This window comes from Chryseobacterium sp. UF-290 (assembly GCF_058245615.1).
Genome location: NZ_JBSICB010000011.1, coordinates 115344 through 160449, shown reverse-complemented (window position 1 = coordinate 160449; position 45106 = coordinate 115344). Strand labels below are relative to the sequence as shown.

Annotated in this window: 47 protein-coding genes (1 of these 47 running past the window's edge); 25 read left to right on the top strand and 22 right to left on the bottom strand. The window is 38.3% G+C overall.

Annotated elements, in window-relative coordinates; genetic code table 11:
• Window positions 1-521, bottom strand: a 521-nt coding sequence (locus tag AC4IF5_RS14285; protein ID WP_490735605.1) for a hypothetical protein, incomplete at its 3' end; no start/stop codon positions are given.
• Window positions 522-683: 162 nt separating this feature from the next.
• On the opposite strand from AC4IF5_RS14285, the gene AC4IF5_RS14280 reads away from it, so the two are divergent.
• From AC4IF5_RS14280 to AC4IF5_RS14225, 12 genes are all read left to right on the top strand, one after another.
• A complete protein-coding gene (locus tag AC4IF5_RS14280) occupies window positions 684-1055 on the top strand; it encodes a helix-turn-helix domain-containing protein (RefSeq protein WP_490735603.1) in 372 nt (123 codons plus the stop codon).
• Window positions 1055-1609 (top strand): 3-oxoacyl-ACP synthase, encoded by a 555-nt coding sequence (locus AC4IF5_RS14275; protein WP_490735613.1) that lies wholly within the window; start codon window positions 1055-1057, stop codon window positions 1607-1609. Before AC4IF5_RS14280 ends, AC4IF5_RS14275 begins: the two co-directional genes overlap by 1 nt.
• A gap of 82 nt (window positions 1610-1691) precedes the next feature.
• Window positions 1692-1949, top strand: coding sequence for a phosphopantetheine-binding protein (locus tag AC4IF5_RS14270; RefSeq protein WP_490735601.1), 258 nt, complete (start codon window positions 1692-1694; stop codon window positions 1947-1949).
• An 84-nt stretch (window positions 1950-2033) separates the two neighbouring features.
• Window positions 2034-3233 carry a beta-ketoacyl-[acyl-carrier-protein] synthase family protein gene (locus AC4IF5_RS14265; protein WP_490735599.1) on the top strand — a complete coding sequence of 400 codons (1200 nt, stop codon included), beginning with the start codon at window positions 2034-2036 and terminating at the stop codon, window positions 3231-3233.
• On the top strand, window positions 3230-4291 hold the full coding sequence (locus tag AC4IF5_RS14260) for a beta-ketoacyl synthase N-terminal-like domain-containing protein (protein WP_490735597.1): 1062 nt from the start codon (window positions 3230-3232) through the stop codon (window positions 4289-4291). The genes AC4IF5_RS14265 and AC4IF5_RS14260 overlap by 4 nt, the downstream gene beginning before the upstream one ends.
• A 126-nt stretch (window positions 4292-4417) precedes the next feature.
• Window positions 4418-5170: a polysaccharide deacetylase family protein gene (locus tag AC4IF5_RS14255; RefSeq protein ID WP_490735595.1), complete on the top strand. Its 753-nt coding sequence runs from the start codon at window positions 4418-4420 to the stop codon at window positions 5168-5170.
• The gene (gene lolA2 / locus AC4IF5_RS14250; protein WP_490735593.1) at window positions 5167-5793 is read left to right on the top strand and encodes a flexirubin biosynthesis/transport protein LolA2; all 627 of its coding nucleotides are present in this window, start codon (window positions 5167-5169) and stop codon (window positions 5791-5793) included. Before AC4IF5_RS14255 ends, lolA2 begins: the two co-directional genes overlap by 4 nt.
• Complete coding sequence (gene lolB2, locus AC4IF5_RS14245; RefSeq protein WP_490735591.1) at window positions 5759-6397, top strand: flexirubin biosynthesis protein LolB2; 639 nt, start codon at window positions 5759-5761, stop codon at window positions 6395-6397. Before lolA2 ends, lolB2 begins: the two co-directional genes overlap by 35 nt.
• Before the next feature lie 8 nt (window positions 6398-6405).
• A complete protein-coding gene (locus AC4IF5_RS14240; protein ID WP_490735589.1) occupies window positions 6406-7005 on the top strand; it encodes an outer membrane beta-barrel protein in 600 nt (199 codons plus the stop codon).
• Between the two features lie 4 nt (window positions 7006-7009).
• On the top strand, window positions 7010-7390 hold the full coding sequence (locus AC4IF5_RS14235) for an ApeI family dehydratase (RefSeq protein WP_490735587.1): 381 nt from the start codon (window positions 7010-7012) through the stop codon (window positions 7388-7390).
• Window positions 7387-7863 carry a hypothetical protein gene (locus AC4IF5_RS14230; RefSeq protein WP_490735585.1) on the top strand — a complete coding sequence of 159 codons (477 nt, stop codon included), beginning with the start codon at window positions 7387-7389 and terminating at the stop codon, window positions 7861-7863. Before AC4IF5_RS14235 ends, AC4IF5_RS14230 begins: the two co-directional genes overlap by 4 nt.
• Before the next feature lie 4 nt (window positions 7864-7867).
• Window positions 7868-9040, top strand: a complete 1173-nt coding sequence (locus AC4IF5_RS14225) for a DUF2062 domain-containing protein (protein WP_490735584.1) — start codon at window positions 7868-7870, stop codon at window positions 9038-9040.
• 93 nt (window positions 9041-9133) lie between these two features.
• Here the strand turns inward: AC4IF5_RS14225 and AC4IF5_RS14220 are convergent, their stop codons facing one another.
• The 10 genes from AC4IF5_RS14220 to flxA all read right to left on the bottom strand — a co-directional run bounded on the left by AC4IF5_RS14220 (window position 9134) and on the right by flxA (window position 21889).
• On the bottom strand, window positions 9134-11779 hold the full coding sequence (locus AC4IF5_RS14220) for a T9SS-dependent M36 family metallopeptidase (RefSeq protein ID WP_490735582.1): 2646 nt from the start codon (window positions 11777-11779) through the stop codon (window positions 9134-9136).
• A 176-nt stretch (window positions 11780-11955) separates the two neighbouring features.
• Window positions 11956-13209 (bottom strand): alpha/beta hydrolase, encoded by a 1254-nt coding sequence (locus AC4IF5_RS14215; protein WP_490735581.1) that lies wholly within the window; start codon window positions 13207-13209, stop codon window positions 11956-11958.
• Between the two features lie 6 nt (window positions 13210-13215).
• Window positions 13216-13581 (bottom strand): SdpI family protein, encoded by a 366-nt coding sequence (locus tag AC4IF5_RS14210; protein ID WP_490735579.1) that lies wholly within the window; start codon window positions 13579-13581, stop codon window positions 13216-13218.
• On the bottom strand, window positions 13578-15263 hold the full coding sequence (locus AC4IF5_RS14205; protein WP_490735577.1) for a C45 family autoproteolytic acyltransferase/hydrolase: 1686 nt from the start codon (window positions 15261-15263) through the stop codon (window positions 13578-13580). Before AC4IF5_RS14205 ends, AC4IF5_RS14210 begins: the two co-directional genes overlap by 4 nt.
• Before the next feature lie 10 nt (window positions 15264-15273).
• Window positions 15274-16791 carry a phytoene desaturase family protein gene (locus AC4IF5_RS14200; RefSeq protein WP_490735575.1) on the bottom strand — a complete coding sequence of 506 codons (1518 nt, stop codon included), beginning with the start codon at window positions 16789-16791 and terminating at the stop codon, window positions 15274-15276.
• Between the two features lie 176 nt (window positions 16792-16967).
• A complete protein-coding gene (locus tag AC4IF5_RS14195) occupies window positions 16968-17852 on the bottom strand; it encodes a lysophospholipid acyltransferase family protein (protein WP_490735573.1) in 885 nt (294 codons plus the stop codon).
• Between the two features lie 125 nt (window positions 17853-17977).
• Window positions 17978-18232, bottom strand: coding sequence for an acyl carrier protein (locus AC4IF5_RS14190; protein WP_047377388.1), 255 nt, complete (start codon window positions 18230-18232; stop codon window positions 17978-17980).
• 4 nt (window positions 18233-18236) lie between these two features.
• Window positions 18237-19457, bottom strand: a complete 1221-nt coding sequence (locus AC4IF5_RS14185; RefSeq protein ID WP_490735571.1) for a beta-ketoacyl-[acyl-carrier-protein] synthase family protein — start codon at window positions 19455-19457, stop codon at window positions 18237-18239.
• Window positions 19458-19556: 99 nt separating this feature from the next.
• Window positions 19557-20288 carry a flexirubin biosynthesis SDR family reductase FlxB gene (gene flxB, locus AC4IF5_RS14180; protein ID WP_490735569.1) on the bottom strand — a complete coding sequence of 244 codons (732 nt, stop codon included), beginning with the start codon at window positions 20286-20288 and terminating at the stop codon, window positions 19557-19559.
• An 80-nt stretch (window positions 20289-20368) separates the two neighbouring features.
• The gene (gene flxA, locus AC4IF5_RS14175; protein WP_490735567.1) at window positions 20369-21889 is read right to left on the bottom strand and encodes a flexirubin biosynthesis tyrosine ammonia-lyase FlxA; all 1521 of its coding nucleotides are present in this window, start codon (window positions 21887-21889) and stop codon (window positions 20369-20371) included.
• A 98-nt stretch (window positions 21890-21987) separates the two neighbouring features.
• Between flxA and AC4IF5_RS14170 the strand changes: the two genes are divergently transcribed.
• Window positions 21988-23244, top strand: coding sequence for an NAD(P)/FAD-dependent oxidoreductase (locus AC4IF5_RS14170; protein ID WP_490735565.1), 1257 nt, complete (start codon window positions 21988-21990; stop codon window positions 23242-23244).
• A gap of 34 nt (window positions 23245-23278) precedes the next feature.
• Here AC4IF5_RS14170 and AC4IF5_RS14165 read toward each other — a convergent pair whose 3' ends face one another.
• From AC4IF5_RS14165 to AC4IF5_RS14155, 3 genes are all read right to left on the bottom strand, one after another.
• Window positions 23279-23887, bottom strand: coding sequence for a hypothetical protein (locus AC4IF5_RS14165; RefSeq protein ID WP_490735563.1), 609 nt, complete (start codon window positions 23885-23887; stop codon window positions 23279-23281).
• Window positions 23888-23964: 77 nt separating this feature from the next.
• Complete coding sequence (gene flxY / locus AC4IF5_RS14160; RefSeq protein ID WP_490735561.1) at window positions 23965-25257, bottom strand: flexirubin biosynthesis putative acyl-CoA ligase FlxY; 1293 nt, start codon at window positions 25255-25257, stop codon at window positions 23965-23967.
• 227 nt (window positions 25258-25484) lie between these two features.
• The gene (locus tag AC4IF5_RS14155; protein ID WP_490735559.1) at window positions 25485-27173 is read right to left on the bottom strand and encodes a M23 family metallopeptidase; all 1689 of its coding nucleotides are present in this window, start codon (window positions 27171-27173) and stop codon (window positions 25485-25487) included.
• Window positions 27174-27524: 351 nt separating this feature from the next.
• Between AC4IF5_RS14155 and ileS the strand changes: the two genes are divergently transcribed.
• The 7 genes from ileS to trpS all read left to right on the top strand — a co-directional run bounded on the left by ileS (window position 27525) and on the right by trpS (window position 34569).
• Window positions 27525-30926 carry an isoleucine--tRNA ligase gene (ileS, locus tag AC4IF5_RS14150; protein ID WP_490735557.1) on the top strand — a complete coding sequence of 1134 codons (3402 nt, stop codon included), beginning with the start codon at window positions 27525-27527 and terminating at the stop codon, window positions 30924-30926.
• A gap of 50 nt (window positions 30927-30976) precedes the next feature.
• The gene (locus AC4IF5_RS14145; protein WP_002983772.1) at window positions 30977-31357 is read left to right on the top strand and encodes a TraR/DksA family transcriptional regulator; all 381 of its coding nucleotides are present in this window, start codon (window positions 30977-30979) and stop codon (window positions 31355-31357) included.
• Window positions 31358-31435: 78 nt separating this feature from the next.
• Window positions 31436-31681: a DUF6576 domain-containing protein gene (locus AC4IF5_RS14140; RefSeq protein ID WP_490735554.1), complete on the top strand. Its 246-nt coding sequence runs from the start codon at window positions 31436-31438 to the stop codon at window positions 31679-31681.
• A 17-nt stretch (window positions 31682-31698) separates the two neighbouring features.
• Window positions 31699-31890, top strand: coding sequence for a DUF2683 family protein (locus AC4IF5_RS14135; protein WP_490735552.1), 192 nt, complete (start codon window positions 31699-31701; stop codon window positions 31888-31890).
• Window positions 31890-32528 carry a lipoprotein signal peptidase gene (locus AC4IF5_RS14130; protein WP_490735550.1) on the top strand — a complete coding sequence of 213 codons (639 nt, stop codon included), beginning with the start codon at window positions 31890-31892 and terminating at the stop codon, window positions 32526-32528. The genes AC4IF5_RS14135 and AC4IF5_RS14130 overlap by 1 nt, the downstream gene beginning before the upstream one ends.
• 15 nt (window positions 32529-32543) lie before the next feature.
• Window positions 32544-33188: a SanA/YdcF family protein gene (locus tag AC4IF5_RS14125; protein ID WP_490735548.1), complete on the top strand. Its 645-nt coding sequence runs from the start codon at window positions 32544-32546 to the stop codon at window positions 33186-33188.
• 412 nt (window positions 33189-33600) lie between these two features.
• Window positions 33601-34569 (top strand): tryptophan--tRNA ligase, encoded by a 969-nt coding sequence (gene trpS, locus AC4IF5_RS14120; protein WP_490735546.1) that lies wholly within the window; start codon window positions 33601-33603, stop codon window positions 34567-34569.
• Between the two features lie 171 nt (window positions 34570-34740).
• Here trpS and AC4IF5_RS14115 read toward each other — a convergent pair whose 3' ends face one another.
• The 6 genes from AC4IF5_RS14115 to AC4IF5_RS14090 form a co-directional block, all read right to left on the bottom strand.
• Window positions 34741-34914, bottom strand: a complete 174-nt coding sequence (locus AC4IF5_RS14115; protein ID WP_490735611.1) for a PepSY-like domain-containing protein — start codon at window positions 34912-34914, stop codon at window positions 34741-34743.
• A gap of 194 nt (window positions 34915-35108) precedes the next feature.
• Entirely contained in the window at window positions 35109-35804 is a 696-nt protein-coding gene (locus tag AC4IF5_RS14110) for a YjjG family noncanonical pyrimidine nucleotidase (protein ID WP_490735544.1), read from the bottom strand.
• Window positions 35805-36006: 202 nt separating this feature from the next.
• Window positions 36007-36597 (bottom strand): RNA polymerase sigma factor, encoded by a 591-nt coding sequence (locus AC4IF5_RS14105; protein WP_490735542.1) that lies wholly within the window; start codon window positions 36595-36597, stop codon window positions 36007-36009.
• A gap of 196 nt (window positions 36598-36793) precedes the next feature.
• The gene (locus tag AC4IF5_RS14100) at window positions 36794-37285 is read right to left on the bottom strand and encodes a hypothetical protein (RefSeq protein ID WP_490735540.1); all 492 of its coding nucleotides are present in this window, start codon (window positions 37283-37285) and stop codon (window positions 36794-36796) included.
• Window positions 37286-37367: 82 nt separating this feature from the next.
• A complete protein-coding gene (gene metK / locus AC4IF5_RS14095; protein ID WP_490735538.1) occupies window positions 37368-38648 on the bottom strand; it encodes a methionine adenosyltransferase in 1281 nt (426 codons plus the stop codon).
• Window positions 38649-38881: 233 nt separating this feature from the next.
• Window positions 38882-39832: a LysR substrate-binding domain-containing protein gene (locus AC4IF5_RS14090; RefSeq protein ID WP_065396444.1), complete on the bottom strand. Its 951-nt coding sequence runs from the start codon at window positions 39830-39832 to the stop codon at window positions 38882-38884.
• Window positions 39833-39964: 132 nt separating this feature from the next.
• Here AC4IF5_RS14090 and AC4IF5_RS14085 point away from each other — a divergent pair, with 132 nt between their 5' ends.
• The 5 genes from AC4IF5_RS14085 (at window position 39965) to AC4IF5_RS14065 (ending at window position 44276) form a co-directional block, all read left to right on the top strand.
• A complete protein-coding gene (locus tag AC4IF5_RS14085; protein ID WP_490735536.1) occupies window positions 39965-41452 on the top strand; it encodes a catalase in 1488 nt (495 codons plus the stop codon).
• A gap of 105 nt (window positions 41453-41557) precedes the next feature.
• Window positions 41558-42325: an enoyl-CoA hydratase/isomerase family protein gene (locus AC4IF5_RS14080; RefSeq protein WP_490735535.1), complete on the top strand. Its 768-nt coding sequence runs from the start codon at window positions 41558-41560 to the stop codon at window positions 42323-42325.
• 52 nt (window positions 42326-42377) lie between these two features.
• A complete protein-coding gene (locus AC4IF5_RS14075; protein ID WP_034692520.1) occupies window positions 42378-42800 on the top strand; it encodes a deoxycytidylate deaminase in 423 nt (140 codons plus the stop codon).
• Between the two features lie 6 nt (window positions 42801-42806).
• A complete protein-coding gene (xerD, locus tag AC4IF5_RS14070) occupies window positions 42807-43721 on the top strand; it encodes a site-specific tyrosine recombinase XerD (RefSeq protein WP_490735532.1) in 915 nt (304 codons plus the stop codon).
• 42 nt (window positions 43722-43763) lie between these two features.
• Entirely contained in the window at window positions 43764-44276 is a 513-nt protein-coding gene (locus tag AC4IF5_RS14065) for an NUDIX hydrolase (protein WP_490735530.1), read from the top strand.
• A 103-nt stretch (window positions 44277-44379) separates the two neighbouring features.
• Here AC4IF5_RS14065 and AC4IF5_RS14060 read toward each other — a convergent pair whose 3' ends face one another.
• Both AC4IF5_RS14060 and AC4IF5_RS14055 read right to left on the bottom strand, forming a co-directional pair.
• Window positions 44380-44838, bottom strand: a complete 459-nt coding sequence (locus AC4IF5_RS14060) for a heme-binding domain-containing protein (protein ID WP_490735528.1) — start codon at window positions 44836-44838, stop codon at window positions 44380-44382.
• Between the two features lie 4 nt (window positions 44839-44842).
• Window positions 44843-45106, bottom strand: the final stretch of a protein-coding gene (locus tag AC4IF5_RS14055) for an Ig-like domain-containing domain (RefSeq protein ID WP_490735526.1). It continues 1512 nt past the right edge of the window; 264 of the gene's 1776 nt are visible here — the last part of the coding sequence; its start codon lies beyond the right edge, outside the window — the gene reads right to left on this strand; its stop codon occupies window positions 44843-44845.

The window sequence follows — 45106 nt, the reverse complement described above, 5'->3', positions numbered from 1 at the left end:
GTGGCAGGTTCCGTATTCTGTACTACTGTAAACTGCACATAGTCCCTGGCAGGAGTAACAATCCCATGAATAAAAGCCGTTACCTGATCTCCTTTGAGAAGCGGAAAAGCAATAGCCTTGGAATTGTTCCCGTAAGTGTAAGTAGATACAGCATAGAAAGGACTGCCAAATTTACTGTAAAACTCCTGGCTGAAAGCACTGTTTTCAGTATCGGCAAGAAAAGCAGCGATGGTTTCCTTAAAAGGTACTTTGTAGCTCACTGCAGAGATAGGAATGTTTACGGTAGAGATATAAGGAGTGCTATTTCTTTCAGCCGGCTGTTGAACATCCTGCTGCCTATTTTCATTCCTGAATTTGGCATCAGACTGTACTTTTTCATCAAATTTCTGAAACATTGTGATAGGTGCACGGAATTGGGTTGGCTCCTCAGCAGAAATAACTTCATCCTCTGTACGGCAGGAATGCAATGAAAAGGCAATGGTCCCCACAAGGGCGAGCCTAAAAATTAAATTTTTTCTCATAAGCATTTTTTTATGATTAAATATAATAATTTTTATCACAAAGATGTGATAATGGATGCAATAATATCCAAAATTTTAACTACAAACAACAACCATTGGTTATAAAATCAATAACCAACAGTTATCATTTCAAATTATTTTATATTTGTAAAAAATACCTCCATGAGCTTAGGAACCAAACTGAAGCAGCTAAGACAAAATAAAAACTGGTCACAGGCCGATGCTGCTTACCGATTAGATATTTCGCAACCGGCATATAACAAATGGGAAACGGATCAGACTAAACCCAATATAGATAAATTGGGGAAGATTGCCGAGGTTTTTGAAACAGATATCTATGAATTATTAGAAAATATATCTACTGTTAATTTTCCAAATGCAACTTTTGAAGGAACTTCTTATGTTGTTTCTACTGATTCCACAATTCATATGCAATCTCCTGAACTTATTGAAAGTATCCTGAAAAATCAGGAGCAGATTTCAAAACTTATTGAAGCTCAGAATAAATTAATAGAAAATCTTCTGAAGAAATGATGGGAGGACCATTGATGAAGAAAATAAGTACCTGCACCATAGAACATTCAAAAATAACCGTCAACGGAGATCTTGTTTTTGAAAGCCAGAGCAAAGCATTCCAGGAGTTTGCAAAGGAAGCATATAAAAGCTTAGACCTCAGCTATCCTAAATTCCACAAGATGGACCATTTGAGCAAGCTGGCCTTCCTTGCTGCAGAAACGCTTTTGAAAGATGAAGATCACAGCAGGACAGCGCTGGTCTTTGCCAACAGATCATCAAGCCTTGATACCGATTTCAAATACCAGGAAAGCATCAACGATCCGGAAAGCTATTTTCCAAGCCCGGCCGTCTTTGTATACACATTGCCTAACATCTGTGTAGGCGAGATCAGCATCAGGCACAAAATGCAGACGGAAAACGCATTCTTTGTTCTGGATGAATTTGATGAAAAATTTTTAAATGACTATTCCGAACAGATCCTTCAGTCCGGAAAGGCCGATAAAGTATTATGCGGCTGGGTTGAATTATATCAGGAAAATTACAAAGCTTTTGTATATTTGCTAACCTTGTAATAAATGTAACAATGTATCAATCTAACAGTTTACCAATTATTGTTACATTGTTAGACTGATACATTGGTAAATTAAATAAATTATGGAAAACTTAAAAACTGAATTGAAGCACAAAATTATTGAAGTATTAAATCTTGAAGATATATCTGTAGAGGATATCAAAGATTCAGATCCGTTATTCGGAGGAGGCTTAGGGCTTGATTCTATCGATGCTTTGGAGCTGATCGTTCTTCTTGATAAAAACTACGGAATAAAATTAGCCGACCCTAAAAAAGGAAAGGAAATTTTCCAATCTATTGAGGTAATGGCTAAGTTCATTGAAGAAAACAGAACGAAATAAATCAATATAACAATGTAACAGTATATCAATATACCAAAGATTGATACGCTGTTACATGAATACGTTGTTACATTATTTAATAAAATGGGTCAAAAAATTGCCATAACAGGAATGGGTATCATTTCCTCCATCGGGAACAACGTGGAGGAAAATTTTATTTCATTACAGTCCGGAAAACATGGAATTTCAGATATTCAGATGTTTGAAACCCGCCATGCGGGGATGATCAAAACAGGTGAAATAAAATTATCCAATGAGGAACTGGTACAGAAGCTTAAGCTTGGTGAAGACAATAATGTAACAAGAACTTCCTTATTGGGAATGGTAGCTGCAAAAGAAGCGGTAGAGAGTGCCGGAATTTCAGATATCAACGAATACAGAACCGGCCTGATCTCTTCTACCAGCGTAGGAGGCATGGACATTACTGAAAAATATTTTTATTCCTACGAAAACCATCCTGAAAAGCAAAAATACATTGACGCTCATGATGCCGGGAATTCTTCATTGGCAATTGCCGGTCATTTAGGATTGAAAGGTATGGTTTCTACCATCAGTACAGCCTGTTCCTCAGCAGCCAATGCAATTATGATGGGGGCAAAACTGATTAAAAGCGGTGTCCTGGACCGTGTCATTGTTGGCGGAACAGATTCCCTTTCAAAATTTACCCTGAATGGATTCAATACGCTCATGATCCTTACGGATTCTTACAATACGCCTTTTGATAATAACCGAAAGGGATTGAATTTAGGGGAAGCAGCCGCATTTTTAGTTCTTGAATCTGAAGAAATTGTCAAAAAGGATAACAAACCCGTTTTAGCATACCTTTCAGGATATGGGAATGCCAACGATGCCCATCATCAGACCGCTTCTTCAGAAAACGGACAAGGTGCGTTTCTAGCGATGCAGCAGGCTTTGAAAATCTCCGGACTGGCAAAAGAGGATATAGACTATATCAACGTACACGGTACGGCTACTCCTAATAACGATCTTTCGGAAGGAATTGCCATGATCAGGATCTTTGGAGAAAACAAGGTTCCTGAATTCAGCTCTACCAAAGCGTTTACAGGTCATACCCTGGCAGCCGCAGCCGGAATTGAAGCCGTATTTTCAATTTTAGCCATGCAGCATGGCCTTATCTTCCCGAACCTGAATTTCAAAACAAAAATGGAAGAGTTTGATCTGACACCCGTTACCGAATTGAAAAAGAAAGAGATCAACCATGTACTTTCCAATTCATTTGGTTTTGGAGGAAACTGTTCCACTTTAATTTTCTCAAGATCATGAGTGCAGTATACATCAACAGTGCATCCTGTATCTCTGTGCAGGACACTTTAAACGAAAATATCCTTCAGAATCTTAGCCCGGAAAATTCGGTACAGATCATCAAAGCAATAGAGCCTAATTACAAAGAATTCATTCCTCCTGCCATGATCAGAAGGATGTCGAAGACCGTAAAGATGAGCTCCGTCGCATCACATTATGCATTAAAGGAAGCAGGCATTTCACAGCCGGATGCTATCATTGTAGGAACCGGAATGGGATGCTCACAGGATTCTGAAAAATTCCTGAAAAATGTGATCGATCATCATGAAGAATTTCTGACGCCTACATTCTTTATTCAGTCCACCCATAATACGGTAGCAGGGCAAATTGCGTTAGGACTGCAATGTCATGCTTACAATTTCACCTATGTCAGCACTTCGTCATCCCTTGAGTTTTCATTTCTGGATGCTCAACTTCAGATCAATGACGGAGAGGCAGAAAACGTTCTTGTAGGCTCCACAGACGAACAGACCGACAGAACAATGGAGCTTTACAAGCTCAATAACACCATTAAAAAAGAGGAAAACCTTCCGGTAAATTATCCGAATTCAGAAACGAAAGGAGTTATTTGGGGAGAAGGTGCCGGTTTCTTTGTGGTAGGAAAAGAAAAAACAGAAACTTCTTACGCTAAACTTACAGATATTAAGATCTTAAACAGATTGGAATTGGATGAAACGTCTGACTTTATTCAGGAATTTTTAGTTAAAAATAATCTTTCCGTACAGGATATTGATGCCGTGATCTTAGGCTTCAGTGGAGATTCAGAATCTGATGCGTATTATACCAAAGCAATGGATCTGTTTTCTGATTCAGCATTGCTGTATTATAAGCACCTGAGTGGTGAATTCAATACAGCCAGTGGTTTTTCGACTTTTATAGCTTGTCACATTCTTAAAGAGCAACATATTCCGGAAGTAATGATGATCAATGCAGTGAAAAAAGACACAGTAAAAAATGTGCTTCTTTACAATCATCTGGCAGGTTGTGATCACAGCTTGGTATTACTGGAAAGAGCCTAAAAGGAGAAAAGGTAAAAGAGTAAAATCGCAATCAAAGCAGTGTTATTATCTTAGATTCTTCGCAATGCCCGGAATGATAATGCAGCTGTATAGATTGAGAAAATTTAAATTCAAAAACAGTGAAGGATGAAACATTACCCCTTTATCTTATTTTACCTGTTCTGTAACGTCTTTATTTATGCGTTTCAGGGGAGCTTTTGGGTATATCTGTTTTGTTTTCTGGCATTTTCGGCCGTTGTAGTCTGGGGATCGTTTGACATTGAATTGAATTATTTTGTCAACAGTATTACCCATAAACGGACACGGAATAAAGAAGTCGCATTGACTTTTGACGACGGGCCTACAGAGTTCACACCCAGGTTTTTAGACCTGCTTAAAGAACATCAGGTAAAAGCGACCTTTTTCTGCATCGGAAAGCAGATTGAAAAATATCCGGAAACTTTTCAAAGAATTATTGAAGAAGGCCACACGATCGGAAATCATACACTATCCCATTCCAGCTCTACAGGTTTTTTATCCACTTCAAAAATGATTAAAGAAATCACAGAATGTGATACCGTAATGAAAAATACGGGAAATCTAAAAACAGACCTGTACCGTCCTCCTTTTGGAGTAACGAACCCGAACATCGCAAAAGCAATTAAGAAAACCCATAAACAAAGCATCGGCTGGAACGTCCGTTCTTTAGATACCATCATCGATGATGAAAAGAAGATCTACAGAAGAATCACTAAAAGCCTGAAGAAAGGGAGCATTATCCTTCTCCACGATACTTCGGAAAAAACGTATCGTGTACTGGTAGATTTATTAGTATTTTTGGAGGACAAAAAGTATTCAACCTTTACCGTTGACTCAATTATAAATTCAAAGAAAAAATGATTAAAAATATTGCTTTCGGGGCATTTTTATTGGTTTGTGGTTTCTTTTTTGCCCAAAATACGGCAATGTCAGGAGCAGAGGCTAAGGCATTCGTATCTAAGGTTTCATCTGATACAAAAGAGATCAAAACCTTACAGAGTGATTTTACCCAAACCAAAAAGATGGACTTTCTGGATAAAAGTATTGTGACTTACGGGAAAATGTCTTTGCAGACCCCGAATATGCTAAGCTGGAAATATACCAGGCCTTATCAGTACAGCATCGTTTTCAAAAGCAATAAAATCTACATCAATGATCAGGGGAAAAAGTCTTCGGTAGATGCCAAAAGCAAAACCTTCGAAAAGATCAATAAACTGATTGTCGGAAGCTCCAACGGAACGATGTTCAGTGATCCGGAATTTACGGTGACCTATTTCAAGAATGGGAATTACAACGTGGCGAAATTCATTCCCAAGACTTCCCAACTGTTGAAATACATTAAGCAGATCGAGCTGTATTTTCCAAAGAACCAATCTACCGTTTCTCAGGTCAATATGACAGAGGCTTCCGGAGATACAACCAACATTGTTTTCAAAAATACCAAGATCAATGCTTCAATTCCTGCGTCAGAATTTACTTTATAGCCTGATCATCTTAGGACTGGCATTTTCCTGCAAAAGCTATCAGCTTACTGATGTAAAGCCGGTTTCAGCAGCTGAAAAAACAGTTGAAAATCTATACTTTTCTTCTTCTGAAGACTATGTATATAAATGCCAGATGGATATTTACAGGAATCATGTGAGCGGTATTCTGATCATCAAAAAGATCAGTGAAACAACGCACCGTGTCGCCCTAACTTCTGATTTTGGGAATAAACTGATTGATTTTGAGATTTCGGATCATGATTTTAAGCTGAACTATGTACTTCCTGATCTGGATAAAAAAATAGTCATCAATTTCCTGAAAAATGATTTCCGACAGCTTTTAAAAAGACAATATCCAGTCAGTGAGAGCTTTGAGAACGAAAGCTCCAGGATATACCTTTCCAACATTGACAATAAAAGGTATTATTTATTTTTTAATAAGGAAGATAATCTTCTGAAACAGGTCATTTACACAAAGAATAACAGGGAGAAAATCGATTTTACTTTTGATGCAAAAAAGCATATCTTCGCAGACAGCTTAGCCCTGCAGCATAGGGACTTTAAGATCAGCATAAAACTATTTCAGATAACCGAAACGGAATAATTTCCCACATGAAACAAATATATTTCTTACTTTTTGCACTTATCTCCGGTTTGTCCTTCGCACAGGTCACTTTCAACCCAGGAATCAGATTAGGTGCCAATATTTCACATTTTTCTGACGGTCCGGCTCACGAATCCTGGTATTATAATGATAACCAGGGCTATCATTATGGGACCCATACATACGATATACAATCAAAAGCTGATTTTTACATAGGCTTTCAGGCGAATATACGATTTGCTAAATTCTATGCCCTTCAGCCGGAAATCTATTATACACGCCAGGGAGCGAAATTTGAAAGTCAAAGCCCGGCTGTCGCTTCTAAAACAGTAACCCTTTCCTATGTGGGAGCCGCTGTAGTGAATAAATTTTATTTTGATAAATTTAACATCCATTTCGGTCCGACCCTGGAGCTTCTTACCGATCATAAAAATATTGAAAGGCCTACCGATGCAGATTTGGGATTATTATTGGGTACCGGATATGATATTACAAAGAATATTGGTGTAGAAGCCAGAATAAAAAAAGGCTTTGTACACATCAATAATTATCATACGAATGTAACATTCCAGGTTGGGGTTTATTATACATTTAATCTTAAAAAATAAGATCATGCAGACCATTCTTACAGATTTTTATACATTAACATCATACGAAAAGACAGAAGACGGAAAGTTTACGGCTCATATCCGCTTACATAAAGATCACGATATATTTAAGGGACATTTTCCGGGAAACCCTGTGACACCAGGGGTTTGCATGATGCAGATCATCAAAGAGCTTACTGAAGAATTTACAGGTTCGAAATTATTCCTGAAAACAGCATCGAATGTAAAGTTTATGGCAATCATCAATCCTTTTGAGACTCCTGACTTACTGCTTCAGCTGGATATTAACGAAAATGGGGAGGATGTTAAAGTGAAAAATACAACATCTTTTGGCGAGACTATTGCATTGAAGTTGTCAGTAAGCTATAAAAAATTAACGGCATGAAACTTATTTTATCATTCGTAACGGCATTTATTTTTTTCTTCCAATCTGACCTGGAAACCCTTAGAAACAGCTATGCCAAAGCCAACGATTCCAGTAGCAATACTGAAAATTTCATTGAAACAGCTGAAAAACAATCCGGTTCTGATGCCGTAACGTTAGGCTACAAGGCGGCAGCCAAGATCATGGAGGCAAAAATAGCGAAAGGCAACAGAAAAGCATTGGTAAAAACAGGAGCTACAAGTCTGGAAAGCATCATCAAAAGCAACCCGAATAATGCGGAGCTTCGCCTGATCAGATTAAGCGTTCAGGAAAATATTCCGAAAATAGTGGGATACCGTGGCAGCCTGAAAGATGATAAAGAGTTTCTTCTGAGCAATTACAGCAAGCAGAATGCAGCGTTAAAAAACTATATCAAAAGGTTTGCTATGCAATCCAAAACCATTACAGAGTCTGAAAGAGCTACTTTAAAATAAAACCATGTCCCCTGCTGAAGTACAAAATGCAATTTCCGAAAAGAAGATCTGCATTTTAATACCCACCTACAATAATGAGAAAACTCTGAAGAGAGTGATTGACGGTGTTCTCCACTACACCGGAAGTATTATTGTGGTCAATGACGGATCTACCGATTCTACGCCGCAAATCCTCACTCAATATCCCCAGATTACAGTAATCTCCTTACCTGAGAACAAAGGAAAAGGAAACGGGTTGAAAACAGGCTTCAGAAAGGCAAAAGAGTCAGGATATAGCTATGCCATAACCATTGATTCTGACGGACAGCATTACCCTGACGATATTCCTGTATTTGTTGAGGCTCTTCTTCAGGAAAAGGAAGATGTACTCCTGATCGGAAACAGAAATATGTCTCAGGACGGCATTCCTAAAAAAAGCAGCTTCGGGAACAGGTTTTCCAATTTCTGGTTCTGGTTCGAGACCGGAATCAAGCTGGAGGATACCCAATCTGGGTACAGACTTTATCCTTTACACAAAATACCCGGGAAATATTTTACTCCCAAGTTTGAGTTTGAAATAGAGATCATCGTAAGAACTGCCTGGAGACATGTTCCGGTAAAGAATGTCCCGATAAAGGTGCTTTATGATCCGGCAGAACGGGTTTCTCATTTCAGGCCCTTCAAGGATTTTACAAGGATCAGTATCCTGAATACGATTCTGGTAACGATTACCCTATTATACATTATTCCGAGAAACTTCGTGAATAATTTCAAAAAAAAAAGCTTTAAAAGGTTCCTAAAAGAAGATGTGCTGGAAAGTGACGGCAGCAACCGTACAAAAGCTTTTTCCATCGCATTGGGAGTCTTTATAGGGCTTTCTCCTTTTTGGGGATTTCAGACGCTGCTTGTCATCAGTCTGTCTGTTCTTTTCAAGCTGAATAAAGTACTGGCTTTTATAGCTTCCAACGTGAGCCTTCCTCCCTTTATTCCTTTCATTATTGCTGCTTCTTTGTTTTTGGGAGCTCCATTTGTTCAGGGTGAAAGCAATATCCTGAACCAGGATCTGAATTTCGAACTGATCAAGAACAACCTCCTGCAATATATTATCGGGAGCTTTATTTTAAGTACTACATTATCTGCTCTTTCAGGAGCGGCTACCTTCTTGTTTCTCAATAAGCTGAGCCCGGATAATGATTAACGCTATACACTCTGACATATCATATTAAACGATATAAAAAGAAAGCCCCGGAATTTGTCATTCCGGGGCTTTTTATCATAATGATTCTTATTTTTATTTTGAAACAATAATTTTCTGAGTATAATCGATAGAGTCATTATTAACTTTTACAATATATGCTCCATTGATCAGTTTTTCCGCACTAATCGTATTTTGTTTATTAAGGTTGATGCTTTCTTTGGAGACAAGCTTACCTGTAAAATCATAGATAGAAACGGTTGTAATTCCTGATAATTTCACATCTGAAGGAGTCTGTATTGTGAATTCATTTCTTACCGGGTTTGGATAGATAGAAATTCCTTTAGAGTTTTTAACTTCATTTACAGCCAATGTTCCACATTCAGCAGGAATTGTAAAATCTTCTACCTGGTCACTCATTTCCGGTAAAGGCTGGCTTGCCCCGAACGCTAAACCATTAAGAGCTCCTGCTGATGCATTTACCCCTAAACCTCTTTTAGCAAATGTTCTCCAGATCATACATTTATTTTCTCCGTTGGTAGAAGCCTGATCAGCTGCAAGGATCGCATCTCTTCCCTGTGCAAAAGTCGGGTTACATGGCTGTAGCTTAAGCGCATCCATTACCAGCTGTAAAACTCTGGCACTACCGCTGTTAGGATCTGCCAAAACATTACTGTTGTATCCGTATTTTTCTACATATTTCCAGTTAAGGTCCCAAAGCATTGAAGCCCAGATAAAGCCTATACTGTGAACGTCAGGTACTGTAATCGGTCCAAGTACAGAATTTGCATTTACTTTCATCCCATTGGTTCTGCCATAGGTATAATCATTTATTAAGAAGTCAGGTGAATACTTTGCCGGTCTTATTCCTCCTCCGGTTGTTGGCTCTCCTGAAGCAAATGTACCTATTCCTCTGGCAAGGGAAGCATTATCTCCAGGTTTAGTAGTCATCATCAAAGCAAAGAAATCAGACCATCCTTCGCCCATCTGTTCATTTGATGAAATATAAGAAAGACAAGAACTTCCGGTTCCGGTAAGACGGTTAGAAATTCCATGCCCATACTCATGGCTTATGATTCCGTTATCCAAACTTGCATCTTTATAGACAGCCTCAGTTTTTATTGTCGCATTTCCAACAATCCCATTCGTCAGGTCATTCACTAAAAATTCTCCTTCTGATTTTCCTACCATGATTGTAGGTATTGTAATAGTAGCATCTGTTCCTCCCATTCCTACAGGTGTATTCTGGGTTGGATGGTACTGTATAACTCCTACTGCTCCTGCATTCTGAAGATTTTTTGTTTTAACGGCAAAACCACATCCTGCCGCATTTATCACTGCAATTTTTCCTGTAAGGCTTCCTGCTGCAACGGCAGTACATGCATCTGCCGGAGTTGAAAGAGCCAGATCTCCTGTTACAGGCGGATTCCCTATCAGCTGCGGTCCAAAGCTAGCGGTAGCGGCTACCGGAGTTCTTGCCACATAGTTTGATGGAGAATTATAGTAAAGATATCTTGCATCACCAGGCATAAAAAGGAACATCTGCATTCTTCCGCTTGTTCCGTCAGCACCAGGATTAAAATTAGCGTTGTTAAGGCCGCTTCCATCTCTGGATTCTGCAAGGACAGGGTCATTACCTGTTCCCCCCTTTCCAAAGTTATTTTTTTGATAGTTTCTTGCAGACTCTGTAAATCCGAATTTATAGAATACATCATGCATTTTATTCGTTGTATAGAATAAATTGGTTACTGCGGCAGAAGTATAGGATGTATGTTGAGCGGTTACATCTAAAGGGAAGTCAAATGCTCTGTTTACCCCTCCGTCAGGAGAGAACTGTGGCAAGTTGGTATTATTCTCATCAGTATAGGCAAAGGCATTATTCCCTCTTGTTATGGTATAGCTGTCTGTTCCGTCAGAATGCCAGCCTTCCGGAGAAGCTGTCAGGTCCCATGGATTGGTAATCAGCGTACGGCTTCCGAAAGTTGGGGCTTCCACAGGGAATGCAAATACATTATAGGAAGCATTGTCAGGTGATAAAACAAAATTTGCATTCTTTTGCAATGCTGCTGTATTACCAGATAAAACAGATGGTTGAACCGCTACATCAGATAAAGATTCCTCCAGTGAATGATCATGGCCATAAGCACCAGGATGGAAACTGCAGGAAAGCGTTGTATTTTCCTGATATAAAATGGAACCGTCTTCTGCGTTTACAATAGTATTCCATACGTTACTCGTCCCTTTTTCTTCTACATTAAACTGATAGCCCAGTATTAATTCTCCTCCTTTTGCAAAATAAACAACATTTGTTTTTATAGGTTCTTCTTTTCCGTCCACATCCTTTACAGTAAGTGATCCGTTCAGCTTTTTAGCTGTTTCTGCAACTAAAGCATCTTTTCGGCCGTTTTCCTTTCCTTTAATTGCAGTAGGATAAGTCTTAATAAAAGTATCCGCAAAACTTAATACTTTTCCTTCCCTGATCAGTACATTGGCAGAGCTTCCAAAAACAGGAATTCCATTAACCGTCTGCTGTATCCCTACAACATCTCCTTTCAAACTTTTTGAAGGATCTACATTGATAATTTTAAAGGTCTTCAGTTCCGGGTTTACCCTTTGAAATGCTCCCTGGCTGGAATTAACGTAATCTTTGATCGTTTGCTCGTATTTTTGAGCTGAAACCACGCCAACACTGAAAAGCGAACAAAACAAAAGGACTTTAACACTAAGTCGAATTTTTTTCATAAGTTTTACTTTTTAACAAATATTAATATCCAATTTTTTCAGTTAGTAGGGAAATAACATAAAATGTTACATTTTTACATAATATTTATTAAAAAAATATAATATATCAAATCAAAATAATAATACTCACAATGATTTTTATATTGACTTCATAAAAACTTTAAAGGATTAAGATTCTATTTTAGAATGAATTGCGTCAGGTCTTTTAAAAATTCCTCATCAACATGTCCGTTTATTTCATAATCTTTCGGGGATGGCTTTTCTGATCCCGGAATGAGCAGATGGCCCAGGGAAGGATAAAATTTAAATACAGCGGTTTTATTATTTTTCAATGTGCTTTTCCAGAGATTAAAGTCTTTTTCCGTTACCTGATAATCTCTTCCGCCCTGTGCAAAAAACATTGGAGTTTTGATCTTTATAACTTCATTAAGCTGATTATAATCTTTTAAATACTTCCAGTAAACAGCAGATAATCCAAGAGGAAGTTCTGATGCCGGAGTATTCAGGTTAAACTGAGAGGAATTCAGAAATGCAACCTGCTTTTTGATCTTCTTAACTCCTTCCGCAGGAACATTAGAAGGATCCAGGCTGTGCAGATATTCATACTGCTCAACAATTAGGTCCTGCAAAGGTCTTGCGTTTCCAGCCATGAAAATATATTTTGAAGCCTGTGCCTTCTCTGCAATTTTAGGCATTAAATAGGCTCCCTGACTATGCCCCAATATGATGATCTGATAAGCCTTATAATCTTTGCTGTTTTTAAAATATTGAGCCGCATTTACAGCATCATTAATTGTTTCCTGCTCTACAGTCGACTGCTCATTGAACGTTTCCGGATTGGAGTAAGTCCTTTTATCATATCTGTACGAAGCTATTCCATTGGCCAGAAGGTATTCTGCAATATCTTTAAAGGGCTTATTCACTCCAATGGTTTCATCCCTGTCACTAGCACCTGAGCCATGAACAAAAATGACCAGCTTTTTTTTATTATCGGAGGAAGGGATCAGCAATGTTCCGTTCAGCTCAATATCATCACTTTTTATTTTTAAGGCAGTTTTTTCATCCCGCTTTTCAAATGTCTTATGAGGAACGATATAGAACCCGATCAGTTTATTACTGTCATTAAAAGTCATCTGAACATCCAGTTTAGACTTTTCAAATCCGGAGTAGTAGTAATAAGTACTTCCTTCGTTATTGACTTCCAGAATCTCTTTGAAGCTTCCGAGCTGTGTCTGAAGTTGTTCTGTAACTGCTTTAAGTTGATCCAATGGAAGTTGAGACCCTATTGAAGGATCAAAAAAAGAATGAGCTTTTTCTATGTCCTTATCAACAAATAAAGTTTTGATAAAAGCAGTACCGATATCTGTTCTGTTCTGAGAAAATAAAAAGAATGAGCATGCCAGAAGAAAGAAGGTTAACAATTTTTTCATGATAGATTATTTATAAACAACATCTGAAAAAGACAAAGGTCCCATCAGTATCGTAACAAATATAGCAAGAATCACCATAGCCAATTGGGTTGTATGATATACTTTTTCACGGTCTTCTTCTTTTATTTCAAAGGTAAACCTGATCTTATCCGGTCTGCGGATAATTCGCCAGATCAGTATAAGGGCCACAAGATTGAGCAGTATTGGCAAAAAGAGAAATATTTTGCTGCCGTAGCTGTCCTTATTATTTCCATAGCTATGAATAGGAATCATATCAGGGACCGAGCCATATACCGTACACAGATAAGCAGAATAGCAAATGATTATCACAAAAGGAATGCTGAAGAGCAGTTTGATATGTTTCGGGATCATTTCAGCTTGTTTAAGGTTTTCTTCAGATACTTTTCTGTATCCTTTTTGTCCGGAACCGTTGTAATTTCCTTCGTCAGGGCTTTTTCAAATTCAATTTTCGCTTTTGAATAGTCTCTTTTATAAAAATAATATTTTCCGGTCATATAATATACTTTCCAGAAATCAGGGTTTAATGACTGGTAATGGGTAAGAAAATCATCTGTAAGCAATTCTTTATGATCAACAGCAGCATTTACTTTTACACTTGCCTTCCTGTATTCTTCATAGTTTTTGAATTCCTGCGAATCTATAAAAGAATCTCTGCTAATATTCAGTTCTGACGTTGAAAAATCATCAGGCTTCAATCTTTTTTCTGAAAAGATTTTATTCAGATCATAACATACAAATTCACCGAGCTGATAAGGATTTGAAGAAACCCAAACTAACTTTTTCTGAGGTGAAAAAATAACGGCATGATGAGCCAAAAGCTGATTGAGTGCCTTTTCATTACCATAGCCTATCTTTTCATCTTTTAATCCGGATCTGTTTCTCAAAATGGAAGCCATCTTTTCCGGATTCAGCTTTTTTTCTTCCTGTAAAAGTTCCTGAAGTTTTTCATATCGGTATTCAGAATGGCTCTCCTGAATATGTTTCTGATTTCTTTTATCATCCTTGTAAGCTTCAGACTGGAAATGATTCGTACACAACACCTTACTTGTATTCTGTACTCTGTATACCCCGAAGTTTTTAGGTGAAACCTCGATGATCACCGCATTTTTATCAGCTGCACTTCCTACAAGAATTGACTCTGAAACAAAAACGTTTCTCTTTTTAGCAATGGCAACCGCCTCATCAATATTTCGGGCATATTGTAAGATCTCTCTTGTAACAAGGGAAATAGGCGTCTTTGCTGTTAAAGGAATCTTTGATTTTCCGGCATTGATCGTCACCGTAATGCCTTCTTTATTCATCCCGGAAACCACACCGATCATTCCCGGCCAGCTAACCGACATATACGGAATCCCGTTTTCGGGCTCTACAAATTCCACCAGCTTATTCTGTGCAAAATCATCTCCCACATAAAAATCGAAGTTTCTTCCGACCAGCAGATCACCATCTTCTGTATTTTCATTCCATACTGCCAGGGATGTACAGCCAACCATTGCGAGATCCTGCATAGCATGTCCGATATCATGAGCACCGTGCAGATAAAGATTTCTCAAATATTTAGGGGCAATAAAATCGTACTGATCAGATGAATATTGTGACAAGCCATATAATTCGGCCTGATAATCTTCTCTTACATTCAGGTACATCTTTCTGTTGTACCATTTCAAAAAGCCTCTCAACAGTCTTTGTCTGAATTTTGACGGTACGAATCCTTCCACTTTTGAAAAGAAAATCGCCTCCTGTTTCTGCATTAAACTTTGGGTTAACGCTCCATTGTTATATCCCAGCTGCAGAGGGTTTCCTTTAATGTAAAGTTCCCAGAGCTGCTGCTTGTTTTTAGTCAGATAATTTTGATGATACCTGAAAGTACTGTCATTGATCCTGATTACCTTCGGGATTTCCAGTGAATACTGCCTGACCTCCGGAATATGGTGAACAGACTTTGAAACGCCACAGGAAATCAGAATAACTGAAAAAAAAGTGCAAAGAAAAAGCCTTTTGTAAGATAAAGAAGGGATATTCGTTTTTTTCACTTGTGTTGTATTAGGTCATTTTCTTCAGACGGCTGTCAATCGTTTCTTTTCCAAGAATTTCCGCACAGGTATTAAAGGCGCCAATCGTCACTCCCAGAACCCCATGCATATTCACAGATTGCCCTGTCAGAAACAGGTTATCAATTTTAGTACGGGGAGAAACCATTGTTTTAAGAGGATTTTCCGAGCTTTTCATATAGCCATACATATTTCCTTCAAAATTTCCGATATAGTCACGGTAAGACAGCGGAGAAGAAGTATAGATCTTCTTAATGGCATGTCTGAGATTCGGAATTCTCTTTTCCAGTGCTTCTATCATTTTTTCGGTTTTTTCAATCTTGAACCTTTCATATTCCTCTCCTCTTTCATCTTCTTCAGCTACTGTATTGAATGTATTCTCCCATTCTTTTACCTCATCAAAATCCATATAAGAGATAGCTGTCAGGCTCTCTGCAAATTCCGGATGGATCTTTGAAGCTGTCGATGAAAGCATATAAGTTTCCGGCCAGGTTTCTTTTCTGTAACGGAATGCACTCCAGACCTGTTCTTCTGATGAGTAATGGTATATATTATAATTGAAATTGGGCAGACTTTGAGGCTTCAGAACCAGATAAACACTAAAGCATGAAGAAACCGGTTTCCAGCTTAAAACCCTATTCAGGAAAGATTTTTTTAATCTGTCTTCTCCGATCAGCCTGATAGTGGAACGGATCTCGATATTTGAAACAAACTGTTTTGCAGCATATTCTTTTCCTGTTTTTGTTCTTACTGATGTCAAAACATTATTTTCATCAAAAACAAATTCCGAAACTTCGGAATGCTTATGTACCTCTGCTCCATATTCCCTAAGCTTTCGGATAAGGAGTTTAGAGATCTGGCTTCCTCCTCTTACACATTTATAAGCACTTTGTATATAGGAATTCACCGTTAAGGCATGAACATAAAAAGGAATATTTTCAGAATCTCCGGCATATAAAAAATTGGACCCCAGCAAAACAGACTGAAGCTTTTTATTCTGGGTAACGGATTCTATAAATCTTTTGGTATTGAGATGCAGGATCTCCTCGTTGTAATTGTCCTTCCCCACCACATGATATCTCGGAAACTGACTGCATACATACTGAATTTCCTCACAATAGTTCTCAAGGTTTTCTTTTTCTTCAGGAAAATATTGAGACAGCTGCTCAACAAAATTCTGATAGCCCTGTGCATGAGGATACTCAACACTTTCATTTCCAAAGCTGATCCTGTCATATCCATCTTCATCCATTTTCTGAAGCTCAAGATCATCCATAATCTCCAGGTAGGAAAAGAACCGGTTTAAATTCTGCCCTTTTGAAAGTCCCCCGAGATAGTGAACTCCTGTATCAAAAATGAGCTTATCCCGTGAAAAAGTCTGCAGATTTCCACCATACTGGTTATTCTTCTCCAAAACACAAACCTTCAGGCCCTCCTTCGCCAAAACAAGAGCTGAAACAAGACCTCCCAATCCGCTGCCGATTACAAGTATGTCATATTCTTTTTTCAAAGGAAATGTGTTTAATGATTAAGAGATTGAGAAAATTAAGAAATTCAGATATTACTTTGGTATCAGTATGCAAAGAAATCTTATTTGGACAATACTATTTAATTAATGGCCTTAATTCTCAGTACATCTTAAATGGTTTTGAGCTTTATTAGTTTTAGGGCATAAAAGTAGAAAAATTAATCAACATCATCCCAAAAATCAAAATAATTAAACCACTGAAGCGGATATTTTTCCACCATGGTTTCAAGATTCTGAACGTAAGACTGTAAAAGCCCCTGTGAATCCCTGTTTTTAATATTCCGGGCTACTCTTGCATACAGATGGTAATGGAGATTTTTCTCTTTCATTACATACACATACACTACAGGAACACCCAATCTTGAAGCAATAAGAAACGGGCCGGCAGGAAATTTCGCACTTTTTCCCAGCAGATCGGCTTCAAGATACTTTGATCCTTCAAAATAACGGTCACCTGTAAAGCAGATCAGTTCATTATTGGATAGGGCCTGATTGATCTCAAAGATATGAGACATATCCTCTTTTACATAAATGAACTTTATATTGCTCTTTTTTACTGCAACACTTTCAAGGTATTCTTTGATCACCGTAACTTCCTGATCTGTAGTTACCAGATTGATCTGACAGTCGAAGTCGATATCGGCAAAAAAATGCTCTGCAATTTCAAAATTTCCGATATGGGCACTGATCAGAACCCCTCCTTTTTTAGCAGCCAGAAGATTTCTGAGGTTTTCAATACCATCAAATTCATAAGTGTATTTTTCTCTCAGCCCGGCAGAAATAGCCGTTTTGTCGATCAGGACCTTTCCGAAAGTGAAATAGCTTTTAAATATGGAAGACCTTGCTTTCCAATAACCGTAATTCAGTCTCTTCCGGAAATAATAAAGAATATATTGGTTGCTTTTTCTCTGAAACAGAGCGTAATAGGCAGCTACAAAATAGAGCACACCATATGAACTTCTGATCCCGATATTTCTAATGCACCAGACGAATATTCTGTATCCCAGCACCGTCCCTTTAGATTTACCTTTCCATTTGTTCATAGCTATAATTTACCAATATAATAAACAGTATACCAATGTAATAATATCTCTGAGTGCAGCTGTTAAAGGTACACCGGTACATTATTACATTGGTACATTTTATAGAATAAAGATTTACTCAATAACTAAGCGTTTTTTTCAGCAATCTTATTTTCAATCGTTGTGTAGAAGTCATCAAATGTCACCATTTTCTTGAAATCTGCTTCTCCTAATTTCACCCCGAAATTAGATTCAATTACCACTACCATATCGATATAGTCAAGGCTGTCCAAGCCCAGTGTATTTTTAAGGTTGGCATCATTACTGATCTCATCTCCATCCACCTCGAACTCATTTACCAGAAAATCATTAACGATGGCAACAATTTTTTCCCTTTCCATGTTTTTAATCAAATTTTTTAACTATTAGTGCAGAATTGGTTCCCCCAAACCCAAAAGAATTCGACAAAAATACATCAATTTTTTGATTTTTTGTTTTTGATACCAAATTTATCTTTTGAGCCTCACTATCAGGATTTTCCAGGTTAATATTAGGAGCTACGAAATCATTCTGCATCATCAGAATAGAGTAGATCACTTCACTTGCACCTGCCATCCAGCACTCATGTCCTGTCATGGATTTGGTAGAGCTTACCGGAACTTCACTTCCAAAGATCTCATAAATTGCTTTGGCCTCATTGGCGTCACCTATTGGAGTAGAGGTAGCGTGGGCATTGATATAGTCGATGTCTGAAGCTTTTAAACCTGACTGTTGTAAAGCTCTTCCCATTGCCAAAGCCGGTCCGTCAACATTCGGAGTTGAAATATGACCTCCATTTGATGAAAAGCCATAGCCTATGATTTCAGCAATAATCGGCGCTCCTCTTCTCCGGGCAGATTCCAGACTTTCAACGATCAAAGTAGCCGCGCCTCCACTCGGAATCAATCCGTCTCGTCCTGCATCGAAAGGTCTTGACGCTTTTGCCGGCTCATCTTCTCTTGCTGAGAAAACGCCCAATCCATCAAAGCTTGCCATAGAATATTTGTTGGTTTCCTGTGCTCCGCCACAGATGATCATGTTCTGAAAACCGTTTTTGATCATCATATAGGCAAGTCCTAAGGAGTGTGAGCCGCTTGCGCACGCCGCGCTGATCGTAAGATTAATCCCTTTCAGCTTGAAAATGGTGGAAAGGTTCATCGTTACGGTTGAGTTCATTGATTTAAAGATCGCACCTGATCCCATCAATGTTGTATCTTTCTTTTCCCTTGCGATATCAATAGATTCTACTACAGCCTGGGAAACGCTGTCATTTCCATATAAAATTCCCACCTCATGGGTATCTAAGAACTCCTCATTCAGGTTCGCCTGCTTCAATGCAGCAATGGTAGCCAGATAAGCATATTCACTTTCTTCTCCCATACTGACGCGCTGGCGTCTGTTTAAAAGGTTCTTCAGATCCGGTTTTGGAACCACCCCCGTAAGGCCGGATCTGAAACCGAATTCTTTTCTTTCCTGGTCTAAAACAATACCGGATTTTCCTTGATATAGGGATTCCCTGACCTCTTCTAAAGACGTCCCGATGCAGGAATAAATTCCCATTCCGGTAATTACAACCCTATTTTCCATTTGTTCGCATTAAATTTAACAATGTATCAATCCAGCAATGTAACAATATTTTTATTTGACATTCAACCAACATTGATACATTGGTATATTGTTAGATGATTAGGAGTAAATTCCTCCGTTAATATTAATCACTTCTCCTGTAATGTATGAAGCTTTTTTAGAGGCTAAAAACGCAACCAGATCAGCCACTTCTTCCGCTTCTCCAAATCTGTTGGCAGGAATCATAGTCTTAAGCTCTTCTTCATTAAAATCCTGAGTCATATCTGTTCTGATAAATCCCGGAGCAACGGCATTCACTGTAACATTTCTTTTGGCAACTTCCTGGGCAAGGGCCTTTGTAGCTCCTACCAATGCTCCTTTTGCTGCTGAATAATTGGTCTGGCCGGCAGTTCCCTTCACTCCCGATACCGAAACCATATTGATAATTCTTCCGTATTTGTTACGAAGCAGCTTTTGGATAAAGAAGTTCGTTACATTGAAGAATCCGTCCAGACTTGTATTGATCACATTGTTCCAGTCTTCCTTCTGCATCCACATAAACAGACCGTCTCTTGTGATTCCGGCATTATTGACGATCACTTCTACCACTGCATCAGGATTATTCTCCTGCCAGGCTGTCAAAACAGTTTGTGTTTCTTCGGTATTTCCTACATCGAATTTAAGAATTTCCCCCGTAGCGCCCAATTCTTCTACTTTAGCCAAAGTTTCCTTTGCTGCGGTTTCGTTTGAAGCGTAGTTGATGAGGATGTGATAGCTTTTCTCTTCAGCCAGTTTTATGCAGATAGCCCTCCCGATTCCTCTGGAGCCTCCTGTTACAATTGCACATTTCATGCGTTAGTGTTTATATCGTTTTTAGTTTTTTTAGTTAGCCTGAAGTCTTTCTTTATAAGACAATCTATTGCGGCTAATCGTTACATTCCTTTCAAATATTTCTTTACTTCCTCCAGATACGGGTACATGACCATATCATCTGAGAAAGCAGGAATGATTTTTCTGATCTCATCATACAATTCTTTGGTAGATGACGAAACCTTATCCTGGAACCCAAGATATTCAATAGCCTGAATGATAGTAATCGCTTCGATCGCCAGTACTTCAAAAGCATTTTCAATGACTTTTCTGCAGATGACCGCCGCATTGGTTCCCATGCTTACGATATCCTGATTATCATTATTATTCGGAATACTGTGAACATACATAGAATTCGACAGCATCTGGCTTTCTGCCGTAGTAGATGTTGCCGTAAACTGTACTCCCTGCATCCCGAAATTGAATCCTAATTTACCTAAATTTACAAAAGGGGGCAAAATTTCATTGATCTTGGCATTCAGAAGATAGTTCAGTTGTCTTTCCGCAAGCATGGTAAGCTTGGTTACTACAATCTTAAGCTTATCCATTTCCAGAGAGATATAGTCTCCGTGGAAGTTTCCTCCATGGTAAACATGCTGATCTTCAACGTTAATGATCGGGTTATCGTTCGCCGAATTAATTTCATTTTCAAGAACTTTCTCCGTGTATTCCAGCGTATCCAGTACCGGACCTAAGATCTGCGGAACACATCTTAACGAGTAGTATTCCTGAACTTTTTCCTTGAAAACTTTTTCCTGCTCTTCAAAGTGGGTATAAAGGTGATCGGCTCTTTTTCTTATCAATTTGCTGTCTGCCAGATGCGCACGCATTCTTTCCGCTACTTTCTGCTGTCCGTAATGTTTTTTGGTTCCGTTCAGCGCTTCTGATAAATGGTCATCGTAGGCCTGAACAATCTCGTTGATCGCACAGGAAAGTCTGATAGAAATGTCCGTTAGCTGATTAGCTTTATAAGCATTTACAATACCAATTCCTGACATCACAGAAGTTCCGTTCATTAAAGCAAGACCTTCACGGATCTCCACTTTTATCGGTTCCAGCCCTTCGGCTTCAAAAACCTCTTTCGTAGATTTTCTTTCTCCTTTATAAAAAACTTCTCCCTCTCCTATCAATACCAAAGCAAGGTGAGCCAGCTGAACAAGATCTCCGCTTGCGCCTACCCCTCCATGCTCGAAGATTAACGGGGTAATATCCCTGTTGATAAGCTCCTGAAGAAGATAAACAACAGACTGATGCACTCCTGAATTTCCTAATGATAAGGTATTCAGTCTTGCCAGCATACATGCTTTTACTTCCTGCGCGGGTAAAGGATTTCCGATTCCCGAGGAGTGGCTTCTTATAAGATTATACTGAAGCTGATGAGTATCTTCATCACTGATCTTGAATTGAGCCATCGGCCCAAAACCGGTATTCACACCATATATTACTTTATTTTTTGAAAATTCCTTTAAAAACTGAAAACTTGTATCCACTCTTGATAAAAGTGATTCATCCAGTTCTATTTTTTCATTCCCAATGATAATTTTTTGAAAGTCTTTCAGCTCTAAAAAGTTAGTTATTTTCATCAATTAAAAGTAATAGTTGATAATTTTGTAAAATATTAATTATTTGTCACTAATTTTGCGGCAAAGATAAAAGTTATTATTAAAATAAAAAATCAAAGATGAGCAAAGAATTTGTTGACGTTCTTGTAATCGGGGCAGGGCCTTCCGGATGCGTGTCTTCTTCGTACTTAAAGAAGAATAATGTCAGCGTAAAAGTTGTGGAAAAGACTAAATTCCCGAGACTGGTAGTGGGCGAAAGCTTAATACCAAGGGTAATGGACCACTTTGATGAGGCAGGACTTTTCCCTGCATTAGACAAAATGGGCTTTGAAAAGAAGCTGGGTGCCCGTTTCCTTCGTGGTGATGAAGTCTGCATTTTTGATTTCAGCAATAAATTCGGGGAAGGCTGGGACTGGACCTGGCAGGTACCGAGAGCTGATTTTGATAATACTCTTGCTCAGGAAGTCATTAATAAAGGGGTTGATCTTGAATTTGAAACTGAGGTTGTCGATATTAAATTTGACGGGACGGATTCTGTTACTACAGTAAGAAATAAAGATGGGAACACAAAAGAGATCCATGCTAAGTTCGTTATCGATTCCAGTGGCTACGGAAGGGTTTTACCCCGTTTATTAGATCTGGAGAAACCTTCTAAACTATCTCCTCATTCAGCTATTTTCTCCCATGTAAAAGACATTAACAGAGAACCCGGTGAAGAGGGAACATTAATATCCTTTGATATTATTGAAACAGAAGTATGGCTTTGGGTGATTCCTTTTTCCAACGGGAATACAAGTCTGGGAATCGTAGGACCAACTGATTATATTGAAAAATTATCTGAAAACGGGGATACAGCTGAAGCTTTAAGAAAAGCTATTACTCTTTCTGATTATTATGTAAAACGTTTTGGTAACGTAGATTTCCTTTTTGAACCCAAACACCTGAAGGACTATTCCTGCTCGGTAAAGAAATTATTCGGAGATGGATTTGCTTTAACCGGAAATGCTTCTGAATTCCTTGATCCTGTTTTTTCTTCAGGAATGGCTTTTGCCACAGAATCGGGAATGCTGGCAGCAAAACTGGCTTTAAGACAACTGAACGGAGAGAAGATCGACTGGCAGACCGAATATACAGACTACATTTTATATGGAGTGGATGTTTTCACCACCTATGTAAAAGAGTGGTACACCGGAAATCTTCAGGAATTATTCTTCCACCAGCCTGAAAACCCGGATGTAAAGAAAAAGATTTGCGCCGTATTAGCAGGTTATGTATGGAATAAGGACAATCCTTTTGTGAAGAAGCACGATACAGTCATTAAGAATCTTGCCAACCTGATCAAATCAGAAAAACAGGAACAGCAAAATCAACAATAAAAAAACGGTCTGAAAATTCAGACCGTTTTTTGTTTTATTTTTTCAGAGCATCATTGATTTCTTTTCCCAGCTTTTTACCAGTAACTTCATATGCTGCAGCAATTCTCCCGTATTCCCACGCAAATTCTTTATTCATTTGTTTTCCTCCGATTTTATCCGCCTGTAATTTCATTACTACTTTTGAAGGGTTATCTGTTTCTACAAATCTCATCTCTGCGGTTAATTTGCCTTCCTGCGAGCCTATCATTCCGCCGTACCATCCCGCATAGATCCACTTTGCATCAATAATTAAAGTATATTTTGTCTGTGCATCCTTTTTAAAAACAACCTTTTTTGATTTACCGTTTATTCCTTTAAGAAAATAATCAGCATATTCTGAATCCTTAAATTTTTCCCATTGAAAAATCCAGTTCTTCCAAACGGCTTCGCTTTTTTTAGCTGTGATATCGGCTTTTCTGTTTTCAAGGTATTGAGCTTCGGTAAAGTTTTTCTCTTGATAAACAGCATTATCCAATATCAACTGGACATTCACTTCAGTCTGATCTCTTAAAAAGTCAAAATTCCCGTATTCGAAGTTAATTTGATTTTGTGCAAATGTTGTTGTTACAATTGCCATAAACAATAGCAAAAATAATTTTTTCATAGTGTATTATTAGTTTTAAAATTTTAAGCGTCCAAAGATATTATAAAAAATGAGATCTTTTTCTCCTTACATTAAATTCAGCGCAGATCGATAAAGGTAATCGGTTTTCTGCTGTTCGGGTTGAAAACCGTTTTAGACAGAACATCAAAGTCTATGATCTCAATTTTAGGGCTGACTCTCAGCTTTGCACGGAAATGGTCCCTCACCTCATTCACAAAGCTTTCATGTTCTTCTTCCGTACTTAATCTGATCACAATCTCATCCAAACCGATTTCGTTCGCCTGAATAACGATCTGGTAGCATAAGATATTGTTGAAGTCATTCAAAATATCGTTCATTGCCGGCGGATATAATGTTGTGCCTTTGTATTTGATCATCTGTTGCTTTCTTCCTACCACCGGTCCTAATCTCATCGTATTCCTTCCGCATGGGCATGGTTCGTAGTGTGCTTTTACAATGTCCCCGGTTTTAAATCTCAATAAAGGGATCGCTTCTACTCCTAAGGTAGTGATCGTAAGCTCTCCGCTTTCTCCTTCTTTTACTGGATTTCCATTATCATCCAGGATTTCTGTAATGATCAGCTCGGGATGATGATGCCCCCCGATCTGGAACTCACATTCTGTAAAAGCAGTACTCATCTCAGTGGAAGCATAGGTAGAAAAAAGCTTTATATCCCACTTTTCCCTGATCTTCTGTGAAAGAATATTGTCTGTAAAATCCTGATTTTTGATACTTTCCCCAATACATACCGCTCCGTAAACACTTGAATTTTTATAATCCAACCCGTGCTTTTCTGCATAATCAATCATTTTCAACAGAAAAGAAGGAACAGTGATCAGGTATTTAGGCTTGTACCTGAAGATGGAATCCCATTGCAGCTCCGGAATTCCCGGTCCCATTCTGACAACGCTGGCTCCCATCTTTCTTAAGCCCAAAAAGTAGGCAAGTCCCGCCATGAAACGTTTATCAATGGTGGTGATCATCTGAACAACATCTCCTTTCTGAATACCTGCACAGGCAAAGGATATGGCTTCATTGTAAGCCAGTCTTTCAAGATCGCTGTCAGACAGTCCAAAAGTGACCGGATCTCCTAAAGTTCCTGAAGTTGTGCTGTAATCTACGATCTTATCCGGTGCTATACAGAAAAAATCATGATTAGACTGCTGCAGATCATTCTTTGTCGTTGTAGGAATTTTCTGAAGATCTTCCAGAGTAAGGATATCTTCAGTTTTAATATTATTTTCCCTGAACAGCTTCTGATAAAAAGGTGAATTATTTTCAAGATAAATCAAAAGCCCATGAAGTTTTTCTTCCTGAAACTTTTTTATTTCCTGAATATCTGCTTTCTCGATTAACGGATGAAATTCCAATGATTTTAATTTTAGGCAAATTTAATTAAAATTAAGAGCCTGTTTAAATTTGTATTAAAATATTATTTCTCGCTGATTTGATTTACGAATAATGATCTGTTGAATCAGCAAAATCAGCGGGAAAGTAAAGCGTTAAATTAATTAGACAAATGACTAGCAATTAAATTTGAACAGGCTCTTAAAGAGTAAAAGGTTGAAGCATTAAAAGCCTGCTCTTCTGCACTCTATTATCTCTGAAAGGTAAAAGTCTGCATATTGGTATTTCCGGCCGTGTTGATCGTGGTTACTTTTAAAGTATGGGAGCCTGATCCCTTCGGGCATTTTTCATCAAAAGTATAGACAAAATCATTTTTTACACGGGCAAACCGCAGCCACTTCCCGTCAAGTTCCGCACGGAATGAAACAATATCCCCCACTTTGGAAGTTCCTTTCAACCGTAAAGAATAAGTATTCACCAGGGTTCCTTCTTTCCAGCCTGGTGCAACAGACGGAAGATCATTATCAATAACCAGCTTTACAGTACCTAATCTGTTGAAATTTCCTTCTGCCCAATCACCATTCCATTTTCCTTTTACAACATTTTTATCACTTCCATAATCGAGTATGATAACGGCTCTGTCTTTTTCTCTGTCTGTCAATTTTTTAAAGGGCTTTATCTTTAATGCATAATCATCATGGACCGGAATGTATGGGCTATGTAAAATAATGGTATTGGAAACAGCGTTCAAATCGGCTGCAGGTTTTTCATAAGCGCTAAAGTTTACCGCATCATAAACCGCATTTTTGCTGAAACGGATCTCTGCATTTTCAGTTGTAATCGTTTTTCCTTCACCAGGCATTACAGCTTTACCGGCAGAAAAAGCTTTATCGGTTGATTTATTCAGCTGAACTTTTGTTGTTAAGCGGCTCGTATTGCCCTTTACATCTCTTAAAATAATTTCAATATTATGAATTTCCTCATCCCCGAGACGAATAATGCCGGATGAATCAGAGGTGCTGTAATTCTTAAGCTTCATTCCCGGCAAAACGGATAAATGCTGAATACTCATTTTATCCCTGATAAATTTAGTATAGTCTATACAGCCGTTCAGATAGCGGGTATCATCATAGCTTACTTTATCAATGGAAAAGCTATAGATCTGCTTACCATCCATTAATAATTCCGCCTGATAAATTCCAAGATTAAATCCCTGGTTCGCTTTATCCACCGCTTTGACGGCAAAGCTTATCATAGGTGAATTTACCCTGACAATATCAGCAGTATAGCCACTTCCTGCTTTTTTAACAGCGATTCCGTTCGCTCCCGGTTCATAGGTACTGAATCTTCTGTCATACCAGTAAAGCCCGCTTATAACGGGAGCCACATTGTCAGGAATGGAAAAGCCAAAAAGTAACGGATTAATACATTCTTCCGTTTTAGTGTCTCTTATTTCAAAATGCAGATGCGGTCCTGCCGAACCTCCTGTATTCCCGCTCAAAGCGATCAATTGTCCTTTCGTTACAGGGAATTGCCCGGGCTGAAAAGTTATATCCTGTTCCCATTTTTCGTCTTTGTACTGTCTTTCTTTTACATACTCATCAAGCTTGTCGAAATATTTGTTTAAATGGGCATATACCGTCGTATAACCATTCGGATGAGTGATGTAAACAGCGTTTCCGAAGCCGTACCGCTCCACTTTTATCCTGCTTACATAGCCATCTGCAGCCGCAACAACAGGTAAATTTTCCTGACTGTTGGTCCTGAGATCCAATCCCATATGGAAATGATTCGTACGGACAGCTCCAAAGTTGGCTGCCAGCTGCATCGGGATGTTCAGCGGATTGCGGAAATAATTTTGCGGATAATTATTCTGGGCCTGTGTGATGATATTATTGAGGAAACAAATAATAAGCATCAGTTTACAAAAGATTTTCATACATCATTTGGTTTAGATCTACTTAAATGTACGAAATTTCAAGCAATGATCGTGCTGTTTTACTCCCGCAGATTTTGCTGATTGAGCAGATTTTGTTATTAACCACAGATAGGCACAGATTTTCACAGATCTTTGCCCATAGTACCTCTGTGGGATTTGTGGAATCTGTGGGAAATTATACTTGGAATTGACTTATCCGGGCATTCTTTATTCACATTTTAACGTTTTCTTTATTATATTTCTGAGATTGAACTTTTTAATAGAAATTACCCCGATAAAACATATCTTATAAACCGACAAAATTTAGTAAATTTGCAGACTTAATTAATCAACGATATTGAGATATTTACAATGAGCCAATTTAAAGAATACAAAAACCTCAACCTTATTGACATAGCAGAGAATGTAGCGGAATTTTGGAAACAAAATAAAACTTTCAATAAGAGTGTTGAGATTCGTCAGGGAAATCCTGAGTTTGTTTTTTATGAAGGTCCGCCTTCAGCAAACGGTATGCCCGGAATTCACCACGTAATGGCAAGAGCATTGAAAGATATTTTCTGCCGTTACCAGACTCAGAACGGAAAGCAGGTTTTCCGTAAAGCGGGATGGGATACGCATGGTCTTCCTGTGGAACTGGGTGTAGAAAAAGAATTAGGAATCACTAAAGAAGATATTGGCAGAAAGATCTCTATTGAAGACTATAACAAAGCTTGTCGTGAAGCGGTAATGCGTTATACAGACGTATGGAATAACCTTACTGAGAAAATCGGATATTGGGTAGACCTTGACGATCCTTATATCACGTACAAGTCAAAATATATGGAAACGGTTTGGTGGCTGTTGAAGCAATTGTATGATAAAAACTTATTGTACAAAGGGTATACGATCCAGCCTTATTCCCCTAAAGCAGGAACAGGACTTTCTTCCCATGAATTGAACCAGCCGGGAACGTATCGTGATGTTTCAGATACAACCGTTGTGGCTCAGTTTAAAGTAAAGAAAGACTCTTCAGCTTTATTCAGCGATGTTGACAGAGATGTACATATCCTTGCATGGACAACGACTCCGTGGACGTTACCATCCAATACGGCACTTACGGTAGGACGAGATATTGAATATGTTTTGGTTAAAACTTTCAATCAATATACTTTTGAGCCAATAACAGTCGTGTTATCAAGCGTTCTTTTACCTAAGGTTTTCGGTAAGAAATATACGGAGGGTACAGACGAGGATTTTGCTAACTATACTCCGGAAAGCAAAGTAATTCCTTTCAAAATATTAAAAGAATTTACCGGGGAAAAGCTTGTGGATACGAGATATGAGCAACTGGTTCCGTGGTTTACGCCCAATGACAGTCCTGAGAATGCATTCAGAGTGATCTTAGGTGATTTCGTAACAACAGAGGACGGTACAGGTATCGTTCACACGGCACCTACTTTCGGTGCTGATGATGCAAGAGTTGCTAAAATGGCCCAGCCAGAAGTTCCGCCAATGTTGGTAAAGGATGAAAATGACAATCTTGTGCCATTGGTAGATCTACAGGGGAAATTCATCCAGGGAGAAAATGTGCCTGAAGTATTCTCAGGAAAATATATCAAGAACGAATATTATGATGAAGGCACTGCACCTGAAAAATCATGGGATGTAGAGCTTGCGATCCTGTTAAAGACAGAAAACAAAGCCTTCAAAGTAGAAAAATATGTCCACTCTTATCCTCACTGCTGGAGAACTGACAAGCCGGTACTGTATTATCCATTGGATTCATGGTTTGTTAAGATGACTGCCGTGAAAGACAGATTGGTCAATTTAAACAAAGAGATCAACTGGAAGCCAAAAGCTACCGGAGAAGGACGTTTTGCCAACTGGCTTGAGAATGTGAACGACTGGAACTTATCCCGTTCAAGATATTGGGGTATTCCGTTGCCGATCTGGAGAACAGATGATCTGAAAGAAGAGAAGATCATAGGTTCTGTAGAGGAGCTGTACAATGAAATTGAAAAATCAATAGCAGCAGGACTGATGGCTGAAAACCCGTTCAAAGGTTTTATCATCGGAAATATGGCTGAATCAAATTATGAGTTGGTCGACCTTCACAAAAATGTGGTGGATAAAATTGTATTGGTTTCAGATTCAGGTAAGGCAATGAAACGCGAAAGTGACCTGATCGATGTTTGGTTCGATTCCGGATCGATGCCTTATGCACAGCTGCACTATCCTTTTGAGAATAAAGAATTAATCGACAACAATAAAGCATTCCCTGCGGACTTCATCGCAGAAGGTGTTGATCAGACCCGTGGATGGTTCTATACGCTTCACGCTATTGGAACAGCTGTTTTTGATTCTGTTGCTTACAAAAATGTAATGAGTAACGGTCTTGTTTTGGATAAGAACGGACAGAAAATGTCAAAGCGTTTAGGAAATGCAGTAGATCCTTTTGAAACACTTTCTGTATATGGGCCGGATGCTACACGCTGGTATATGATCTCCAATGCCAACCCTTGGGAAAACCTGAAGTTTGACATTGAAGGAATTGATGAGGTGAGAAGAAAATTCTTCGGAACGCTGTATAATACATACTCGTTCTTTGCTCTGTATGCGAATGTTGACGGATTCAAATATTCGGAAAAAGAAGTGGAAAACCGTCCTGAAATCGACAGATGGATCCTTTCTGAGCTGAACCTTCTGATCAAAGAAGTAAAAGCGTTCTACGAAGATTACGAACCGACAAGAGTAGCAAGAGCGATCAGCACATTTGTGAATGATAACCTGAGCAACTGGTATGTAAGGTTATGCAGAAGACGTTTCTGGAAAGGAGATTATTCTGATGACAAGATCTCTGCTTACCAGACTTTGTATACCTGTCTTGAAGTGGTAGCGAAATTATCTGCTCCTATTGCTCCGTTCTTCATGGACCAATTATATCAGGACCTGAATAAAGTAACAGGAAAAGAAAGCTGTGAATCTGTACACTTAACAGATTTCCCGGTTGCTGATGAAAGCCTGATCGATCAGGATCTGGTTGAAAAAACACATTTGGCTCAGAACATTACGAGTATGGTCTTCTCTTTAAGGAAGAAAGAAAACGTAAAAGTTCGTCAGCCATTACAAAAAGTATTGGTTCCTGTACTGGATTTTAAAACAGAAGCGCAGATTCTTGCTGTTGCCGATCTGATCAAGCAGGAAGTAAACGTGAAAGAATTACAATTGATCAATGCTGAGGAAGCCTCTCATTTAATTGTAAAACAGATAAAGCCCAACTTCAAGGCTCTTGGTCCTAAATTAGGAAAAGATATGAAGGTAGTGGGTGCAGAAATTACTAATCTGACCACAGAGCAGATCGCCGGTCTTGAAAAAGAAGGAAAACTGGATGTTCAGGGATATGAGATTACCCTTGATGATGTGGAAATCTCTACAAAAGATATCCCGGGATGGACGGTAACTTCCGACGGAAAAACAACTGTGGCATTAGATTTGACGTTAACAGATGAATTAAAATCTGAAGGAATCGCAAGAGAATTCATCAACAGAATTCAGAACCTGCGAAAAGAGAAGGATTTCGAACTGACAGACCGAATCAATATCTTCATTGAAGAGAATTCACCATTCATTGAAGATATTAAGAAAAATGAGGAATATATTTCTTCTGAAGTCTTGTCAAATAAAATAGAAATTGTATCTTCACTTTCAAATTTTAACGAAATCGAAATAGATGAGGTTAATTTTAAGATAAATATCGAAAAAATTAACATGTAATATTGTATTTCAAATTCCATTTCATAATTTTATTAAAAAAGAGAAAGAATATGTCAGACGAAAGAGTTAGATACAGCGATGCTGATTTACAGGAATTTAAAGCGATCATAAAAGAAAAAATAGAAAAAGCGGAAAAAGATCTTCAGCTGATCAGAGAAAGCTTCATCAACGACCAGAATAACGGAACAGATGATACTTCGCCTACCTTTAAAGCATTTGAAGAAGGAGCAGAAACGCTGAGTAAAGAGCAGAACTCTATTTTGGCAGGAAGACAGGAAAAATTCGTGCGTGATCTTAAGAATGCGTTAATCAGAATCGAAAACAAAACGTACGGTGTTTGCAGGGTAACAGGGAAGCTGATTCCTAAGGAAAGACTTTTAGCCGTTCCTCATGCCACGCTGAGCATTGAAGCGAAAAATATGCAGAAATAGCCGTAAGGTTTGTAAAATAATATTGGGTTTATATGGTATCTCCGGATACTTTATAAACCTAATTTTTAATGTATACCCATGAGCGAGTTATTAATTTTAGGAATTATCATCGCAGCAGTATTGTTATTTTTCAACAGGAACCGGATCAGAAGCAGGTTCTTTCCGGATCAGCAGAAAAACTATACGATCGATGATAAGTTCAATTCTGATAAACGGGAACGGGAGAAAGAAGTCGACAGGCTTTTGAGTAAGATGGGCAGGAACGGAATCAATGACCTTTCGGCAAAGGATAGAAAAAGGCTTGACGAATTGTCCAAAATGTAAAAATTTAAATATAAGAAATGGAATCTATCATAGTACATCCTAAAAATCCTATGGAGCTTAGCGCACTGAAAAGTGTTTTGAAAGAAATGAACATTAAGTTTGAAAAAGCTCATGTTAAAAGTTCGTTCAATGGACAGAAAGTGATCAAGAAAGCGAGCGATAATAAAAATGTAAAAGCGGCAAAACCATCTAAACCTAAAGGACAGTAATGAAAAAGATCTTAGCTATAACATTTTTGGTATTGTTAATTGACCAGGCTTCAAAAATTTATATTAAGACCCATTTTAATCTGGATGACAGTATTTCTGTTTTTCCCGGCTTTAAACTGACTTTCGTGGAAAATCCGGGAATGGCATACGGATTTCATTTTGGAGGGATCCTCGGAAAATATTTCCTGGTGATTTTAAGGATATTCCTGATCGGAGGAATGATCTATATGTTTAGAAAATGGTTAAGAGAGGGAGCTTCCAACTATCTTTTGATTCCTATGTCTATTATCTTTGCCGGCGCTATCGGAAATCTTATTGACGGAATGTTCTATGGAATGATCTTCGACAGCGGAACAGTTTATGATCCAAGCATTGACAGATGGCTTGGCTACGGCGGAATGTCAAAGCTCGTTCCTTTCGGACAAGGATATTCTACCTTTATGAAAGGCTGTGTAGTGGATATGCTTCACTTCCCGCTGGTAGACTGGCACGTTCCCGAAAGCTGGCCTTTAATAGGAGGAAAGCATATTGAATTCTTCAAATATATCTTCAATGTTGCCGATTCTGCCATTACGGTAGGAGCTGCTTTCTTATTAATCTTTAGAAAAAAGGCTTTCCCGAACGGCCTGGAGTTTTAAAAGATCAATTTTCAGATGAAAAAAACAATCAAAAATATTTTTACATTTTTCCTGCTTCTTCTGGTTGCAGGAATTATTTTTATCGCCTGGGCAAATTACAGCATCAAAAAGAAAAGCGAATCTTTTGTTTCCTATAATATAGCCGATATACCGGAAACCAAAACCGCATTATTGCTGGGAACCGGTAAGACATTAAGCAACGGCATGCCAAATGCCTATTTCGACAACCGGATTAAAGCAGCAGCAGATCTTTATAAGAGTGGAAAAGTACAATACGTTATCGTAAGCGGAGACAACAGCACCAAGGATTATAATGAACCTGAGGACATGCAGTCGGCATTAGTTGAGCAGGGAGTTCCACAGGATAAGATCATTCTGGATTATGCGGGTTTCAGAACATTGGATTCTGTAGTAAGGGCAAAAGATATCTTTGGGCAAACCAGGCTGGTCATTATCTCACAGAAATTCCATAATGAAAGGGCTGTTTTCCTTGCCAGAAAAAACGGAATGGAAGCCTTCGGGTATAATGCGGAAGATGTAAACAAATATGCGGGGTTAAAGACCAACCTAAGAGAATATCTTGCAAAAGCCAAGGTGTATTGGGATCTGCTGTTTGGGGTAGAACCGAAATTCGGGGGTGAAAAGATTGTGATTCCCTAAGGGCTCTCGCTGATTTTGCGGATTACGCTGATTTTATTTTTAACCACGGATTGCACGGATTTACACAGATGTTCATGCTAAAGATTGTATGGATTTTAAGTTAAAGATTGTAATTCCCTAAAGACTCTCGCTGATTTTGCGGATTATGCTGATTTTATTTTTAACCACGGATTGCACGGATTCACACAGATGATTATGCTAAAATTTTAAGTTTTGGCTAATGCCCAATTGATAGATTTATAGATGCGAGCATATTTCAGTCCGCTCCTATTGAAGTTTAATAAAAATTCTTGATTCTTGATTCTTGATTCTTGATTCTTGATTCTTGATTCTTTTAATCTTTTTTATTCATTATCCCACCAAACCTCGTAAATTTGCAATTCATTAATTTTTTTAATATAAATTTTAAACAATGTCAAGAATTCTTACCGGCATTCAAGCCACCGGAACTCCCCATCTTGGAAATTTACTTGGGGCGATTATTCCTGCTATAGAGCTATCCAAGCAGGAAGGAAATGAATCATTTTTATTTATTGCGAATCTTCATACGCTTACCCAGATCAAAGATGCGCAGACCTTAAGACAAAATACCTACGAGATTGCTGCGGCTTGGCTTGCTTGTGGGCTGGATACCGAAAAAACATTTTTCTACAGACAGAGTGATATCCCTGAAACCTGTGAACTATCTTGGCATTTATCATGTTTTTTCCCTTATCAAAGATTAACATTGGCCCATTCATTTAAGGATAAGGCCGACAGGCTTCAGGATGTGAATGCAGGTCTGTTCACCTACCCTATTCTGATGGCTGCGGATATTTTATTGTATGATGCAGAAATCGTTCCTGTAGGAAAGGACCAGCTTCAGCATCTGGAATTTGCAAGAGATGTCGCTTCAAGGTTCAACAACCAAATGGGTGAAATTCTTGTATTGCCACAGTCTGAGCTTCAGGAAGACACCAAATATGTTCCCGGAACAGACGGACAGAAAATGTCAAAATCAAGAGGCAACATCATCAATATCTTCTTACCTGAAAAGGAACTGAAAAAACAGGTCATGAGCATCGAAACGGATTCCAAGTCTTTGGAAGAGCCTAAAGATCCCGAAACGGATAAAGTGTTTGCGATCTACCAACTGATCGCTACACCAGAGCAAACCGAGGAATTGAGAGCTAAATATCTTGCCGGAAACTTCGGATACGGGCATGCTAAAAAAGAGCTTTTAGATCTTATTTTGGTTCGATTCGAAAAGGAAAGAGAAACCTTCAATTATTATATGAACAATCTGGATGAGCTGGAAGCAAAATTACAGCAAGGAGCAGAAAAAACCAGACCTATTGCACTGGATACCCTTAAAAGAGTAAGAGCAAGCTTAGGATTTTAATTCTGTGCTTTAAATAATAAGAATTCGGCTGTCTCAAAATTGAGACAGCCGAATTTTTTGCCACTAATGCGCATATTTTTTATTGATGTACGTATGTCAGATTTTATTTTTTGCAAGAATAAAATAATGCATCTGGTCTTCGAATTCATAAGCAATATCCCAGCCAGGATATTAGGTATTCGGGAAGTTTTTGGTACTGTAATTTCTGATAGAAGCCGGAATAAAACCATAAGGCAGTTTCAGATGATTGCCATCCGCTTCTTTCCAGTTTCCGTTGCTGTTGAACTCCATTTTCATTCCGTTGTTCAGATATACTTTATACTCAGAAAAACTTGATGTGAAAATGAAATATTATAATAGTTGGTGTGAAAAAATATTCCCGCAGATCACCCTGATTTCACGGATGTCTGTGCTTTATTTCTAATAAGCTATTTTTTCCGGACGAAATAAAATACATTCATGCATATTTTCAGTGAGAGAATAAATTAATAAAGCCATTAAGATCATCTCAATGGCTTAAGTATACTTTTTATTTAGAATTATAGGTATTCCTTGATCTGCTGAAGATGGGTAATCGCCTTTAATCCGGCTAATTGCTTTTCCTCTTTATAAACATCAAAGAAAATCGCATCCATTCCGAAGTCTCTGGCTCCCATTGCATCAGCGATCCAGTCATCCCCGATCAGAATACTTTCTTCTTTTCTGGCTTCAGAAAGGCCTAAAGAGTATTCGAAGATTTTAGGATTCGGTTTTCTTACCCCTACAGCATCTGCGCTGGTAATGGTTTTAAAATAGGGAGCGATCCCTGATAGTGTACATTTTCTCTCCGTGACCTCCTGAAATCCGTTAGAAATAATATGAAGGGTATAATTTTTAGCTTTTAAATATTCAAGGACATCTTCTGCCCCTTCTACCAGCTCATTATGACTTACGATATTATCCAGGAAGTTTTCTTCAAAATAATCGGAAAGCTCTTTATTATCTATTCCGAAATGTTTGAAGGAATCATAAAAGCGGTGTTCTCTCAAATACTCTTTGCCAATAATTCCATCTCTTATCTTTTCCCAGAGTTCTTCGTTGATATCATGATAAACAGAGTGGAACTCTTCAAAGTCAATCGTATACTTCGAACTGATCTCCTGTTTTTCGAAAAGGTCTTTGATGGTAAGATAGGCATTTCTGCGATGATCCCATAGCGTATTGTCGAGATCAAAATAAACGTGCTGCATTTTCATACAGCACAAAGTTAATAATTTTAATTTTTTGAGATAGGATAATTTTTGCTCTTGCTTTCTACAATTTCAAGGCTTTTGGAAAAATTCAGCAAAAAATCAATAGTTTGTTTCTTAGGTTTCAAAGTTTTCACTTTTAAAGAATCATTTTTTTTCATAGGCGAAACATGTTTTCCTTAAAACGTGAATTTTTATGAAATATTATCTATCTGGTTAATATTATATTCTTTTCGTCCATGATTTTTCTCAGGTTGATAAGGGCATATCTTACCCTGCCTAATGTAGTATTGATGCTCATATCCGTATGATCAGCAATTTCTTTAAAGCTCAGCCCGTCAAAAAATCTTAATTTGATCACTTCCTGCTGATTCAGTGGAAGAAATTGCAGCATCCTCAGCAAATCTTCCTGAATCTGATTGGTCACCAGCTGATCTTCAATATTTTCTGAAGGCTCTCTGATCAGATCAAAAATAGAGTATTCATCAGTTTCAAATGTTGTTTCTGAGACTTTGATGTTCTTGGCTTTTGATCTGAAATGATCGATGATCAGGTTGTGGGCAATTCTTTTCGCCCAAAGAATAAATTTACCTTCTTCGTTATAGCGTCCTTCTTTCAGCATGACAATAATCTTCATGAATGTATCCTGAAAAATATCGTTGGCTAAATCTTCATCATTAATTTTGTAAAAAATGAATGTAAAAAGTTCTCTCTGATGGCGATGAATAAGGGTTGATAACGCTCCCTCGTCACCCTTCTGGTAAAGCGAAATTAGTAAACTATCCGATTTTGATTTCATAACTCTTCTCAATATAAATATTTGCAGACAGGCATTCCTCCAGATACTTTATCTGGCTTTTGCTGTATATACAAAACAGTTCTTCAGAGTAGAGTCTCTTCAATAGGCGGTACACTTATATTACGATGTAAATATAATAATTTTTTAATAACTGTTAACCTATTATTAAATTTTCACAAGAAAAATTTAAAAAAAATCACTTAAACATATCATGAATAAATACAGTAGGGATATTTAATGTAAAATTAATATTCAATCCCTTCATTTCTTTTCCGTTCAAACGGGTATCTCCGATAGGGAAAGCGTAGCCTCCTGTAAGGTCCAGCATTCCAAAAAGAGTAACCCCTATTTTCGGAGCAATATATTTGTTGGTTCCTTCAGCCCCCGCTATAAAATAATAAGCGTGATAGAAATCCACATTCTTTTCAAAATTGAGCAACACATCCGCCTGCAGCTTCGGCATGATCGCAAACTTTGAGCCTGCAGACCCCATCAAAGCAGATCCTCCCAACCTGTATATCACATCATCATTTTTAAGAAAAAGCAATTTGCCTCCTACTTCTCCAAAACTTTGATTCTGGTAGGTATACCCTACCGTAATCATTTTATGCATCGTATACTGAGCTTTGCCCCATATACTCAGAAAAAACAGGGATAGGACGGTAACAGCAGTTCGAAAATTCATCATCTTTCAATTTATTAAGGTGTAAAATTAAAAAAAACTGCCTTATCAAAAGATAAAGCAGTCCATTTATTCTTTTTAAGAAAAATTAAATTCCGAAAGCGGCTTTAATTTCCTCTACTTTGTCTAATTTCTCCCAGGTGAAAAATTCAAGGCCTGTCAATGTCAGTTCATTTTTATGACCTTTGTTGAATGTTTTATCAGCTACATAATGCTCTTTACCCATATGCCCGTAAGAAGCCGTTTCCTGATAAATAGGATTTCTCAATTTTAAGTTCTGCTCGATCGCATAAGGTCTCAGGTCGAAGATTTCAGAAACTTTTTTGGCAATATCACCATCGTGAAGGTCTACTTTTGCAGTTCCGTACGTATTGATATACAGACCACAAGGTTCAGCGACCCCGATTGCATAAGAAACCTGTACCAAAACTTCATCAGCTACTCCCGCAGCTACCAGGTTTTTGGCAATATGTCTTGTTGCATAAGCAGCACTCCTGTCTACTTTAGAAGGGTCTTTTCCTGAGAAAGCACCACCACCGTGAGCTCCTTTTCCTCCGTAAGTATCAACAATGATCTTTCGGCCTGTAAGACCGGTATCCCCGTGAGGACCTCCGATCACGAATTTACCTGTAGGATTGATATGATATTTGATCTGATCGTTGAATAAGGCTTTGATCTCGTCAGTCTGCTGAGCAACCACTCTTGGAACAAGAATATTTTTGATATCCTCACGGATCTTGATCAACATTTCTTCTTCTGTTCCGAAATCATCATGCTGAGTAGAAACAACGATAGAATCAATTCTGATTGGCTTATGATCATCAGAATATTCAATGGTCACCTGGCTCTTTGCATCAGGACGAAGGTAGGTGATCTCTTTATTTTCCCTTCTGATCGCGGAAAGCTCTTTAAGGATCGTATGGGCAAGGTCTAAAGCAAGAGGCATATAGTTGGCGGTTTCATTGGTAGCATAACCAAACATCATTCCCTGATCTCCGGCTCCCTGCGCATTCGCTCTTGCTTCGAAAGATTCATCATTTACAGCCCTGTCAACTCCCTGGTTGATATCAGGAGACTGCTCATGAATAGCAGAGATCACTCCGCACGAATCTCCGTTGAACATATATTCTCCTTTTGTATACCCTATTCCGTTGATTACTTCTCTGGCAATTGTCTGTACATCAAGATAAGCATCAGACTTCACCTCTCCTGCCAATACAACCTGCCCTGTAGTTACCAGAGTTTCACAAGCTACCTTTGAATTCTTATCGTATGCTAAAAAATGGTCGATTAATGCATCGGAGATCTGATCGGCAATTTTATCCGGATGTCCTTCTGAAACTGATTCAGATGTAAATAAATAAGACATATTATTCTTTGTTTAGATTAAAAAATAGTGTTGAAGAAAAAAATATGAATACATTGCCCAGAAAAAAAGAATACTGTTTTAGCATTTTTTTATAGAGGTTGCAATCAGGTCAAATTTTTCCTCGTGATAAACGTTAGCAAATTTAAGCACTATTTTCGTAATACTCAAAAATTTTGTTTACTAATTATATTTTTCTTTAAATTAATGATTTATATCACTTTAAAGTCATCCGGCTACTGTGGCTTTATGCTTACAAACTCCTTCGGACTTTCGTGATAGTTCAGCTTCAGCTCTAAAGAGTTTTTGATAGAATGTGACAATTCATCAATGATCTTCTGCTTAAAGGTCGGCTTATAATAGATAATACTGATCTCTCTGTAAGGGAAAGGCTTTTTGAATCTGAAAACATTTTTCTTCTGTTCTTCTGAAAGCTGGCTTAATGCAAGTTCCGGAAGGATACTGATTCCCCCTACTTTATCAACCATATGTACCAGCGTCTGAATATTGGAAGCCAGGAAGTCCAAATTTTTAGGCTTCAACGTGTTTTCCTTCAGGTGACAGATATTTTCAAACTGGTTTCTAAGGCAGTTTCCTTCTTCAAGCAACCATACCTTTTCTACGTTCAGTTCTTCAGGAATGATATAGGAATTCTTTTTGTTTGCTTCCGTATTGGAGCTGTAGATCATCAGTTCTTCATTGAACAGGAAATCCTGGTAAAATTCATCAGCCGTATCATAAGGAGTTGAGATAATTCCCGCATCCAGTTCTCCGGCCTTTAAAGCTTTAATAATATTATCCGTTGTCATTTCTTTTACATTCATCTGGATCTTCGGATTTTCCTCAAGGAATTTAAAGATCTCCGTAGGCAGGATGAAAGAAGAAACGGTAGGAATGATTCCAAGGTTGATCGTTCCTCCTAAAATATTATTCAAAAGGTTGGCTTTATTTTTCAGCTCATTGACAGATTCTATAATGACCTTAGCCTGATCGATGATCTGAAGACCAACATCTGTAGTCCGGATCGGGTGAGTCGTTCTGTCGAAAACCTTCACATCCAGTTCATCTTCGAATTTCTGTATCATGGCACTTAACGTAGGTTGGGTAATGAAGCACGCCTGAGCCGCTTTACCAAAATGTTTATACTTATCTACAGCGATAAGATATTCCAGTTGCTGAATGTTCATTTGATTAATATTATCTATTACAAAGATATAACGTTTTTGCTATTAGCAATTAAAAATTCAAGTAAATTTGATATTCATTACCTTTACACTTAGATTAGAAAAACAAAAATATTTATACAAATCATCAATGATATGGATTCTAAAAAATTAACGTTAAGTAACGGCGCACCTTATTTTGAGCATCAGGATTCCCAGACGGTAGGACCAAGAGGCCCGGTATTGCTGCAGGACTTTGTTCTTCAGGAAAATCTTGCACACTTCGTTAGGGAAAGAATTCCTGAAAGGATTGTGCACGCCAAAGGAAGCGGAGCATACGGAACTTTTACCGTAACGCATGATATCAGCCAGTATACAAAGGCAAAGCTGTTTTCAAAAGTGGGAAATTCGTGCAGAATGTTTGCGCGTTTTTCTACAGTGGGAGGAGAAAAAGGAAGTGCAGACACCGCAAGAGATCCGAGAGGTTTTGCCTTAAAATTTTATACTGAAGACGGAAACTGGGATCTTGTTGGAAACAATACACCGGTATTCTTTATTAAGGATGCTAAAAAATTTCCGGATTTTATTCATACTCAGAAAAGAGTTCCTAAAACCAATCTGAAGAGTGCCACCATGATGTGGGATTTCTGGAGCCTGAATCCGGAATCACTCCATCAGGTCCTTATATTAATGTCAGACAGAGGTACACCTTATGGCTACAGACATATGCATGGTTTCGGGTCTCATACTTTCTCTATGATCAATGATAACAATGAAAGGGTATGGGTAAAGTTCCACTTCAAGACAAAACAGGGGGTAAAGAACTTTACGGATGAAGAAGCGGTAAAAATGGCAGGAGAAAACCCTGACTTTGCACAGGAAGATCTTTGCAACGCCATCGAAAACGGAGACTTCCCGAAATGGACGATGTACATCCAGGTGATGACCGAAGAGCAGGCAAAAGATTTCAGATGGAACCCTTTTGATATAACAAAAGTATGGTTCCATGATGACTTCCCGTTGATCGAAGTGGGAGAAATGGAACTGAACGAAGTTCCTGTCAACTATTTTGCCCATGTGGAGCAGTCTACATTCTCACCCAGCAACCTGATCAACGGAATCAGCTTTTCACCGGACAAAATGCTTCAGGGAAGATTATTCTCTTATCCTGATGCCCACCGATACAGGGTAGGAGTCAATTCCCACCAGCTGGAAGTGAACAGATGTCCCTTTGCCGTTAATAATTATCAGAGAGACGGATATATGGCAGACTCAAGCCAATATCAGGATAAGCCGAATTATCACCCGAACAGCTTTGATGACATTAAACCGGATTCATCCTACAAAAACTATGAGTATGAACTAGATAGCGCCCACGTAGCCAACTACAACAGAAATGACAATGACAGTGATCATTACACCCAGCCCGGACTTCTTTATTCAAAAGCGATGAATGCAGAAGACAGAAACAACCTTATTCAAAATATTGTAGGCAGCATGAAGGGCATCAGCGGACCGAAAAAAGACGAAATTATCAACCGACAATTATGTCACTTTTTCCGCGCCAATATTGAGCTTGGCATGAAAGTAGCTTCACAACTAAACGTCAATATCGATGCAAATATGATGAATCATTCCAAATAATCATATTGAACAATAAATTAAAAAAAAGGAAAAAAAAATAATATTTTTTCCTTTTTTTTGTAAAAAATTCATAATTTGCAGGGGATGATATTTTAAAGTGGAAAAATGAGTTACGAGAACATATTGTTAAAAAAGGAAGATAAATTATCTATCATTACCATAAACAGACCTGAGAGTTTAAATGCGCTAAATGCGAAAACAATTCAGGAGATCAGCACCGCGTTGGATGAGCTTAATTCTGACAGCTCCTGTAGAGTTATTATCCTTACAGGAAGTGGAGAAAAGTCCTTTGTAGCAGGAGCTGACATTAAGGAATTCAGTGATTTCGGACAGGAAAAAGCTGAAGAACTTGCCAAAAACGGACAAAACATTTTGTTCAACAAAATTGAAAATATGACCAAACCTGTTATTGCAGCCGTGAACGGTTTTGCTTTAGGAGGAGGTTTAGAGCTTGCCATGGCATGCCATATCAGATATGCATCGGAAAACGCCAGATTAGGGCTTCCGGAAGTAACTTTGGGATTAATTCCAGGATACGGAGGAACGCAAAGGCTTCCAAAGCTTGTCGGAAAAGGTATTGCCAACGAAATGATCTTCTCTGCCAAAATGATCCCTGCCCAAAGAGCAAAAGAGATCGGACTGGTAAATGAAGTATACCCTATTGAAGAATTATTAACCAAAACGAAAGAATTAGCGAGTACTATTGCCCACAATTCACCAATGGCAATATCAAAGGCGATCAACGCCGTTAATTTATCTGACACGGATAAAGGTTTTGAAACTGAGATCAAGTATTTCGGAGAACTTTTTGAAATGGAAGATAAGAAAGAAGGAGTAACCGCTTTCCTTGAGAAAAGAAAGCCCAACTTCTAATCTTTCAAAAAGATTTTAATCCAAATTATTTCGAAAAAACTAATGCTGCGGTATGAATAAGTTTGACAAAGCTTATCTAAAAATGGCTCAGGAATGGGCAAAACTCTCCTACTGTAAGAGAAAACAGGTGGGAGCTCTTATCGTAAAAGATAGGATGATTATTTCAGATGGTTACAACGGAACTCCTTCGGGATTCGAAAACTGCTGTGAAGATGGGGAGGGGAAAACGCACTGGTATGTATTGCATGCGGAAGCCAACGCCATATTGAAACTGGCGGCTTCTACACAGTCTGCAAAAGGCGCAACGTTATATCTGACGCTGTCGCCATGTAAGGAATGCAGTAAGCTGATTCTGCAGGCAGGCATTACAAGGCTGGTGTATATCAATGAGTATTCGGATGACGATGGGATATCGTTCCTGAGAAACCATAATATTGAAATAGAACAAATATCAGACTGTGAACTAAAAAAATAAGCACAAATGACTTGGGATGAAAAGATCAAAGATTTTGAAATATTTCTTCGCTTCGAAAGAAATTTTTCAGAAAACACACTCGACGCCTACGTTCGAGACATTAGAAAACTAAAAGATTACGCAGAAGAGGATCTGGAAAACGTCGGTCCGGATTCTATAGGTTACGAAAACCTGCAGGAATACATTTTCAATCTTTCCAAACAGAAATTCAGTGAGCGATCACAAGCAAGATGGATATCTTCCATCAAAGCCTTCTTTAAATTTCTGCTGGAGGATGAATACCGGGAAGACAATCCTGCAGCCCTACTTGAAGGCCCTAAACTGGGATTATACTTACCCGATACCTTAAGCCTTCCTGATATCAACAAGATTATTGCTGCCATTGAGGTCAATACGGATCTCGGAAAAAGAAACCAGTGTATCATTGAAGTACTCTATGGTTGCGGACTCCGTGTGTCTGAACTGATCGACCTGAAGATATCCAATATCAATTTCAAGGAGCAATACATCAAGGTACACGGAAAAGGAAACAAAACCCGTTTTGTTCCTTTGGCTGACTATACCGCTGAACTTTTAGAAAGCTATATTAAAGAAGTACGCTCTAAAGGTAAGATCAATAAGAAATATGAAGATACTCTGTTTTTGAACAGCCGTGGAACTTCCATGTCCAGGGTAATCGTATTTCTTATCATCAAGGAGCTTACAGACAAAGCAGGAGTCAATAAGAAGATATCTCCACATACATTCAGACATTCTTTTGCTACGCATTTGCTGCAGAATGGGGCTGATCTCCGTTATATTCAGGAAATGCTGGGACATTCCAGCATCACAACAACGGAAATCTATACCCATCTGAAAACAGAAGAATTGCGGGATGTTATTTTGAGCTATCACCCTAGAAACATTAATATTGCTCAATAAAAGTAAGTTCCATCTGACCTTTGAAAAAATAATGACAAACAGATGAAGTTGTTGAAATATTGCCCAAGCTGCGGCAAAGAGTCTTTGCATTGGGACGGCGAAAAGAAATGGAGCTGTCCCGAATGTGGTTTTACCCTGTATAATAATGTGGCAGGTGCAGTAGCGGTTGTCATCAGATGTGGTGATGAAATTTATCTTACCAGAAGAAACAGAGATCCTAAAAAGGGAAAACTGGATCTGGCGGGAGGATTTGTCGACCCCAAAGAAAGTGCGGAGGAAACCTGCAAAAGAGAACTTTTTGAAGAGTTACAGCTTGACATTGATATTTCAAACCTGAAATACCTTACAAGTCTTCCCAATATCTATCAGTACAAAGAAATCGATTACAACACTATTGATCTCTTTTACGAGTACACCGTTGCGGAAAAGTTTGAGGTAAATCTTGAACTTTCAGAGATCTCAGAGGCGGTATGGATCCCTTTACAGGAGCTCAATCTTAATGATATCGCTTTTGATTCTCAAAAGAGATTCTTTGAGAGCTATTTAAAGAAATAATTTTTGTATTATATACTCTCGCAGATTTTGCAGATCCGGCAGATAATTGTGTTTAGCAATCTGCTTAATTTGCGAAATCTGCGGGAGTTTTTTATTTTAAAAATCAATAAGTTTTTGCTTTCAGCATCTCTTCAAAATACTGAATCAGCAGAGATCTTTCTGCTTCTGAAAGATTAGCCTCCTTGTGGTAAACAATATATCCCGGCATCGGCATTGTCTTATTCTGAAGGGTCTGGATAGATTTAGTAAGCATATTCTCTTTCAAATCTTTGTTATAAGTTCCCCAAACAGAAAAATTGAGATGCTCCCTGCCTTCATTTACATGGCTTTTTACAGACCATGAAACCGGTGCTATAAAAGCGTATTTCGGGTAGACTGTTTCATTGGAATGACAGTCATAGCAAGCGTTCTTAAGCATGGTTCTGACCTTTTCCGGGGCTTTCCTCGAGTCAACAAAATTTACGGCTGAATCAACCGGTTTATTAACCCTGTCAATAGGTACGAACTGAATCAGGGCAAAAGCTACAAAGACCCAGAATACTATTTTTTTCACCGTCTTCATAAATCTATTTCACAGGAGTTATAACTGCCGTATTGGATTTTATTTCTTTTTGGAGATCTTGCTTCACTGTTTCTGACTCTTCAGGAACTGCAGGAGTAGCAGGTACTGCAGCAGGAACAGTTCCTTTAGGGTTATCAAGTGTCCTGGTATCCTTCAGATCCCATTCTTCTTTGGTTTCCCATAAGCCTCTGACGATAGCTTTTTTATAGAAAACAAACGCATCCTCAGCAAAAGTTTCGCTGGCGAAATCCGCTTCATCCCAATATTT

Coding starts and splice junctions, on each gene's coding strand:
- AC4IF5_RS14210 (WP_490735579.1), bottom strand. CDS start 13,581: ATGATCCCGAAACATATCAAACTGCTCTTCAGCATTCCTTTTGTGATA.
- AC4IF5_RS14230 (WP_490735585.1), top strand. CDS start 7,387: ATGAAACTTATTTTATCATTCGTAACGGCATTTATTTTTTTCTTCCAA.
- AC4IF5_RS14085 (WP_490735536.1), top strand. CDS start 39,965: ATGGATTCTAAAAAATTAACGTTAAGTAACGGCGCACCTTATTTTGAG.
- AC4IF5_RS14170 (WP_490735565.1), top strand. CDS start 21,988: ATGAGCAAAGAATTTGTTGACGTTCTTGTAATCGGGGCAGGGCCTTCC.
- AC4IF5_RS14185 (WP_490735571.1), bottom strand. CDS start 19,457: ATGGAAAATAGGGTTGTAATTACCGGAATGGGAATTTATTCCTGCATC.
- AC4IF5_RS14145 (WP_002983772.1), top strand. CDS start 30,977: ATGTCAGACGAAAGAGTTAGATACAGCGATGCTGATTTACAGGAATTT.
- AC4IF5_RS14075 (WP_034692520.1), top strand. CDS start 42,378: ATGAATAAGTTTGACAAAGCTTATCTAAAAATGGCTCAGGAATGGGCA.
- lolA2 (WP_490735593.1), top strand. CDS start 5,167: ATGATTAAAAATATTGCTTTCGGGGCATTTTTATTGGTTTGTGGTTTC.
- AC4IF5_RS14155 (WP_490735559.1), bottom strand. CDS start 27,173: ATGAAAATCTTTTGTAAACTGATGCTTATTATTTGTTTCCTCAATAAT.
- AC4IF5_RS14110 (WP_490735544.1), bottom strand. CDS start 35,804: ATGAAAATGCAGCACGTTTATTTTGATCTCGACAATACGCTATGGGAT.
- AC4IF5_RS14265 (WP_490735599.1), top strand. CDS start 2,034: ATGGGTCAAAAAATTGCCATAACAGGAATGGGTATCATTTCCTCCATC.
- AC4IF5_RS14135 (WP_490735552.1), top strand. CDS start 31,699: ATGGAATCTATCATAGTACATCCTAAAAATCCTATGGAGCTTAGCGCA.
- flxA (WP_490735567.1), bottom strand. CDS start 21,889: ATGAAAATAACTAACTTTTTAGAGCTGAAAGACTTTCAAAAAATTATC.
- AC4IF5_RS14140 (WP_490735554.1), top strand. CDS start 31,436: ATGAGCGAGTTATTAATTTTAGGAATTATCATCGCAGCAGTATTGTTA.
- AC4IF5_RS14100 (WP_490735540.1), bottom strand. CDS start 37,285: ATGATGAATTTTCGAACTGCTGTTACCGTCCTATCCCTGTTTTTTCTG.
- AC4IF5_RS14240 (WP_490735589.1), top strand. CDS start 6,406: ATGAAACAAATATATTTCTTACTTTTTGCACTTATCTCCGGTTTGTCC.
- xerD (WP_490735532.1), top strand. CDS start 42,807: ATGACTTGGGATGAAAAGATCAAAGATTTTGAAATATTTCTTCGCTTC.
- lolB2 (WP_490735591.1), top strand. CDS start 5,759: ATGCTTCAATTCCTGCGTCAGAATTTACTTTATAGCCTGATCATCTTA.
- AC4IF5_RS14190 (WP_047377388.1), bottom strand. CDS start 18,232: ATGGAAAGGGAAAAAATTGTTGCCATCGTTAATGATTTTCTGGTAAAT.
- AC4IF5_RS14235 (WP_490735587.1), top strand. CDS start 7,010: ATGCAGACCATTCTTACAGATTTTTATACATTAACATCATACGAAAAG.
- AC4IF5_RS14130 (WP_490735550.1), top strand. CDS start 31,890: ATGAAAAAGATCTTAGCTATAACATTTTTGGTATTGTTAATTGACCAG.
- AC4IF5_RS14165 (WP_490735563.1), bottom strand. CDS start 23,887: ATGAAAAAATTATTTTTGCTATTGTTTATGGCAATTGTAACAACAACA.
- AC4IF5_RS14280 (WP_490735603.1), top strand. CDS start 684: ATGAGCTTAGGAACCAAACTGAAGCAGCTAAGACAAAATAAAAACTGG.
- AC4IF5_RS14195 (WP_490735573.1), bottom strand. CDS start 17,852: ATGAACAAATGGAAAGGTAAATCTAAAGGGACGGTGCTGGGATACAGA.
- trpS (WP_490735546.1), top strand. CDS start 33,601: ATGTCAAGAATTCTTACCGGCATTCAAGCCACCGGAACTCCCCATCTT.
- AC4IF5_RS14105 (WP_490735542.1), bottom strand. CDS start 36,597: ATGAAATCAAAATCGGATAGTTTACTAATTTCGCTTTACCAGAAGGGT.
- AC4IF5_RS14270 (WP_490735601.1), top strand. CDS start 1,692: ATGGAAAACTTAAAAACTGAATTGAAGCACAAAATTATTGAAGTATTA.
- AC4IF5_RS14255 (WP_490735595.1), top strand. CDS start 4,418: ATGAAACATTACCCCTTTATCTTATTTTACCTGTTCTGTAACGTCTTT.
- AC4IF5_RS14090 (WP_065396444.1), bottom strand. CDS start 39,832: ATGAACATTCAGCAACTGGAATATCTTATCGCTGTAGATAAGTATAAA.
- AC4IF5_RS14060 (WP_490735528.1), bottom strand. CDS start 44,838: ATGAAGACGGTGAAAAAAATAGTATTCTGGGTCTTTGTAGCTTTTGCC.
- AC4IF5_RS14125 (WP_490735548.1), top strand. CDS start 32,544: ATGAAAAAAACAATCAAAAATATTTTTACATTTTTCCTGCTTCTTCTG.
- AC4IF5_RS14225 (WP_490735584.1), top strand. CDS start 7,868: ATGTCCCCTGCTGAAGTACAAAATGCAATTTCCGAAAAGAAGATCTGC.
- AC4IF5_RS14065 (WP_490735530.1), top strand. CDS start 43,764: ATGAAGTTGTTGAAATATTGCCCAAGCTGCGGCAAAGAGTCTTTGCAT.
- AC4IF5_RS14275 (WP_490735613.1), top strand. CDS start 1,055: ATGGGAGGACCATTGATGAAGAAAATAAGTACCTGCACCATAGAACAT.
- AC4IF5_RS14080 (WP_490735535.1), top strand. CDS start 41,558: ATGAGTTACGAGAACATATTGTTAAAAAAGGAAGATAAATTATCTATC.
- metK (WP_490735538.1), bottom strand. CDS start 38,648: ATGTCTTATTTATTTACATCTGAATCAGTTTCAGAAGGACATCCGGAT.
- ileS (WP_490735557.1), top strand. CDS start 27,525: ATGAGCCAATTTAAAGAATACAAAAACCTCAACCTTATTGACATAGCA.
- flxB (WP_490735569.1), bottom strand. CDS start 20,288: ATGAAATGTGCAATTGTAACAGGAGGCTCCAGAGGAATCGGGAGGGCT.
- AC4IF5_RS14260 (WP_490735597.1), top strand. CDS start 3,230: ATGAGTGCAGTATACATCAACAGTGCATCCTGTATCTCTGTGCAGGAC.
- AC4IF5_RS14215 (WP_490735581.1), bottom strand. CDS start 13,209: ATGAAAAAATTGTTAACCTTCTTTCTTCTGGCATGCTCATTCTTTTTA.
- AC4IF5_RS14220 (WP_490735582.1), bottom strand. CDS start 11,779: ATGAAAAAAATTCGACTTAGTGTTAAAGTCCTTTTGTTTTGTTCGCTT.